Source organism: Agathobaculum hominis (genome assembly GCF_014288055.1).
Lineage (GTDB): Bacteria > Bacillota > Clostridia > Oscillospirales > Butyricicoccaceae > Agathobaculum > Agathobaculum hominis.
Genome location: NZ_JACOPK010000001.1, coordinates 1 through 57,421, shown reverse-complemented (window position 1 = coordinate 57,421; position 57,421 = coordinate 1). Strand labels below are relative to the sequence as shown.

Annotated in this window: 53 protein-coding genes (1 of these 53 cut by a window edge); 16 read left to right on the top strand and 37 right to left on the bottom strand. The window is 60.7% G+C overall.

Going from position 1 to position 57,421, the window contains the following annotated elements; translation table 11 throughout:
- Together H8S02_RS00265 and H8S02_RS00260 are read left to right on the top strand one after the other, a co-directional pair.
- On the top strand, window positions 1–1,019 hold the 3' portion of the coding sequence (locus tag H8S02_RS00265; RefSeq protein WP_186968723.1) for a shikimate kinase. The gene continues 367 nt to the left of window position 1, outside the view; only the last 1,019 of its 1,386 coding nucleotides appear in the window; the start codon falls outside the window, past its left edge; the stop codon is at window positions 1,017–1,019.
- A gap of 810 nt (window positions 1,020–1,829) precedes the next feature.
- A complete protein-coding gene (locus H8S02_RS00260) occupies window positions 1,830–4,823 on the top strand; it encodes a phosphodiester glycosidase family protein (RefSeq protein ID WP_186968722.1) in 2,994 nt (997 codons plus the stop codon).
- A gap of 669 nt (window positions 4,824–5,492) precedes the next feature.
- Here the strand turns inward: H8S02_RS00260 and H8S02_RS00255 are convergent.
- Together H8S02_RS00255 and H8S02_RS00250 are read right to left on the bottom strand one after the other, a co-directional pair.
- Window positions 5,493–6,209 (bottom strand): response regulator, encoded by a 717-nt coding sequence (locus H8S02_RS00255; protein ID WP_118685462.1) that lies wholly within the window; start codon window positions 6,207–6,209, stop codon window positions 5,493–5,495.
- The gene (locus tag H8S02_RS00250) at window positions 6,206–7,291 is read right to left on the bottom strand and encodes a sensor histidine kinase (protein ID WP_186968721.1); all 1,086 of its coding nucleotides are present in this window, start codon (window positions 7,289–7,291) and stop codon (window positions 6,206–6,208) included. Before H8S02_RS00250 ends, H8S02_RS00255 begins: the two co-directional genes overlap by 4 nt.
- 341 nt (window positions 7,292–7,632) lie before the next feature.
- Here H8S02_RS00250 and dapF point away from each other — a divergent pair, with 341 nt between their 5' ends.
- From dapF to H8S02_RS00205, 9 genes are all read left to right on the top strand, one after another.
- Entirely contained in the window at window positions 7,633–8,481 is an 849-nt protein-coding gene (gene dapF / locus H8S02_RS00245) for a diaminopimelate epimerase (protein WP_186968720.1), read from the top strand.
- A complete protein-coding gene (locus H8S02_RS00240) occupies window positions 8,478–10,082 on the top strand; it encodes a CTP synthase (RefSeq protein WP_186968719.1) in 1,605 nt (534 codons plus the stop codon). The genes dapF and H8S02_RS00240 overlap by 4 nt, the downstream gene beginning before the upstream one ends.
- Window positions 10,082–11,260 carry an LL-diaminopimelate aminotransferase gene (locus tag H8S02_RS00235; RefSeq protein ID WP_186968718.1) on the top strand — a complete coding sequence of 393 codons (1,179 nt, stop codon included), beginning with the start codon at window positions 10,082–10,084 and terminating at the stop codon, window positions 11,258–11,260. Before H8S02_RS00240 ends, H8S02_RS00235 begins: the two co-directional genes overlap by 1 nt.
- A 73-nt stretch (window positions 11,261–11,333) precedes the next feature.
- On the top strand, window positions 11,334–11,975 hold the full coding sequence (locus H8S02_RS00230; protein ID WP_186968717.1) for a ComF family protein: 642 nt from the start codon (window positions 11,334–11,336) through the stop codon (window positions 11,973–11,975).
- Between the two features lie 219 nt (window positions 11,976–12,194).
- Entirely contained in the window at window positions 12,195–12,635 is a 441-nt protein-coding gene (locus H8S02_RS00225) for an ACT domain-containing protein (RefSeq protein ID WP_118685467.1), read from the top strand.
- A 40-nt stretch (window positions 12,636–12,675) separates the two neighbouring features.
- The gene (locus tag H8S02_RS00220) at window positions 12,676–13,887 is read left to right on the top strand and encodes a homoserine dehydrogenase (protein ID WP_186968716.1); all 1,212 of its coding nucleotides are present in this window, start codon (window positions 12,676–12,678) and stop codon (window positions 13,885–13,887) included.
- A 15-nt stretch (window positions 13,888–13,902) separates the two neighbouring features.
- Window positions 13,903–14,793, top strand: coding sequence for a homoserine kinase (gene thrB / locus H8S02_RS00215; protein ID WP_118685469.1), 891 nt, complete (start codon window positions 13,903–13,905; stop codon window positions 14,791–14,793).
- A gap of 77 nt (window positions 14,794–14,870) precedes the next feature.
- Window positions 14,871–16,079, top strand: coding sequence for an aspartate kinase (locus H8S02_RS00210; protein WP_186968715.1), 1,209 nt, complete (start codon window positions 14,871–14,873; stop codon window positions 16,077–16,079).
- A 202-nt stretch (window positions 16,080–16,281) separates the two neighbouring features.
- A complete protein-coding gene (locus H8S02_RS00205; protein ID WP_186968714.1) occupies window positions 16,282–17,370 on the top strand; it encodes a helix-turn-helix transcriptional regulator in 1,089 nt (362 codons plus the stop codon).
- A gap of 54 nt (window positions 17,371–17,424) precedes the next feature.
- On the opposite strand, the gene ftsH is transcribed toward H8S02_RS00205, so the two are convergent.
- The 9 genes from ftsH to H8S02_RS00160 all read right to left on the bottom strand — a co-directional run bounded on the left by ftsH (window position 17,425) and on the right by H8S02_RS00160 (window position 27,755).
- Complete coding sequence (gene ftsH, locus H8S02_RS00200; RefSeq protein WP_186968965.1) at window positions 17,425–19,353, bottom strand: ATP-dependent zinc metalloprotease FtsH; 1,929 nt, start codon at window positions 19,351–19,353, stop codon at window positions 17,425–17,427.
- Window positions 19,354–19,398: 45 nt separating this feature from the next.
- A complete protein-coding gene (gene hpt / locus H8S02_RS00195; RefSeq protein ID WP_186968964.1) occupies window positions 19,399–19,947 on the bottom strand; it encodes a hypoxanthine phosphoribosyltransferase in 549 nt (182 codons plus the stop codon).
- A gap of 16 nt (window positions 19,948–19,963) precedes the next feature.
- Complete coding sequence (gene tilS, locus H8S02_RS00190; RefSeq protein ID WP_186968713.1) at window positions 19,964–21,307, bottom strand: tRNA lysidine(34) synthetase TilS; 1,344 nt, start codon at window positions 21,305–21,307, stop codon at window positions 19,964–19,966.
- On the bottom strand, window positions 21,297–22,670 hold the full coding sequence (dnaB, locus tag H8S02_RS00185) for a replicative DNA helicase (RefSeq protein ID WP_330601910.1): 1,374 nt from the start codon (window positions 22,668–22,670) through the stop codon (window positions 21,297–21,299). Before dnaB ends, tilS begins: the two co-directional genes overlap by 11 nt.
- Before the next feature lie 223 nt (window positions 22,671–22,893).
- Window positions 22,894–23,340 (bottom strand): 50S ribosomal protein L9, encoded by a 447-nt coding sequence (gene rplI, locus H8S02_RS00180; RefSeq protein WP_186968712.1) that lies wholly within the window; start codon window positions 23,338–23,340, stop codon window positions 22,894–22,896.
- A gap of 72 nt (window positions 23,341–23,412) precedes the next feature.
- A complete protein-coding gene (locus tag H8S02_RS00175; protein ID WP_186968711.1) occupies window positions 23,413–25,413 on the bottom strand; it encodes a DHH family phosphoesterase in 2,001 nt (666 codons plus the stop codon).
- 844 nt (window positions 25,414–26,257) lie between these two features.
- The gene (locus tag H8S02_RS00170; RefSeq protein ID WP_186968710.1) at window positions 26,258–26,824 is read right to left on the bottom strand and encodes a chromate transporter; all 567 of its coding nucleotides are present in this window, start codon (window positions 26,822–26,824) and stop codon (window positions 26,258–26,260) included.
- Window positions 26,821–27,363, bottom strand: coding sequence for a chromate transporter (locus H8S02_RS00165; protein ID WP_186968709.1), 543 nt, complete (start codon window positions 27,361–27,363; stop codon window positions 26,821–26,823). The genes H8S02_RS00170 and H8S02_RS00165 overlap by 4 nt, the downstream gene beginning before the upstream one ends.
- A 20-nt stretch (window positions 27,364–27,383) precedes the next feature.
- Window positions 27,384–27,755, bottom strand: coding sequence for a VOC family protein (locus H8S02_RS00160; RefSeq protein ID WP_118722547.1), 372 nt, complete (start codon window positions 27,753–27,755; stop codon window positions 27,384–27,386).
- Window positions 27,756–28,000: 245 nt separating this feature from the next.
- Between H8S02_RS00160 and H8S02_RS00155 the strand changes: the two genes are divergently transcribed.
- Both H8S02_RS00155 and H8S02_RS00150 read left to right on the top strand, forming a co-directional pair.
- Complete coding sequence (locus H8S02_RS00155) at window positions 28,001–29,698, top strand: N-acetylmuramoyl-L-alanine amidase (protein WP_186968708.1); 1,698 nt, start codon at window positions 28,001–28,003, stop codon at window positions 29,696–29,698.
- Window positions 29,699–29,725: 27 nt separating this feature from the next.
- Complete coding sequence (locus H8S02_RS00150) at window positions 29,726–30,130, top strand: C-GCAxxG-C-C family protein (RefSeq protein WP_186968707.1); 405 nt, start codon at window positions 29,726–29,728, stop codon at window positions 30,128–30,130.
- Window positions 30,131–30,199: 69 nt separating this feature from the next.
- On the opposite strand, the gene H8S02_RS00145 is transcribed toward H8S02_RS00150, so the two are convergent.
- From H8S02_RS00145 to hprK, 3 genes are all read right to left on the bottom strand, one after another.
- Complete coding sequence (locus H8S02_RS00145) at window positions 30,200–31,117, bottom strand: ROK family protein (RefSeq protein WP_186968706.1); 918 nt, start codon at window positions 31,115–31,117, stop codon at window positions 30,200–30,202.
- A gap of 11 nt (window positions 31,118–31,128) precedes the next feature.
- The gene (locus tag H8S02_RS00140) at window positions 31,129–31,863 is read right to left on the bottom strand and encodes a phosphatase (RefSeq protein ID WP_118685481.1); all 735 of its coding nucleotides are present in this window, start codon (window positions 31,861–31,863) and stop codon (window positions 31,129–31,131) included.
- Between the two features lie 298 nt (window positions 31,864–32,161).
- Entirely contained in the window at window positions 32,162–33,094 is a 933-nt protein-coding gene (gene hprK, locus H8S02_RS00135; protein WP_186968705.1) for an HPr(Ser) kinase/phosphatase, read from the bottom strand.
- Window positions 33,095–33,286: 192 nt separating this feature from the next.
- On the opposite strand from hprK, the gene rpmB reads away from it, so the two are divergent.
- The 3 genes from rpmB (at window position 33,287) to H8S02_RS00120 (ending at window position 34,585) form a co-directional block, all read left to right on the top strand.
- A complete protein-coding gene (gene rpmB / locus H8S02_RS00130; RefSeq protein ID WP_118685483.1) occupies window positions 33,287–33,475 on the top strand; it encodes a 50S ribosomal protein L28 in 189 nt (62 codons plus the stop codon).
- 93 nt (window positions 33,476–33,568) lie between these two features.
- Window positions 33,569–34,255, top strand: coding sequence for an AzlC family ABC transporter permease (locus H8S02_RS00125; RefSeq protein WP_186968704.1), 687 nt, complete (start codon window positions 33,569–33,571; stop codon window positions 34,253–34,255).
- Complete coding sequence (locus tag H8S02_RS00120) at window positions 34,256–34,585, top strand: branched-chain amino acid transporter permease (RefSeq protein ID WP_186968703.1); 330 nt, start codon at window positions 34,256–34,258, stop codon at window positions 34,583–34,585.
- Between the two features lie 751 nt (window positions 34,586–35,336).
- Here the strand turns inward: H8S02_RS00120 and H8S02_RS00115 are convergent.
- The 23 genes from H8S02_RS00115 to H8S02_RS00005 form a co-directional block, all read right to left on the bottom strand.
- The gene (locus H8S02_RS00115; RefSeq protein ID WP_186968962.1) at window positions 35,337–35,960 is read right to left on the bottom strand and encodes a precorrin-8X methylmutase; all 624 of its coding nucleotides are present in this window, start codon (window positions 35,958–35,960) and stop codon (window positions 35,337–35,339) included.
- 8 nt (window positions 35,961–35,968) lie between these two features.
- Entirely contained in the window at window positions 35,969–36,496 is a 528-nt protein-coding gene (locus tag H8S02_RS00110) for a cob(I)yrinic acid a,c-diamide adenosyltransferase (RefSeq protein WP_186968702.1), read from the bottom strand.
- Entirely contained in the window at window positions 36,493–37,992 is a 1,500-nt protein-coding gene (locus tag H8S02_RS00105; RefSeq protein ID WP_186968701.1) for a cobyric acid synthase, read from the bottom strand. The genes H8S02_RS00110 and H8S02_RS00105 overlap by 4 nt, the downstream gene beginning before the upstream one ends.
- 15 nt (window positions 37,993–38,007) lie before the next feature.
- Complete coding sequence (locus tag H8S02_RS00100; protein WP_186968700.1) at window positions 38,008–39,024, bottom strand: pyridoxal phosphate-dependent aminotransferase; 1,017 nt, start codon at window positions 39,022–39,024, stop codon at window positions 38,008–38,010.
- Window positions 39,025–39,070: 46 nt separating this feature from the next.
- Complete coding sequence (cbiB, locus tag H8S02_RS00095; RefSeq protein ID WP_186968699.1) at window positions 39,071–40,027, bottom strand: adenosylcobinamide-phosphate synthase CbiB; 957 nt, start codon at window positions 40,025–40,027, stop codon at window positions 39,071–39,073.
- Complete coding sequence (locus tag H8S02_RS00090) at window positions 40,028–40,357, bottom strand: bifunctional adenosylcobinamide kinase/adenosylcobinamide-phosphate guanylyltransferase (RefSeq protein ID WP_243166342.1); 330 nt, start codon at window positions 40,355–40,357, stop codon at window positions 40,028–40,030.
- On the bottom strand, window positions 40,354–41,142 hold the full coding sequence (gene cobS, locus H8S02_RS00085; RefSeq protein ID WP_186968697.1) for an adenosylcobinamide-GDP ribazoletransferase: 789 nt from the start codon (window positions 41,140–41,142) through the stop codon (window positions 40,354–40,356). The genes H8S02_RS00090 and cobS overlap by 4 nt, the downstream gene beginning before the upstream one ends.
- Entirely contained in the window at window positions 41,139–41,666 is a 528-nt protein-coding gene (locus H8S02_RS00080) for a bifunctional adenosylcobinamide kinase/adenosylcobinamide-phosphate guanylyltransferase (RefSeq protein ID WP_186968696.1), read from the bottom strand. Before H8S02_RS00080 ends, cobS begins: the two co-directional genes overlap by 4 nt.
- A 58-nt stretch (window positions 41,667–41,724) precedes the next feature.
- Window positions 41,725–42,783, bottom strand: a complete 1,059-nt coding sequence (cobT, locus tag H8S02_RS00075; protein WP_186968695.1) for a nicotinate-nucleotide--dimethylbenzimidazole phosphoribosyltransferase — start codon at window positions 42,781–42,783, stop codon at window positions 41,725–41,727.
- Window positions 42,780–44,132 carry a cobyrinate a,c-diamide synthase gene (locus H8S02_RS00070; RefSeq protein ID WP_186968694.1) on the bottom strand — a complete coding sequence of 451 codons (1,353 nt, stop codon included), beginning with the start codon at window positions 44,130–44,132 and terminating at the stop codon, window positions 42,780–42,782. Before H8S02_RS00070 ends, cobT begins: the two co-directional genes overlap by 4 nt.
- On the bottom strand, window positions 44,122–45,315 hold the full coding sequence (cbiE, locus tag H8S02_RS00065) for a precorrin-6y C5,15-methyltransferase (decarboxylating) subunit CbiE (protein WP_186968693.1): 1,194 nt from the start codon (window positions 45,313–45,315) through the stop codon (window positions 44,122–44,124). Before cbiE ends, H8S02_RS00070 begins: the two co-directional genes overlap by 11 nt.
- Before the next feature lie 15 nt (window positions 45,316–45,330).
- On the bottom strand, window positions 45,331–46,614 hold the full coding sequence (gene hemL, locus H8S02_RS00060; RefSeq protein WP_186968692.1) for a glutamate-1-semialdehyde 2,1-aminomutase: 1,284 nt from the start codon (window positions 46,612–46,614) through the stop codon (window positions 45,331–45,333).
- 1 nt (window position 46,615) lies between these two features.
- Window positions 46,616–47,602 carry a porphobilinogen synthase gene (hemB, locus tag H8S02_RS00055; protein WP_186968691.1) on the bottom strand — a complete coding sequence of 329 codons (987 nt, stop codon included), beginning with the start codon at window positions 47,600–47,602 and terminating at the stop codon, window positions 46,616–46,618.
- A gap of 8 nt (window positions 47,603–47,610) precedes the next feature.
- Window positions 47,611–49,104, bottom strand: coding sequence for a uroporphyrinogen-III C-methyltransferase (gene cobA, locus H8S02_RS00050; RefSeq protein WP_186968690.1), 1,494 nt, complete (start codon window positions 49,102–49,104; stop codon window positions 47,611–47,613).
- Window positions 49,101–49,964, bottom strand: coding sequence for a hydroxymethylbilane synthase (gene hemC / locus H8S02_RS00045; protein ID WP_186968689.1), 864 nt, complete (start codon window positions 49,962–49,964; stop codon window positions 49,101–49,103). Before hemC ends, cobA begins: the two co-directional genes overlap by 4 nt.
- Complete coding sequence (gene cobK / locus H8S02_RS00040) at window positions 49,961–51,160, bottom strand: precorrin-6A reductase (protein ID WP_186968688.1); 1,200 nt, start codon at window positions 51,158–51,160, stop codon at window positions 49,961–49,963. The genes hemC and cobK overlap by 4 nt, the downstream gene beginning before the upstream one ends.
- The gene (cobJ, locus tag H8S02_RS00035; RefSeq protein ID WP_186968687.1) at window positions 51,157–51,882 is read right to left on the bottom strand and encodes a precorrin-3B C(17)-methyltransferase; all 726 of its coding nucleotides are present in this window, start codon (window positions 51,880–51,882) and stop codon (window positions 51,157–51,159) included. The genes cobK and cobJ overlap by 4 nt, the downstream gene beginning before the upstream one ends.
- Window positions 51,879–53,072 carry a glutamyl-tRNA reductase gene (gene hemA, locus H8S02_RS00030; protein ID WP_186968686.1) on the bottom strand — a complete coding sequence of 398 codons (1,194 nt, stop codon included), beginning with the start codon at window positions 53,070–53,072 and terminating at the stop codon, window positions 51,879–51,881. Before hemA ends, cobJ begins: the two co-directional genes overlap by 4 nt.
- A 16-nt stretch (window positions 53,073–53,088) precedes the next feature.
- A complete protein-coding gene (locus H8S02_RS00025; protein ID WP_186968685.1) occupies window positions 53,089–54,114 on the bottom strand; it encodes a cobalt-precorrin 5A hydrolase in 1,026 nt (341 codons plus the stop codon).
- Window positions 54,111–54,866, bottom strand: coding sequence for a precorrin-4 C(11)-methyltransferase (gene cobM, locus H8S02_RS00020; RefSeq protein WP_186968684.1), 756 nt, complete (start codon window positions 54,864–54,866; stop codon window positions 54,111–54,113). The genes H8S02_RS00025 and cobM overlap by 4 nt, the downstream gene beginning before the upstream one ends.
- Window positions 54,863–55,555, bottom strand: a complete 693-nt coding sequence (cobI, locus tag H8S02_RS00015) for a precorrin-2 C(20)-methyltransferase (protein WP_186968683.1) — start codon at window positions 55,553–55,555, stop codon at window positions 54,863–54,865. The genes cobM and cobI overlap by 4 nt, the downstream gene beginning before the upstream one ends.
- Entirely contained in the window at window positions 55,552–56,688 is a 1,137-nt protein-coding gene (gene cbiD / locus H8S02_RS00010; protein ID WP_186968682.1) for a cobalt-precorrin-5B (C(1))-methyltransferase CbiD, read from the bottom strand. The genes cobI and cbiD overlap by 4 nt, the downstream gene beginning before the upstream one ends.
- 316 nt (window positions 56,689–57,004) lie before the next feature.
- Window positions 57,005–57,421: electron transfer flavoprotein subunit alpha/FixB family protein (locus tag H8S02_RS00005; protein ID WP_186968681.1), on the bottom strand; the 417-nt coding region annotated here is incomplete at its 5' end.

Below are 57,421 nucleotides of genomic sequence, written 5' to 3'. Positions count from 1 at the left end.
CACGCGACGGTGTGACGCTGCGCGGCAAAAAGGTCCTGCTGCTCGGCTACGGCGGCGCGGCATCCGTCATGGCGTACCACTGTGCGCGCGAGGGCGCATGCCTCACCATCACCGGCCGCAATCTGGAAAAGGCCGCCGCGCTCCAGCAGCAGATTGCCGAGACCGTGCCGCACGCGCGCGTCGCCGTATACAGCCGCCGCCACATCCCGCGCGACATCCAGATCGTACTGAATTCCACGCCGGTCGGCATGTATCCGAAGGAAAATCTCGCGCCGCTGCACTATCTGCCACACAAGACCGAGTATGTGTTCGACGCGATCTACAATCCGCCGGTGACGGCGACCATGCGTCTGGCCAATCCGCGCAAAACCGCGACGCGCGACGGTCTTTACATGCTGGTCATGCAGGCGGCGCACGCACAGACCATCTGGTCGGGCGTAACGTTCGAGCCTGCCTCCTGCGAGACCATTCTGCGCCGCACCTACGGCAAAATGGCGGTCAAGCGTCTGCACGAAAAGTACGGGAAGAAAAACCTCGTGCTCTGCGGCTTCATGGGCAGCGGCAAGACCACCATCGGCCGCAAGCTCGCGCGCGTGACCGGACTGGACTTTGTGGACGCCGACCTGTATCTGGAGGAAAAAGAGGGCATGAAGATCTCGGACATCTTCGCGCAGAAGGGCGAAGCGTACTTCCGCGACCGTGAGACTGCCTATATCCGTGAGCTGTCGCAGCGCGACGGCATCGTGCTCTCGCTCGGCGGCGGCGCGGTGCTGCGCCCGGAGAATGTCGCCGCGGTCAAGGAGACCGGACTGCTCATCCATCTGGATACGCCGTTCTACCGCATTCTCAAGAACCTTTCCTATTCGAACAGCCGTCCGCTGCTCAACAGGCCGGACAAGCAGGCGGAAACGCGCCGCCTGTATAACGCGCGCAAGGCGATTTACCATCGCGTTTCCGACACATCGGTGCGCAGCCCGAAGCTGAGCGAGGTGCTCGACAAGGTCGTCAAGAGCGTTTAATTGCCCCTTCGGGGCAAGGGCCCTTCTTTCTTTACCCTCAGCAGAGGGGAAGCGGTTCCGCCGTTCCGGCGGCTTTACGCTCAAAGTGAGCGTGGACAGTGGCCGCCTTCGGCGGCCGGGAGAGCCGCCGTCTGGCGGCGGAGACAAAAGGGGGCAAGGGCACCGTATGGTTCCCTTGCCCCCTCTTGACTCCCCCAAACCCTCCTTTGCGCCGCGACTCCCTTTGGTCGCGCGGCTAAACGGGGGTTACGGGGGCTCGGTTCCGTACGTCGTTTCGCTTATGGGACGCTGTAAGGCCCTGAATTTTCCTTGCGTCAACCGCCGCGCATAACAGTGCGCGGCCAGACGGTGCAGGGCGGCAGCGTTCCGCTGCGAAAAGCTCCGCTTCGATCAAGATCGTGCCCTTGGAGCACCAGACGTCCCTGTGGGCCCCTCGCATTTAGACGCGCGACCGAAGGGAGTCGCGTCCTAAGGAAAGTTTGGGGAGTTAAGAGGGGAAAGAAAACCTTGGTTGTCTTTCCCCTCTTGCCCCCGCCGCCGGGCGGCGGCATCCCCCGGCCGCCGAAGGCGGCCATTGTGCACGCTCACCTCGAGCGTAAAGTCGCCTCCAGCGGCGCACCGCTGTATCGGCGGAACCGTTTTCTCTCTGCTGAGGGTTAAAAAAACAGGCTTCTGCCTGCCGTTAAAATTATGAAATATTTGTCCTTCTTCTGGACAAATACTTCATGAGCGTTTACAATAGGTGGCGTACCGGTCTCCGGTATGCCGCTTTTATTTTTTCCACGCAGAAACTCGAGGTATGATATGAGAATGAAACGTAAAACCACCTTCCGGCTTGCCGCTGCGGCGCTCGCCATGACGCAGCTGTTCACCGCTGCGGCGTCTGCTGCATTCACCAACGGCTTCAGCTGGTCCTATCCGGTCGGCGAAGGGCTGACCTACACGCGCACCGAGGGCAAAAACACCGCCGGTGTGCAGCGCGCAAACGTTCTGACATACGAACCGAACACCGGCGTCTCCCCCGTCATGGTCTACGCCGGCGACACGGTCTACGGCAGCAAGGCCACCATCACGAACGCCGTCAAATACCTGCAAAACCAGGGCAAGACCGTTATCGGCGGCACGAACGCCGACTTTTTCGTCATGTCGAGCGGCGTCCCCATCGGTCTGGTCATCGACAAGGGCACGCTCATCTCCTCCGATGCATGGCAGTACGCTGTCGGCTTCAAGAAGGACGGCACCGCCGTCATCGGCCGCCCGACGATGGGCATCCGCATCACGGGCGCAAGCGGCTCCTGCTCGGTCTCCTACTTCAACAAAACGCGCACGACCGCCGGCGCGTACCTGCTCGATCGCAGCTACGACGAGGCGACCCATTTCGCCGCCAAGGGCAGCTATATCGTGCTCGAGCGCGAGGACTCCACCCCGGTCAAGGCCGGCGGCTCGGTCAAGCTCAAGGTCGTGAGCAAGGGAACCGGCTCGTCCTCCTTCGCCATCGGTGAAAACCAGATGGTACTCACCAAATCCGACGGCGCGAACGTCCCCTCGTGGGTCGATTTCCCGGTCGGCGAAGAGGTCACGCTCTCCATCACCGCCGCAGACCCGGCATGGAGCGAGGTCGAATATGCCGTCGGCGGCAAGCTGCTCATCGACGACGGCACGGTCACGACCTCCGGCATCGATGCCGCGTCCTCGCGCCGCGCGCGCAGCGCCATCGGCGTCAAGAGCGACGGCACGGTTGTCCTGTACGAGATCGACGGCAACCAGTCCTCGGTCAGCACCGGCCTGACTGCGGCGGAGCTCGGCGAAGAACTCAAGGAGCTTGGCTGTGTTCGCGCACTCTGTCTCGACGGCGGCGGCTCCTCCGCTATGGCGCTGCGCCAGCCCGGCGCGAGCGAGACCTCACTCATCTCGAGTCCCTCGGACGGCTCGCAGCGCGCCTGCGCCAACTACATCTTCTTTACCGCGAACACCCCCTCGGACGGCGCGACTGCCCATGCCGTGCTCACCCCGAGCTACCGCTACATTCTCCCCGGCGCGTCCACGTGGTTTTCGATCAAGGGCGCGGACGCTTCCTACGGCCCGGCAGAAGCCCCGGCCGACCTCGTCTTTGAGGTCTCGAACGACATGGGCACGGTAGAGGGACAGACCTTCACTGCCGGTCAGAAGAGCGGCAGCGCGACCATCACCGCCTCGAACGGCTCGTTTTCCGGCTCGATGAACGTCTGCGTCACGGGCGACGTTCAGTCCATCGCGCTCCAGTCCGGCGGCAGGTCAATCTCCTCTGTCAACGTCAAGCCGGGCCAGTCGGTCGATCTCGATGCGCTCGGCTACCACCTCGGTCAGAAAATGGCCTCGGCCGATACTGCCTTTACCTGGACGGTATCGGGCGGCATCGGCTCGGTCGATGAAAAGGGCGTGTTCACCGCGGGCAGCTCGATGGCGAGCGGCACGCTCACCTGCTCCTACGGAAACACGCGCGCGTCCATTCCGGTGAACGTCGGCATGGGTGATCCGCAGGATGCCTCGTTCGTCTCGACGTTCGAGGACGGTCTCGGCGGCTTCACCGCCTCGGAAGGCGTTTCGCTCTCGCGCGTCACCGACTACACCTCGGTCGCACGCGGAACCGGCTCGCTCAAGGCGCTGTGGAACGGCGAAAGCGCGGACGGCTTCACTCTGTCCGCTTCCCCGGCGGATGTCGCAGACATGAACTATCTGACCCTGTGGGCGCGTTCGGAAAACACCCACGGCACGCTGACGGCGGTCTTTACCGACGCCGAAGGCAATGAGCTGACCGCTCCCCTGTCCGCCGCGACGGTGAACGGCTGGAAGCAGCTGACCGCCCCGGTTCCTGAGGGCGCAGTCCAGTTTACCGGTCTGCATTTCGAGAAAAGCAGCTCCGGTCTGTCTCATTCCGCGCTCCTGCTCGACCAGATCGTGCTCACCGCGCATCATGCAGTCACGAACAGCGACTGTCCCGCTGTGCATCTGAACAGCACAGCCGTGACCGTGGACGCAGGCGCGAAGGCCACGATTTCGGGCACCGCGACCATGGAAAACGGTAAATATCCCGTCCGCGCGGCGAATATCACTGTCAAGGTCGACGGAAAGACGCAGAGCGGCGCCGCAGCCATGAACGGCTCCGACCTGACCGTTACGACCGGCGCACTCGCCGCCGGTACCCATACCGTGACCATCGACGTATCAGACGATGCCGGCAGCCGCACGCGCGTCTGCGCGACCGTCACGGCCGGAAGCGCGGCGAACGCCTTCGCGGACACTGCCTCCCATTGGGCGCGCGGCTACGCCTCGCTGCTGAACACGCGCGGCATCATGAAGGGCGAAGGCAAGGGCGGCAGCATGTACTTTTACCCCGACCGCAATCTGACGCGCAAGGAATTCGCGGTCACGATGGCGCGCACGCTGGGACTGGACACTTCGTCTGCCGACGTTTCCGCCTTTGCGGACAGCGACAGCATCCCGTCCTGGGCGGCCGGTGCGGTAAACGCGGTCGCAAAGGCCGGCTTCATGACCGGCGAATCGCGCGGCGGCGTGATGTATTTCAATCCTGACGCAGATATTACCCGCGCAGAGGTCATGACGGTGATCGGCCGCCTGCTGCCGCGCGGCTATGCGGCCGCAAGCCTCAACTACAGGGATGCTTCCGCAATTCCGTCCTGGGCGGCGGAGCATGTTAAGACCTGCGTTTCCGCCGGTATCATCGGCGGCTACACGGATGGAACGCTCCTGCCGCTCGGCAGGATCACGCGCGGCGAGATCGCCAAGGTGCTGGCGCTCCTGTAAGGCTGCGCCTTAAAACGCTTTACCGTCTGCTGACGGTGGAGTTTCCGCCGATACAGCGGTGCGCCGCCGGAGGCGACAGAGGCCGTATCTCACGGCCGAAGAGATGCCGCCGCCCGGCGGCGGGGGCAAAAGGGGGATAAGACACCGAATGGTTTCTTATCCCCCTCTTGACTCCCCCTCATCTTCCTTTACGCGACTCCCTTCGGTCGCGCGTCTAAAAGCGAGGGGCCCACAGTGACGTTTGGTGCTCCAAGGGCACACGCTTGATCGAAGCGGAGCTGTTCGTAGCGACGGTGCAAACGCTCTGCACAGTCTGGCCGCGCACTGGTATGCGCGGCAAATCACGAAAGCAATCGTCTATGGCATAAGAAAAAGGAGAGCACAGACTCAAATCTGTGCTCTCCTTCGTTTTTTAGACGCGAAGCTCCGCTGAGCGTCCCAAAGGAAGGTTTGGGGTGTCAAGAGGGGCAAGGAAACCATTTGGTGTCCTTGCCCCTTTTGTCCCCTGCCGGGGACCCGGCATCTCCGCCGCCGAAGGCGGCCACTGTGCACGCTCACCCCGAGCGTAAATCTCGCCTCCAGCGGCACAGCCGCTGTATCGGCGGAACCGCTTACCCGCTGCTAAGGGTATAGAAAGAATGGCCTCTGCTCCCGGAAGGGAGCATTTTTTCATTCCCCGGAGGGATTTTCCGCCATGCGGTAGCCCACACCGACCTCGGTGAACAGATATTCCGGCTCCGCCGGGTTCTTCTCGATCTTGCGGCGGATATTCGCCATGTTCACGCGCAGGATCTGGTTGTCTCCGCCCGCTCGCGGTCCCCACAGCTCCTTGATGATATAATCATAGGTCAGCACCTTGCCGGCGAACTTGCCCAGCAGGGCAACAATGCGGAACTCGCTGAGCGTCAGACGGACATTCTCCCCGCGCACGAGCACCTGATGCTTGTTATAATCGATGACCATTTCGCCCACGCTGTATGTACCGCGCTGCGCGATCTCGCCGGTCGGCGACGTTGTGCGCGTATGACGGATAGCGGTGCGCACGCGCGCGAGCAGCTCCGCTGTGCCGAACGGCTTGGTCAAATAATCGTCCGCGCCGAGGTCGAGCGCCTCGACCTTGTCGTTTTCATGCGTGCGCGCGGACACCACGACGACCGGCAGGCTCGACCAGCCGCGCAGGCTGCGCAGCACCTCGATGCCGTCCATGTCGGGCAGACCGAGGTCGAGAATAACGAGGTCGGGACAGTGCGAGGACAGCATGGTCATCGCCTCGGTTCCCGTCTTTGCGAGAATGGTCTCGTAGCCGTTTGTGGTGAGTATGGTCGAGATGAAGTGCGCGATGCTCTTCTCGTCCTCGACGATCAGGATCTTTTCGCGGATGGTCATGCTTTTTCCTCCTCTTGTTCGAGCGGCAGACGGAACACAAATTCCGCGCCTTCCATCAGATTATGCGCCTCGATGCTGCCGCTGTGGGCGTGGATGATCGCCTGGCAGACCGAAAGGCCGAGTCCCATGTTTCTCTTGCCGCCGTTCTCCATGTCTCCTGCCGCTGCGGCGAGCGTGCCGTCGAACAGATGCGGCAGGACCTTATGCTCGATGCCGTCTCCGTTGTCCTCGACGGCGAACACGGCCTCCGGCCCCTCTCGCCGCACGGACAGACGTATCTCGGTCGTATGGCCGCCGCCGTGCACCACGGCGTTCTCGAGCAGATTGGACAGCACCTGCGAGATGAGCACTGCGTCCATCGGCACGAACAGCAGATCCTCCGGCACGGAAACGCGGATGCGGACATCGGGATAGCGCTTGCGGAACTTCGCCGTCACCGCGCCGAGGATCTCCTCCGCCGGCTCGGGATTTTTGACCAGGCGCGTGGTCGTGTCGCCCATGCGCGTGATGCTCAGCAGGTTTTCCACGACGCGGATGAGCCACTGCGCGTCATCCCGGACGTCGGTCAGCAGCAGCAGACGATCCTCCTCGGGCAGATCCGGATTTTCGATCATGGCGCTCGTCGAGCCGATGATCGAGGTCAGCGGCGTGCGGATGTCATGCGAGACCGAACGCAGCAGGTTCGCGCGCATTTTTTCGCGCGCCGCCTCGATGCGCAGATCCTCCTGCCGCTTGATCTTGGTCGTCATCGTACAGGTCACGAGCGAGACCACGAGCATGGTCAGAAAGGTCAGCGGATAGCCCGACAGCGTGAAGTTCACCGCCCAGTACGGGTAGGTGAATATGTAGTTCGTGCCTACGACGCTCAGCACGGCTGCGAGCGTGCCGAACAGATAGCCGGTCGTAAAGCGCGAGATGAGCAGCACGGTCAGGATGAAGATCGAGTAGGCGAAGCCCTCCGAGCTGCTGGCCATATGCAGCAGGATGCACAGCAGCACCGCGCTGCCGAACAGAGCGCAGAATATCGCAAGATCGCGCCACGAGAAGGAAAAGATGCGGATTTTTTTCGTTGACGGCGGCAAGTCACTCTCTCCTTTGCATTGTACGTTTTGAACACCGTGAGTGCACGCGTGGATGCGGCATATTTCACCGGTATCTTACAGTATACCACAATCTCCGCTAAACATGTGTTAATTTTCCGTCATGAAGCGCGATTAAATCCCCGATTTTGTGAGATACCGCAAAAAACCGCCCTGCCGGACAGGGAAAAATTTCGTGCTTTTTTTCAAAAGCATAGAGAATTTTTCGTAAAATTATGTTATACTGAATGTCGTCTGGGCAAACGCTGCGTGCCTTTGTCCGGCGCGTGCGCGCGGAGCTTTGCGCGCACGGAACACACTGCTGTTAACTGGAGGGAGACCGTATGAAGCTGTCGTTCACTAAAATGCACGGCTGCGGCAACAATTACATCTATATCAACTGCTTCGACCAGAAGGTCACGGACCCCGAAAAGCTGTCCATCGCGCTTTCCGAACCGCATTTCGGCATCGGCGGCGACGGCATTATCCTCATTTCCCCGTCCGACCGGGCGGATGCGCAGATGCGCATCTTCAACGCCGACGGCTCGGAGGGTAAGATGTGCGGCAACGGCATCCGCTGCGTCGGCAAGTATCTGTATGACAACGGCATGGTCGGCGGACGCACCACCATTACCATCGACACGCTTTCCGGCGTAAAAACGCTCGAGCTGAACGTCAGGGACGGCAAAATGCAGACGGCGCGCGTCGATATGGGCGCGGCGATCCTCGAGCCTGCAAAGATCCCGGTCAACATGGCGGGCAGTTCCGTCATCGACGCCCCGCTCGTCGTAGACGAAAAGGTCTATCACGTGACCTGCGTCTCGATGGGCAACCCCCACTGCGTCATCTTCTTTAACGAGGACGATGTGGACGACCTCGATCTTTCGCGCCTCGGCCCCAAGTTCGAGCATCATCCGCTGTTCCCCGAACGCATCAACACCGAATTCGTGAACGTCCTGCCGGACGGCAGCCTCAAGATGCGCGTCTGGGAGCGCGGCTCGGGCGAGACCTGGGCCTGCGGCACGGGCGCGTGCGCGACCGGCGTTGCGGCCTGCCTGAACGGCTTCTGCAAGCCGGACACGGACATCACCGTGCACCTGCGCGGCGGCGACCTCACCATTCGATACACCACTGAGACCGTGTTCATGACGGGCGCGGCCGCGACCGTTTTCAAAGGGGAAATCGAGCTATGACAAAATACATTTTCGTGACCGGCGGCGTTGTCTCCGGTCTGGGCAAGGGCATTACCGCAGCCTCTCTCGGCCGACTGCTCAAGAGCCGCGGCCTCAAGGTCGCAGCGCAGAAACTCGACCCGTATATCAACGTTGACCCGGGCACGATGAGCCCGTTCCAGCACGGCGAGGTCTATGTCACCGACGACGGCGCGGAGACCGACCTCGACCTCGGCCACTACGAGCGCTTCATCGACGAGGACCTCAACAAGTTCTCCAACCTCACCACCGGCAAGGTCTACTGGAACGTTCTGAACAAGGAGCGCGCCGGCGAATACCTCGGCGAGACCGTTCAGGTCATCCCCCACATCACCAACGAGATCAAGTCGTTCATCTACTCGGTCGGCAAAAAGACCTCGGCTGACGTCGTCATCACCGAGATCGGCGGCACCACCGGCGACATCGAGTCGCAGCCGTTCCTCGAGGCCATCCGTCAGGTAGCGTCCGAGGTCGGCCGCCGCAACTGCCTGTTCATCCATGTAACGCTCGTTCCGTTCATCTCCGGCTCGAACGAGCCGAAGAGCAAGCCGACCCAGCACTCGGTCAAGGAGCTGCGCGGTCTGGGCATCTCGCCCGACATCATCGTCGCGCGCGTCGATCAGCCGCTCGACGACGACATCCGCCACAAGATCTCGATGTTCTGCACCGTCCCCGAGGACTGCGTCATCGAAAACCGCACCCTTCCCGTGCTGTATCAGGCGCCGATGATGCTCGAGGACAGCCATTTCTCCGACATCGTCTGCCGCGAACTGTCCATCGGCGCAGGCAAGGGCGACATGAGCGAGTGGCAGGAAATGCTCGAGCGCATCGCGTCTCGCAAGGAGCATGTCAGGATCGCCCTCGTCGGCAAGTACGTCAAGCTGCACGACGCTTACCTCTCGGTCGCCGAGGCGCTTCAGCACGCCGGCTACGAGAACGGCTGCTTTGTCGACATCGACTGGGTGGACTCCGAGGAGATCAACGACTCGACCGCCGACAAGCTGCTCGGCGAGGTCGACGGCATCATCCTGCCGGGCGGCTTCGGCTCGCGCGGCGTTGAGGGCATGATCTGCGCGGCAAACTATGCGCGCGTGCGCGGCATCCCCTACTTCGGCATCTGCCTCGGCATGCAGATCGCGGTCATGAGCTACGCCCGCAACGTGCTCGGCTACGCCGACGCAAACTCCGGCGAGTTCGACCCGAACACCTCGCATCCGGTCATCGACCTGATGGAGAGCCAGCACGGCATCTCCAAGAAGGGCGGCACCATGCGTCTGGGCGCTTACCCCTGCAAGGTCCGTCCGGGCAGCATCATGGCCTCCGCCTACGGCTCTGAGCTCATCTCCGAGCGTCACCGCCACCGCTATGAGTTCAACAACGCCTTCCGCGAGGAGATCGAGAGCAAGGGCATGCTCATCACGGGCACTTCCCCGACCGGCGAGCTCGTCGAGACCGTCGAGATCCCGGAGCATCCGTTCTATATCGGCGTTCAGTTCCATCCTGAATTCAAATCCCGTCCGAACCGCGCACATCCCCTGTTCAAGGCATTCGTCGCGGCATCTCTGAAAAGGAGCAAGAAATAATGCAGATCAACACCAATTATGACAATCTCGAGCAGAGCTATCTGTTCTCCACCATCGCGCGCAAGGTCCGCGAGTATTCCGCATCCCACCCGGAGGCTGACATCATCCGCCTCGGCATCGGCGACGTTACCCGTCCGCTCGTTCCGGCTGTCATCGACGCGCTGCACGCGGCGGTTGAGGATCAGGCGAAGCAGGAGACCTTCCACGGCTACGGCGACGAGCAGGGCTATGACTTCCTGCACGAGGCGCTCGTCGGCTACTACAAGACCCACGGCGTAGAGCTCGCCACCAATGAGATCTTCATCTCCGACGGCGCGAAGAGCGACCTCGGCAACATCCTCGACATCTTCGGCAAGGACAATGTTGTCCTGGTTCCCGACCCGGTCTACCCGGTCTACGTCGACACCAACGTCATGGCCGGCCGCAAGATCATCTTCGCGGACGCGAACGAGGCAAACGGCTTCCTGCCCCTGCCGGACGCATCCGTAAAGTGCGACATCATCTATATCTGCTCCCCGAACAACCCGACCGGCGCCGCTTACGACCGCGCGGGTCTCAAGGCATGGGTGGATTACGCGAACGCACAGAACGCTGTCATCCTCTACGACGCAGCGTATGAGTGCTTCATCGAGGATGAGAACCTGCCGCGCTCCATTTACGAGATCGAGGGCGCAAAGACCTGCGCGATCGAGTTCTGCTCCTTCTCCAAGATGGCGGGCTTCACCGGCACGCGCTGCGGCTGGACCGTCGTTCCGACCGCGCTCGCGGACGGCAGACTGAACAAGATGTGGCTGCGCCGCCAGACCACCAAGTTCAACGGCGTTCCGTATATCGTCCAGAAGGGCGCCGCCGCCTGCTTCACCGAGGAAGGCATGAAGCAGATCAAGGATACCCTCGGCTACTACAAGCAGAATGCCAAGGTCCTGTCCGCGACGCTCGATGAGCTCGGCATCTGGTACACTGGCGGCAAGAGCAGCCCGTATCTGTGGCTCAAGTGCCCGAACGGCATGGACTCCTGGACGTTCTTCGACTACCTGCTCGAGAACGCGAACGTTGTCGGTACCCCGGGCGCAGGCTTCGGCAAAAACGGCGACGGTTTCTTCCGTCTGACTGCCTTCGGCGACCAGAAGCGCACTCTCGAGGCTGCCGAGCGCCTCAAGAAGCTGCTCGCAAAGTAAGCTGACAAATTTTATCGACAAACTGAGAGCTGTCCCTCGCGGACAGCTCTTTTTTCATCCGGAGGTGAACCTCATGCCCGTTTTATTCGACCGGACGTGCATCCTGTGCGGCCGGGTCCTTCCCGCCGAAAAGCACAGCGCGGTGCTGTGTCCGGACTGTGCGCGCGAGGTACGCACGGAATACCGGTATCACGGCGAACTTTCCGTCCCCGGTGCAGACGGCGCGGCGGCGGCGCTCTGCTATCGCGGCGCAGTCAAAGAAGCGCTGCACCGCTTCAAATTCGGCGGCAGACCGCAGTATGCCGCATGGTTCGCCGCCGAGATGGCGGCGGTTCTCGCCGCGCAGCTCGACCGGTGGCAGCCCACCTGCATCACATACCTGCCGCTCGGCTTTCTCCGCGCACGGGAGCGCGGCTACAATCAGGCTGAGCTGCTCGCGCGTCCGATCGCGCAATCACTCTCACTGCCCTGTGTTTCCGCGCTGCGCAAGCGTCCGTTTACCGCCCGTCAGTCCGTGCAGCAGGACGCCGCCGCCCGCCGGAAGAATGCCGCCGGCTCGCTCCTGCCCGGGCGCGTTCCGCTCGCAGGCGAGCGCGTCGTGGTCATCGACGATATCGTCACGACCGGCTCGACCGCCGCAGACGCCGCGCACGTCCTGCGCAGCATGGGCGCCGCCTGTGTTTTCGTACTCGCGGCCGCAAAAACCGTGGACTGAACCGTTTTTCTCCCTCCCCCTCTTTACTTTCTTTCGTCTATTCTTTATAATTTTAATATACTGCCGCACTTTTTTCTGTCGACTTTGGCAATATCGACAAATGAGAGCGCGAATTTCTGGGAATTTTATAGATTTCTCTCTTGCGTCAGACGCGGCTATATGGTATGATAGGAGAGCGTGAAAAAGACATATGTCTTTTCAGGAAGGACAGATTAACGCATGGTTAAACCAAAATACTATCTGGTCGAACGAACGCTGCTGCCCGAGGTCTTTCAGCGCGTGATCGAGGCCAATGAGGCGATCGCCTCGGGTAAGGCTGCAACAGCAAGCGAGGCCGCAAAGCTCGCGGGCCTGTCGCGCAGCGCTTACTATAAATACAAGGACGGCGTCCGACCCTTTTTCGAGGCGACGACCGACCGCATCGTGACGTTCCACTTCATGCTGCACGACCAGCCGGGCATGCTCTCGAGCATCCTCGGGCTGATGGCGAAGTCGGGCGCGAACCTCATGACGGTCAACCAGTCCATCCCCATGCGCGGTCAGGCATCGGTCACGATCGCCGCGCGAACGGGCGAAATGAAATATTCGGTCGAGGAGCTGCTGCACCGCGCAGAGCAGCTCGAGGGCGTGAACAAGGTCGAGATCCTTGCTTCCGAATGATAAACTGCAATAAATTCTCCCACGGAAAGGAATTATCACAATGGTAAAAGTAGCAATCATGGGACACGGAACGGTCGGTTCCGGCGTGTACGAGGTATTCGAGATGAACGCCGAGAAGATCGCGCGCACGGTCGGCGAGCCGGTCGAGGTCAAATATGTGCTCGATCTGCGCGATTTTTCCTCTCTGCCCTACGGACATAAGTTCGTTACCGACTTCTCCGTCATCGAGAACGACCCCGAGGTAACGGTCGTTGCCGAGGTTATGGGCGGCGTGGGCGCAGCTTATCAGTTCACCAAGCGCTGCCTCGAGGCCGGCAAGAGCGTCTGCACCTCCAACAAGGAGCTCGTCGCGACGAAGGGCGACGAGCTGCTCAAGATCGCCGAGGAGCATGGCGTCAACTACATGTTCGAGGCGTCCGTCGGCGGCGGCATCCCGATCATCCGCCCGATGCTCCAGTGCCTCGCTGCCAACGAGTTCAACCAGATCTGCGGCATCCTCAACGGCACCACCAACTACATTCTGACCCAGATGATCCACAACGGCGTTACCTTCGAGGACGCGCTGCGTCAGGCGCAGGTCAACGGCTACGCCGAGAAGGACCCGACCGCCGACATCGAGGGCCACGATGCCTGCCGCAAGATCTGCATCCTGTCCGATCTTGCCTACGGCGACAAGTTCGATCCGGACGCGGTCTCCTGCGAAGGCATCACCAAGATCACCCTCGAGGACGTTGCAAACGCCGACAAGCTCGGCTGCGTCATCAAGCTGCTCGGCCGCTCGGTGCGCTGCGAGGACGGCACAGCCTATGCCTACGTCGCTCCGCACCTCATCCACAAGGAGAGCCCGCTCGCAGCCGTCGAGGACGTATTCAACGCCATCATGGTCGACGGCAACGCGACCGGCGAGGTCATGTTCTACGGCAAGGGCGCGGGCAAGCTCGCGACCGCTTCCGCCGTCGTCGCTGATATGCTCGACTCCATCGAGCACAGGGACAGCCGCCGCCGCATCATGTGGGGCGATGGCTCGAAAAAGCTGCTCCGTCCGCTCGACACTCTGCGCTCCGCATGGTACGTCCGCTTCAAGGGCACGCGCGAGGACATCGAGAGCATTCTCCCGGTCGAGAGCCTGTCCGAGCCGGTCGAGGGCGTATTCGTCGTCCAGACCAGCAAGATCCCGACTGCCGAGATGGATGCGGCAGCCGAAAAACTGAACGCCGTCGGCAAGGTCTGCGCGGCAATGCGTATTCTCTAAGGAGGCATACATAAAATGGTTCGTGTTACCGTTCCTGCTACGAGCGCCAATATGGGCTCGGGCTACGACAGCATCGGCATCGCGCTCGAAATGTACAACGTGATCGACCTTGCTGAGAACGATCATATCGATATTTCGGATAAAAACGGTCAGTTCGTCCCGAAGGACGAGTCCAACCTCATCTACCAGTGCGCCAAGCGCGTGTACGATGAGTGCGGCAAGCCGCTCTCCGGCCTGACCATCGTCGAGGACTGCGCCATCCCGCAGACGCGCGGTCTGGGTTCGTCCTCGGCCTGCACGGTCGCCGGCATCATGGGAGCGAACGCCCTGCTCGGCGAGCCGCTTGACCGCAACGCGGTCATTGATCTGGCGGCGACCATCGAGGGCCATCCGGACAACTCGACTCCGGCCATCCTCGGCGGCTTCTGCGTGGCGCTGCTCGAAAACGGCCATGTCAGCCACGTCCGCGTGCCGGTCCACGGCGCGATCGACTTCGTGGTCTTTATCCCGGACTTCCAGCTTTCCACCGAAAAGGCGCGTGCGGCGCTCCCGAAGCGCATCGACCACCACGACGCGGTCTACAACCTCGCGCGTGCGGCTCTGCTCGCGGGCAGCCTGACCACCGGCAAGCTGGAAAATCTGGACGTCGCGACCGGCGACTGCCTGCATCAGCCCTACCGCTTCAGCCTCATCGAAAACGGCGAGGACATCGTCCGCGAGGCCAAGGAGCTCGGCGCGCTCGGCGCGTTCATCTCGGGCGCAGGCCCGTCCATTGTCGCCATCGTCTACAAGGGCGACCGCGACTATATCGAAAAGGCGCAGGCTCTGTGCGAGGCGAAATACCCGCACTGGAAGGCAGTGCAGCTGCGTTGCGACGAGGTCGGCACCACGGTAAAACGTCTGTAATGCACACTTTTACAGTTTGCATATGGGGACGCTCCTGCTCCGGCAGGCGCGTGATATAAGGAGGAAATTAAACAACTATGAGTCTTATTGTGCAAAAGTTCGGCGGCACCTCGGTCGCCAACACCGAACGACTGAAGAATGTCGCTGACATCGTCACCAGCACCGCTAAGGCCGGCAACCAGGTCGTTGTCGTCGTTTCCGCTCAGGGCGACACCACCGACGACCTCATCGAAAAGGCCGCCGAGCTGAACGAGCGTCCGTCCAGACGCGAGATGGATGTGCTGCTCAACACCGGTGAGATGATCTCGATGTCCCTGCTCGCCATGGCTATCCAGAAGCTCGGCTTCCCGGTCGTTTCCCTGACCGGCTGGCAGATCGGCATGGAGACCAACAGCAACTACTCGGACGCGCGCATCAAGCGCATCTCCGGCGACCGCCTCAAGGCAGAGCTGGACAACGGCCGCATCGTCATCGTTGCCGGCTTCCAGGGCATCAACAAGATGGGCGACGTGACCACCCTCGGCCGCGGCGGCTCGGACACGACCGCTGTCGCCATCGCCGCAACGCTCGGCGCTGACCTGTGCCAGATCTACACCGATGTTGACGGCGTTTACACCGCCGACCCGCGCATCGTCAAGAATGCGCGCAAGCTCGACGCCATCACCTATGATGAAATGCTCGAGCTGGCGTCGCTCGGCGCTCAGGTACTGCACAACCGCTCGGTTGAAATGGCAAAGAAGTACAATGTCGATCTCGAGGTCGTTTCGAGCTTTACCCGCAATCCGGGTACGAAAGTCAAGGAGGGTTCTAACATGGAAAAACTGAACGTTTCGGGTGTAGCCCGTGATAATAACTGCGCGCGCGTCGCGATCATCAATCTGAACGATACCCCGGGCACCGCCTTCAAGGTATTCTCGCTCATGGCCAAGCACAATGTCAACATCGACATCATTCTCCAGTCCGTCGGCCGCGACAACAAGAAGTCCATCTCCTTCACCATCCGTCAGGACGATGCAGAGCGCGTTGCAGGCATCCTGCGCGACGCAAAGGAAATGCTCGACTACGAGGATGTCTCCATCAACACCAAGGTCGCAAAGGTCTCCATCGTCGGCGCAGGCATGGCGTCCGCCGCAGGCGTTGCTTCCAAGATGTTCGAGGCTCTGGCAGGCGCCGGCATCAACATCCGCATGATCTCCACCTCTGAGATCAAGATCTCCGTCCTCATCAACGAGGAGGACAGCGAGAAGGCAGTCAAGGCCATCCACGACCAGTTCTTCGGCGACTGATTTTCTCCGTACCCCAATCCCAAGGCAACACCGCACAATGAAAGCTGCGGCGGTATTGCCTGAAACAGCCTCGAAACGCCGTGTTCGGGGCTCTTTTCTTACCGTTTTTCTCGCCGCAACCTGCGGTTGACACGAGGAAACGCAAGGTTGGTGGCAAAATAACGGGTTTTCGGATAGAGTGAGCTTACAGGAGGTGAGCACGATGACAACAGGTGAAAAGATCGCAGCTCTGCGGCGCGAACATAAACTCAGTCAGGAAGCGCTCGGCGAAAAGCTCGGCCTCTCCCGGCAGGCGGTGAGCAAATGGGAGGCCGACCAGGCCGTCCCGACGATGGACAATCTGATGGAGCTGAGCCGGCTGTTCGGCGTACCGGTCGACACGCTGCTGCGGCCTGATGCGCCCTTCCCTGCCGCTCCGGCGGAGGACGGCGCAGGGAAGGAAAGCGAGGACGCTCCTGCGGCTCCTGAGACGCCCTCTGCGCCGCGGCAGCCACGCAGGAATAAAGCTGTCCTCATCGGCGGCGCGGCGCTGCTGTGCGTGTCTCTCGCGCTGAATGCGGTATGTCTGTATCAAATCGCGCAGCTGAAAGGCGAAGTGCAGGCGCTGCGCTTGCAGGCCGGAAATGTCAATACGGTCTACTACCCGGGCACCGGCGCGGATACCGGCGACTTCGCGGACTCGAGCGAGCACATGATGCTCGACCCGGAGAACACCGAGCAGCTCATCGTGACATTCTCCGCCGTGCCGCGCGTGGCAAGCGACGGCGAAACCGCGAAATTTCTGCTCCGAGGCGGCGAGCAGTCGTGGGAATGCGAGGCCGAAGCCGACGCCGGAGGCGGCTATCGCGGCAGTCTGACAATCCCGATGGTGGACGAATACTCGGTTTATCTCGTTCTCACCGACCAGAACGGCGGCACACGCAATCTGCTGCTCGCGAGCGAATACGACATCGAAAACCGCTTCTCGATTGACGTCCATGCTTACTGGTCGAGCGGCGGCCCGACGTTCAGCTTTGGCAGGAACACGTTCACGGGGACGCTTTCCACCTATGTGTACTTCCACGACGCGCTAGAGGACAATTCGTTCACCGGGCGCATCATTCTCTATCAGAACGGCAAGGAAATCGCGGAGCAGCCGCTCGAATACCGCATCTCCGACGGCGAATATAGCTCCGACATTTACGATACCGAAGTACGCCTTGGCACGTTCGATGGACGCATGAGCGACTTCAGCATCAAGGTCGAGATTACGGACGCCTACGGCCGCGTTTTCACGGTGTCCCCCGATTAAACAGGCAAAAAAATCCCACAGGGAGCAACAACGCTTTCCCTGTGGGATAATTTTTTACTTGTTTTCGGAGTGCTCGGGTTCAGCAGACTCAGCCTTTGCCGGCTCGCCGATCTTCTCGTTCAGATCCTTCTGGAGCTCGCTCATGAGATCCGCGCCGACCACCTTGTCGGGGACCGCCTCGCCGTTAAAGACCTTCTTGAACGTCTCGCCGTCCATGGTCTCGTTACGGATGAGGTACTCCGCGACGCGCGTCATCGCGTCCATGTGCTCGCTCAGCAGCTTCTCGCACTGATGGTAAGCGGTCTCGATGATGCGGTGGATCTCATCGTCGATCTCCGCCGCCTTGACCTCAGAGTAGCCCTTGCCTGCGGCGAAGTCGCGGCCGAGGAAGATCTCGCCGCCCTCAGAACCGTAGTCGATCGGGCCGATCTTGTCGCTCATGCCGTAGCTCGTGACCATCGCGCGCGCCATCTGGGTGGCCTGCTTGATGTCGCCGTAAGCGCCGGTCGAAATATCCTCCATCGTCAGCTTCTCAGCCACACGGCCGCCGAGGCAGACGACGATGTATTCCTCCATATACTTCTTGGTGCGGTACGCCTGATCCTCCTCGGGCAGCGGCATGGTGAAGCCGCCTGCGCCCGACGAGCGCGGGATGATGGTAACGTGGTGTACCGGGTCCTGCGTCGGCAGCACCTCGAAGCAGATCGCGTGACCGGCCTCATGGTAAGCGGTCAGACGCTTGTCGTGCTCGGTGATGATGTGGCTCTTCTTCTCCACACCCATGACGACCTTGAGCAGCGACTCCTCGATCTCCTCCTGCGAGATCAGCTTCTTGTTGCGGCGCGCCGCAAGCAGAGCCGCCTCGTTGAGCAGGTTTTCGAGGTCTGCGCCGGTGAAGCCGGCGGTCGTTTTCGCGATGTCGGAGAACTTGACATCCGGGTCAAACTGCTTGTTGCGCGCATGGACCTTGAGGATCGCCTCGCGGCCCTTGACATCCGGCGCGCCGACATAGACCTGACGGTCGAAGCGGCCCGGACGCAGCAGCGCGTTGTCCAGGATATCCTTGCGGTTGGTCGCGGCGATGACGATAACGCCCTCGTTCGCGCCGAAGCCGTCCATCTCGACGAGCAGCTGGTTGAGCGTCTGCTCGCGCTCGTCATGACCGCCGCCGAGGCCTGCGCCGCGCTGACGGCCGACCGCGTCGATCTCGTCGATGAACACGATGGCCGGCGCGTTCTTCTTGGCCTGCTCGAACAGGTCGCGCACGCGCGATGCGCCGACGCCGACATACAGCTCGACGAAGTCCGAGCCGGAGATAGACAGGAACGGAACGCCTGCCTCGCCTGCGACCGCCTTCGCGATCAGCGTTTTACCGGTGCCCGGAGGGCCGACGAGCAGCACGCCCTTGGGGATGCGCGCGCCGATCTGCACGAACTTCTGCGGATTTTTCAGAAACTCAACGATCTCCTGCAGCTCGGCCTTTTCCTCGTCCGCGCCCGCGACATCGTTGAACGTCACCTTGTTCTTGCCGTCCTGCGCGAGCTTTGCACGCGCCTTGCCGAACTGCATCGGACCCGCGCCGCCGCCGGACTGCTTGTTCATCATGAAATACCAGAACGCGCCGATCAGCACCACGAGGATGAGATACGGCAGGAACTGCGCCCACCACGGGATCGTCGTGGTGATGTAGTCTACCTTGGTCAGCGTGCCGTCCTTCATCTGCTGGTCGATGACCGAGCCGAGCTGCGCCCACCATACCGAGGTATAGTCGCCGATCTCGTAGCTGACCGCGCGGTTTTCGTTCTTCAGATGCATGGTCAGCGTGCCGCCCTCGAGGGTGTAGCGGTCTACGTCGCCCTGTTCAAAGTAGCTGTACACATCCGAGTAGGAGATCGACTCGGTTTTCTGCGTCTGACTGACGACGTAGCTTACGCCGGCGAGCAGGCAGACCAGTATGAGCAGGTAAAGGCCGAAGCCCTTCATTTTGCCTTTCAAATTGGTTTAACGCCCCTTTCCGTATGGGAGAGATTATTCGCCCTCGCCGCCGTAAACGTGCGGCTTGAGAATGCCGATGTACGGCAGATTGCGGTACTTTTCCGCGTAGTCCAGACCGTAGCCGACAACGAACTCATCCGGGATCTCAAAGCCCAGATAATCGACGTTGACGTCGATCTTGCGGCGCTCCGGCTTGGACAGGAGCGTGCACAGACGGATGGAGTTCGCGCCGCGTGCGGCGAGGATCTGCATGAGATAGTGCAGCGTTACGCCCGAGTCGAGGATGTCCTCGACGATCAGCAGGTCGCGGCCGTCGATCGGCTGCGCGATGTCCTTGATGATCTGAACCTCGCCGCTGGTCTTGGTGCCGTTGCCGTAGCTGGACACGACCATGAAATCCACGTTGCACGGCGTATCGATCGCACGGGTCAGGTCGGCCATGAAGATGTACGAGCCCTTGAGGACACTGACGATCAGCGGATTCTTGCCGCGGTAATCCTCAGTGATGCGCGCGCCAAGCTCGCGGACCTTGTCTCGCAGCTGCTCTTCGGTGAAATATACTTCCTTAATATCGTCTCGCATGTTATAAGCCATTTCGTCAGTTCCTCTCAATCTTTATTTCCAGCCGCGCGCCGTTTCCCGGCCTTCGGCTGAGATCCATGCCGATATCCTGCACCGCGATGACGCCGGACCGGTCTGCAATGACGGCGAGGGCGTCTCGCTCCGCCGCCGGGATCTTCCGGTCGATCATCAGCTTTTTCAGCGTCCGGCTGCCCCCCTTTTCGGTCAGGCGCAGACGGTCTCCCGTCTGCCGCGCACGAACACACAGCGATGCAAAATCTATTGTACCACAATCTGCGCAAAAAGTATTGACTGTTTTGTAAAAAACTTCGGATTTTTCTAATTTTCTGAGTTTGACTCTCGTTCCGTCCGTCCACAGGCCGTCAAACGGAACGGTGAGCGGCAGCGCCGCCGGCTGCACCCCGCACGCACGCGGCGCGATGCGGAAGGCCTCATACTCGCGTCGTGCCGTAAAGCCGTGCGGCAGGTCGAGCTGCGCGGACGGGTCTGCACTCGAAAGCAGGCGCTCCAGCGCCTCGATGTGCGTCTGCGCAAGGTCGCGCATGGGCATTCCAGCGCGTCTCGCCGCCTCGCGGAGCGCCCTTCCCTGCACGGCAGGATGGCACGCGAGAAACGGTGCGGTCAGATAGGCGCCGTCCGCACGAAGCGCAGTTTGCAGACAGCGTTCCGCCTGCCCGCCGAGGCAGGCCTCATCCTGCCGCAGCTGCTCACCGAGCCGGAGCGCCGCCTGTGCGGCCTGCTCGTTAATGCCGCGCAGCACGGGCAGCACGCTGTGCCGCAGACGGTTTCGCGTGTAATCATCGCTGAGGTTGGAGCTGTCCGTGACGTAATCCTGCCCGTTTTCGCGCAGGAACGCCTCGATCTCGCGCCGCTCTGCGAACAGGAGCGGCCGGATGACCGCGCCGCGCACAGGCGGAATGCCGGAAACACCCTTTGCGCCGCTGCCGCGCACCAGATGGAACAGCACGGTCTCCAGATTGTCGTCCGCGGTGTGCGCGGTCGCGATCTTGTCCCCCTCCGCCGCCTGCTCGAGCAGGCGGTAGCGCTCGCGCCGTGCGGTCTCCTCGACCGCCTTTCCCTGCGAGAGGGCGGCAATGTCGCAGCGCCCGACGTTCAGCGGCACGCCGCGCGCAGCGCACAGCGCACGGCAGAACGCCTCGTCCCTGTCGGACTCCGCGCCGCGCAGGCAGTGGTTCAGATGAAACGCGCGCACCTCGTACCCGAGCTCCTGGAGTACGAGCAGGAGCGACACCGAGTCCGCGCCGCCCGACAGGGCGACGAGCACGCGCTCCCCCGGCCTCAGCATGGCAAAGCGGCGAATCGTGTCGGCCGCCGACCGAAGAAGCCCGTTATTCCTCATGGATGCGGTCCGGGTTGGAGAAGGTCGTGTACTGACCGACCCACTGAAGCTCGACGGTTCCCGTCGCGCCGTGGCGGTTTTTCGCGATGATGATCTCCGCGATATTTTTGTTTTCGCTCTCTTCGTCATAATAATCGTCTCGGTAGATGAACATGACGATGTCCGCGTCCTGCTCGATCGCGCCCGACTCTCGAAGGTCGCTCAGCATCGGACGCTTGTCCGAGCGCTGCTCGGACGCACGGGAAAGCTGCGACAGGCACACGACCGGCACATTGAGCTCCTTCGCCATGATCTTGAGCGAACGCGAGATCTCCGCGACCTCCTGCACACGGTTGTCCATGTGCCGTCCGCCGACGTGCATCAGCTGAAGATAGTCTATGACGATCAGACCGAGCTCGTCGCCCAGCCGGCGGCATTTCGCCTTGATCTCGGGCACAGTGATGGCCGGGTTGTCGTCGACATAAATATCCAGACTCGACAGCACGCCCGCGCCGCGCGCGATCTTGTCCCAGTCGTCCATCGTCAGATCGCCGGTCTTGAGCTTCTGCGACTCGAGCAGCGCCTGACTGGACAGAAAGCGGCTCGCGAGCTGTTCCTTGCCCATCTCGAGCTGGAACACGCACACGCCCGTGCCCTTCTTGTAGCCCTTCGGCTTGTTCTGGATGCTCGCCTTGGCCGCATTCAGCGCGATATTGAGCGCGAAAGCGGTCTTGCCCATGCCGGGTCGGGCCGCGATCAGGATCAGGTCGGACTTGTTCAGACCGGTCAGCGCCTTATCGAGCGCATGAAAGCCGGTGGACATGCCCGGGATGTCGCTGTCCGACTGCATGCGCTCGTTCAGCTCGGTATAGAGATCCGCGATAACGTTTTCGAGCTTGGAAAGGCCCTTGATCTCGCGTCCCTGCCGGATGTTGTAGATGCGCTGCTCGGCAAGCTCGGCAATGCCCGAGGCATCGCCCTGCCCAGAAATGGCGTTCTGCTGAATTTCGCTGCCGGCGTCGGCAAGCTGCCGCAGCAGGCTCTTGTCGCGCACGATGCGGACGTATTCCGTGACGTTGCGCGAGCCGGGCGTGATGTCCATGAGCTGAAACAGATAGGCGCGGCCGCCGGCCTCGTCGTAGTAGCCCGCGCTCGTCAGCTCGTCGAGCACGGTTACCGGGTCGATGCGCTTCGCGCCGTTGAACATCGAATAAATGACCTCAAAGATCCGCTTGTTCTCATCGGCGTAGAAGTCGTCCGAGCGCACCTGCTCGATGACCTCGGGGATACAGTTCGGATCGACCAGCATCGCGCCGAGAAGCGACTGCTCCGCAGTCAGGTCCTGCGGCACCTGCCGCATTAAAAGCTCATCCAACAAATACACCTCGATACAAATAATATAAGGAATAGCGCCGCCAGCGCCCCTCCGTGCGTCCCACGCACGGGATGAAACAGGACACGGCAGAGCCGTGTCCGTAAAAAGTCAGGACATGCGCCTGACTTTTTACACCCCGACCCAGCCGCCGTGGGCGGCGTCCGGGGGTATCGCCGGGCGGTTTCTACGGAACCGCCCGGCGTATACAGGGGGTATTGGATACCCCCTGTACTCAGGCCTCTACCACCTGCACCAGAATCTCGCCTGCGATGTCCTGATACAGCTTCGCCTTGACGCGGTGTACGCCGAAGGTCTTGATCGGCTCCTCGAGCACGATCTTCTGCTTCGGAACGCTCAGACCGTACTGGCGGTTGAGCTCCTCCGCGATCTCCTTGGAGGTGACTGCGCCGAACAGACGGCCGCCTGCACCGCCCTTGGCCGGAACCTTGACCGGGCTCTCCTTGAGCTTTTCCGCCGCCTCGCGCGCTGCCTGCTGCTCGAGCGCAACCTTGCGTGCGTGCGCCTCGTCCTGCGCCTTCTTTACGTTGAGGTTGTCGGCGGTAGCCAGCTCTGCCAGACCGCGCGGCATGAGGAAGTTGCGGCCGTAGCCCTCGCTGACCTCGATGAGGTCGCCCTTCTTGCCCTTGCCCTTTACGTCTGCTGTCAGAATTACTTTCATGATAAGTCTCTCCTTAATTTTATATTGCTTGGTTTATGCCTGTTCTGCCCGGTTTCCGGCAGAGAAATGTGCTCAGTGTTCGTTCTGCTTCTCCGCGCACTGATCCTCGAGATAACCGCAGATCGCTTCGGTGATCAGTCGGTCCGCCTCCTCGGGCGTTGTGTTCCTGAGCTGCGCGCCCGCCGCGGAGTGATTGCCGCCGCCGCCCAGACGCTCCATGAGCAGCTGAACGTTGACCTGGCCTGCCGCGCGTGCGGAGACCGCCATATCGTGCTCGCCGCTGCGGAAGGCAACGACGGATGCCGTGGTGCCGATGATGGAAAGCAGCTCGTCAGCAGCCTGCGCCGCCGCGATGCGGTCCACCTGCTCACCGGTGATGGCGAAGATCACGCCCTGGCCGCAGTTGCGCGCAGAAGAAATGATCTTCTGGCGCTCCATATACTGATCGAAGCTCGACTGGAACAGACGCTTGACGTCGCTCGCCTCCGCGCCCGCGCGGCGAAGATACGCCGCCGCCTCAAACGTGCGCACGCCGGTGCGCGTGGAAAAGCCCTTGGTATCGAGGTAGATGCCCGAAAGCATGGCCTCAGCCTCCGCCGTCAGGATGCTGCTCGTCGGCACGAGGTACTGAAGCAGCTCGCTGACAAGCTCGGATGCGGACGAGGCATACGGCTCGTGCAGACTGACGACCGCGTTTTCGATATAATCCGCCGCGCGGCGGTGATGGTCGATGACCGCGACCTTGTTGATGGACTGGAGCAGCGACTCGCTCTCGACATAGGCGGGACGGTTGACGTCCACGACGATGAGCAGCGTGTTGAAGTCGCACATGATCATCGCGTCCTCCGCGCTGACGAACACGCCCTTGTACTCGCTCTGCGTCTCCAGACGCTCGATCAGATCGCTCGCCATGGTGTGCTCACGGTCTACGACGATGTGTACCGGCTTGTTCTTGACGCGCGCGGCGCAGACCATGCCTGCCGCAGCGCCGATGGCGTCCATGTCGCTGTTCTTGTGACCCATGACGAGCACCTGCGACGAATCGCGGATCAGCTGGCTGAGCGCATTGGCGACTACGCGGCTCTTGACCTTGGTGCGTTTTTCGACCTCCTCGCTCAGACCGCCGAAGAACTCGAAGCTGTAACGGTTCTTGATGACGGCCTGATCGCCGCCGCGCGAGAGCGCCATGTCGATGGCAAGACCGGCGTACTTGTAGCTTTCCGCGAGCGTCTCGCCGTCGCGGCCGATACCGATGGACAGCGTCGCGACAACGCCCTCATGGTTCTGAATATCGCGCACTTCCTGAAGCACCGAGAACTTTTTCGCCGCCAGCTTGTCCAGCTCGGCGTTCTCGATGATAAAGATGTACTTGTCGCGGTCATATTTTCGCATGACGGCGCTCGAATCCTTGACCCACGAGGACAGACGCCTGTCGATGCCGGCGAGAATGTTGGACTTCTCCGAGTCGGTCGTATTCTTGACGAGCTCCTCATAGTTGTCGATGGCGATCACCGCAATGGCCGGGCGGCGCGTCTCGGAATCATCGCGCAGATGGACAAATTCCGTGCAGTCGATGAAATGGAGCATCATCATCTGACCTGCGCCCGACTGGATCATGCTGCCGAATACATGGTAGATGCCGCGGCCCATGCGCAGCTCGCCCGGGAAGGCGGTCTTGCCCTCGATGAGCCAGCGAGTCTCGAACGTCGGCGCGAGCTCGGTCAGACGCATGTGCGGCGCGTGTGCGAAATGGCCGGTCATGTCCGCGAAGGCCTCGTTCGCCCAGATGATCTGTCCGGTCGTCGCGAGCGCGACAACGGTCGGCAGCGGCGATTTCGTGACCGCCGGACGGACTTCTCCGCCCTCGATCTCGATATTTTCCATCAGATCATACACCCGCTGCCGCCGCTCCGCGTCGCTGCGGATCGCGACCATGCGCAGGATGATGACGATGGCCATGCCGATGAAGCCATACGGCTTTGAAAAATACAGACCGCAGGCCGCAAACAGTAAAAACAGCACATAAAATGCCGCTCGGCCGGGTCGAAGAGCCGTCTGAATTTTCTTTTTCAAATTCCCGCCCCCCCTTTTGGACGCAAATATACAGCATGATTATAGCATTTTCCAGTCGCAATGTAAAGATAAACCGTCCTCCTCTTTCTTTTTTTACCGTCTGCTGACGGTAAATCTGCCGCCGATACAGCGGTGCGCCGCTGGAGGCGAGTTTACGCTCAAGGTGAGCGTGGACATTGGCCGCCTTCGGCGGCCGGGGGATGCCGCCACCCGGCGGCGGGGGCAAGAGGGGGATAAGACACCGATGGTTTCTTATCCCCCTCTTAACTCCCCCTCATCTTCCTTGGGACGCGACTCCCTTCGGTCGCGCGTCTAAATGCGAGAGGCCCACAGGGGCGTTTCCTGCTCCAAGGCACACCCCTTGATCGAAGCGGAGCTTTTCGCAGCGGAACACTGCCGCCCTGCACCGTCTGGCCGCGCACTGTTATGCTCGGCGGATAACGCAAGGTAAATTCAGGGCAATGAGGCTTCCCAAAACCTGCCCGACGCACGGAATCGAGCCCCCGTACCCCCCGTTTAGCCGCGAATGCTTCGCTGAGCGGCCAGCGGAAGGTCAAAGGGGTGTCAAGAGGGGGCAAGGGAACCATACGGTGCCCTTGCCCCCTTTTGTCTCCGCCGCCAGACGGCGGCAATGCACTCGCCATGCCATGGCGAACATCCCCCGGCCCGGGAGGGCCTATCTCGCCTCCAGCGGCGCACCGCTGTATCGGCGGAAAATTTTGCGTCTGCTTTCGGTAAAGCAGAAAGGGCACTCATCGCCTGCGGCGGCAAGCCGCCGGAACGGCGGAACCGCTTCCCCTCTGCTGACGGTATCACAAGCAAAAAGAGAGCCTTTCGGCTCTCTTTAGAACTGGAATATGATGCCCGCGAGGGCGCCCACGCCGATGAACACGATAGGATGCACCTTCGGCAGCTTCCGGATCGCGACCGAAAGCACTAGGAACAGCAAAATCGCGCGGTAATTCAGTACGGAAAGCAGGCTCTCCGGACCGCTCCACAGGTCGAGATGCAGCAGCGAGCCGGCGAACACCGTGAACATCGCGCCGAAGATCAGACCGGCGGACGCCGGACGCAGACCGTAAAAACCGTTCTGCACGAGCGAGGATGAGCGAAAGCGGTCAAGCGCACGCGAGACCAGAATGATGATGATGACCGACGGCAGCACGAGCGAAAACGTCGCCGTGAGCGCGCCGGGCAGTCCGGCGGCATGGAAGCCTGCGTAGGTCGCGGAATTGACGCCCATCGGGCCGGGCGTAGACTCGGAGACCGCGACCATATCCATCAGATCGTTCGCCGTGAACCACGGGTACTTGTGCGTGATTGCCTTGAGGAAGGGAAGCGTTGCCAGACCGCCGCCGACTGCGAACAAACCGGTCTTCAAGAACTCCCAGAACAGCTGTAAAAAGATCATGCTCTCCTCCCCCTCACAACATTGATAAGAATGCCTGCGGCGGCCGCGATAACGACCATGAGGACGGGAGAAACGCCGAGAAAGGCGACAGCGGCGAAGGTCACGACCAGAATAACGCCGGTCGGGATGTCAACGACACCCTTTTTCGCCATTTTCCACACGCTTTGCAGCACGAGCGCGCAGACCGCGATGCGGATGCCGGCAAAGGCGTGCTGCACCACGGCGAGATGGGCGAACTGCTGAATGAACGCAGCGATGATCGTGATGATGACGAGCGAGGGGAAAACCATGCCTGCGGTCGCGGTGATCGCGCCGGGAACGCCGCGCAGGCGGTAGCCGATGAACGTCGAGGTATTGACCGCGATGACGCCCGGCGTGCACTGGCCGATGGCGTAATAGTCCATCAGCTCGTCCTCAGTCGCCCAGCCGCGCTTTTCTACGACCTCGCGCTGCAGGATCGGCAGCATGGCGTAGCCGCCGCCGAAGGTGCACACGCCTATCTGCGCAAAGGTCAGGAACAGATCAAGATAAGGATTCAATGATAGGATCTCCTTTTCCGTCACATTTTAGACGGAATGATCTCGACCCAGTAGCCGTCCGGATCGGAGATAAAATAGATGCCCATTGCCGGATTTTCAAAGCAGATGCAGCCCATCTGCTGATGCCTGTGATGCGCCGCGCCGAAATCGTCGACCGAAAGGGCGAGATGGAACTCATTGTCGCCGAGATTGTACGGCTTGTCCCAGTCGCGCAGCCAGGTCAGCTCGAGCTGGTGCGGCGTCGAGCCGTCCGACAGGTAGACGATGGTGAAGCTGCCGTCCTTGGCGTTGATGCGTCGGACCTCCTTGAGGCCGAGTGCCTCATCATAAAATTTGAGCGAACGCTCAAGGTCGCGGACGTTGAAGTTATTGTGCGCAAAACGGAACTGCATAATAGTTACCTCCGATGTATTTTTCACATTTATATTATCATTTTTCGCTCGAGAACACAATACTCATCTTCATGCATCCGGTGTTTCTCTCTCCCCTTCGCTTATATTACAGTTATGCGTCATTCCGCTGCAAAGCATTGAAATCCGCCCTTCATCGTGCTATTATGACTGTATGTTTGTTTGACATTTCGTGCAGAACGGACGTTCCGTTCGCTTTTCCCCTGTATGCGGAAACGGAGGTTTTTATGCATTTTCGCAAAATCACCGCGGCTCTGTGCGCCGTGCTGAGCGTCACGCTCGCCAGCGCAGCAGCCGCTTCCCCCAAGGTCGCGATTTCCGACCATAAGTTCATGGTAAACGGCAAGGCTGTCACGCCGCAGGCCTATAATGTTGACGGCTATAACTACTTCAAGCTGCGCGACGTCGCGTATCTTCTCAGCGACACCACCGCGCCCTTCAACGTCACCTGGACGCCCAGCCAGAGCTCGGTCATCAATCTGATCTCCGGTCAGAAATACCAAAAGGTCGGCGGCGAACTTTCCGCCTCGACCCTCTCCTCGCTCAAGGTCTCCGCGTCCACCTTCAAGGTCCTGCTCAACGGCAGTGCGGTCTCCTTCCGCGGCTACCTGATCAACGACAACAACTATTACAGCATCGCGGACATCGCGGACGCGATCGGCTTCGAGGCCGGATGGGACAATGCCACGCGCACCGTCAGACTCACGACACCCGCCCCGGACCCCGAACAGCCGGATAACAATAACAGCAGCAACAATAATAACAGCAATAACAACGGCAGCACGACTCCGAACACGCCGACGCCCGCCCCGACGCCGGAACCTGTTTTTACGACCGGTCTGTATGAGGTGAATGTTTCATCCTCGCTCACCGTGCGCTCCGGCCCGGCTACCACCTATCCGTCCGTCGGCCAGCTGTCGAAGGGCGACAAGGTCGTCGTAGACAGCCTTGCGAACGGCTGGGCGCATCTCATGGACACCTCGGCGGGCACGAGCCGCTATGTCAGCGCGGGTTATCTCAAGCGTCTGAGCGATTATGACGGCAAGACCGAGCCCGACGAGCCGTTCACGACCGGCTGGTACCGCGTAAAGGTCGAGAGCAAGCTCGCGGTACGCGCTTCCGCGTCCTCGACCGCGAAAAAGGTCGGTCAGCTCTCCGCGAACGCAGAGGTCGTCGTGGACAGCCTTGCCAACGGCTGGGCGCACCTCATGGACACCTCCAAGGGAACCGGCCGCTACGTCAGCGCGAACTATCTCGTCCGCGTGCGTGACTACTCCGCGTCCGAGGGCGAGCCGAACGATCCGGTCGAGCCGCCCCGCACCTCGCAGATCGACGGCAGGATGACGGTCATCATCGACCCCGGTCACGGCGGCAGCGACGTCGGCGCGACGAGCGTCGACAAGGTATACGACGAGAAGCACATCAACCTTTCGGTTGCGAAATATCTGCAAAGCTATCTGGAGAGCGCCGGTGTGAACGTAATCATGGTGCGCGACACGCTCGAGGAGGGCAGCGATCTGACGCTGCGCGGCAAGGTCATGGAGCGCTATCAGGACACCGCCGACCTGTTCTTCAGCGTCCATCACAACGCCGCGAACACGGCGGCGCGCGGTGCAGAAGCGCTCGCGCAGGTGGCCGACAAAAACGGCGGCCCGACGAAGATCCTTGCGGAAAAGCTGCTCGAGGAATACAGAGCGCTCGGCGTGCCGATCCGTTCGGTCGTGTTCCGCGAGGGCAGCCACGGCGACTACTACTACACCAACCGCGCGGCGGCTTCGCTTTACATCCCGGCGCTCACGAGCGAATTCTGCTTCATCGACAATGCAGAGGATCAGCAGTTCATCGACAGCGAGGAGGATCTTCAGGCCGAGGCGCGCGCACAGTACAACGCGATCATGTACTACTTCACACAGGTGGAGTATTGATCGACACAGCATAAGGAGGAATTTGTTATGACAGAAAGACAGCAGCGTGCACAGGAGCTGCACGGGAAGGGCTACAACTGCGCGCAGTCGGTCGCCTGCGCTTACTGCGACCTCGTCGGTCTCGACGAGCAGACCGCCTATAAGATGGCCGAGGGCTTCGGCCTCGGCATGGGCGTGATGGATATGTGCGGTGCGCTGAGCGGCGCGTTCATGCTCGCCGGCGTCAAGGGTTCAGCTGGCATCGAAGCGCCCGGCACGACCAAGGCGCAGACCTATCAGCAGACCCGCGAGATGGCGAACGCCTTCAAGGAGAAGAACGGCACCTACCTCTGCTGCGAGCTCAAGGGCGTCGCCGACGGCAATGTCCGCCGCTCCTGCCCCGGCTGCATCGAGGATGCGTGCGCGCTGGTCGAGAAGATGCTCGGTCTGTAAAAAGCAGAACAGGCAAAACAAAACCGCTGTATTTGTTCCGATACAGCGGTTTTTCTTATGTTTGTATGTTCAGAGCATCGCGGCGCCGACCAGACCGGCATCATTGCCGAGCGAGGCCAGGACCAGCTCGGTATTCGTGTCGCCGCGGAAGGTCTCCTTCTCGATGCGCCTGCGCAGCGGCGCGAGCAGCTTTTCGCCATAGCCTGCAAGACCGCCGCCGAGCACGATGCACTCCGGCTGAAAGATATTGATAAAGCTCGAAAGACCGCACGCGAGATCGTCGCAGTAGGTTTCGAACAGCTCGCACGCGAGCGCGTCGCCGGCATCTACTGCGTCGCAGATGTGCTTCGCGTTGAGGTCAGGGCCGTTTTTGCGCAGGCTGCTCTCCCGTCCGGCGTCAAGTGCCCGATGCGCGAACTTCACGAGGGCCGCCGCCGAGCTGTAGGCCTCCAGACAGCCGCGCCGGCCGCAGCCGCACGGCTCGCCGCCCTGCCGGATGACGATATGTCCCAGCTCGCCCGCAAGGCTGTTGCAGCCGGTATACAGCTTTCCGTCGATGATAATGCCGCCGCCGACGCCCGTTCCGAGCGTGACCATCAGCATATTCTTCACGTTTTTGCCTGCTCCTGCGGTCGCCTCGCCGAGCGCCGCGCAGTTCGCGTCGTTGTCGAGCTGCACCGTGCAGCCGAACTCCGGCTGAAACGTCTCCGCAAAGCAGACGTCGTTCATGCCGAGGTTTGTGCCGAATCTGAGCGTGCAGGAGGGCTTGTCATACGAGCCGGGCACACCGATGCCGATGCTCTCGACCTCGTCCGGCTGTACGCCGCCCGAGGTGCACAGCGCGAGCGCAAGCTGCTTCATGTCCGCGCGCAGGCCGTCCGGGTCTCCCGTTTTCGTCGGCACGCTCTGCTTGATGAGAATCGCGCCATCATCCGCGCAGAGCGCCGCCTTGACGCTCGTTCCGCCTAAATCAATACCGATCCGCATAAGTATCCCTCTTATTCTTCGCCGCTGAACAGATCCATGCCGCGGCCCTTGAAGTAAGCGTCCAGACGCGCCATGCTGCTGTTGATGATGAGCTCCTCGGGGAAGCCGATCTCCTCGAGCATTTCGAGCGCGCCCTCGACATGGCCGACGCGGAAGCAGATGTGGCTGTCGCTGTCCACAACGATCGGCACCTCGTATTTCATGCACATGCGCGCGATGTCCGCGCAGTTCTTTTTGCTTCCGGCGCGCACGTTCAGCGAGGCGTTGTTGATCTCGACGACCTTGCCGCGCTCGTTGCAGCGGCTGATGATGTATTCATGGTCGAAATCAAAGTTCGGGTTGCCGAGGTGGCCGAAGGCGTTGACATACGGGTTGTAAAGGATGGACTCGAGCGCCGCCGTGTGGATGCTCCTGTCCGCCGGCGGGAACAGGCATTCATGGAAGGAGGCGAGCGCCCAGTCGATGTGCTTCAGACTCTTGTTCGCCATGACGTTGATGCCGCCCGAAGGGGCGGTGATGTCGAACTCGATGCCGCGGATGACAGTCACGCCGTTCATCTTTCGCGGAACGAGATTCAGATTGGAAAAATGCCATTCATGCGGGCCGTCCGGGTTGGTGGGGCCGTGGTTGGTGATCGCGATGGCCTTGAGGCCCATGTCATGTGCCGCCTGCACCATTTCGGTCAGCGTGCTGAACGCATGGTCGGTGACGTTGGTATGTGTATGAAGATCCGCAATGATTTGCATTTTACCTCTGTTCCTCCTGTGCAGTCTGTGATGCTGCCATATAATTTATCTGTTATCTGTCGTGTGCACTGCTTATCTGTCCGAAAATTCGTAAGCAAGATTTCCCGCACCCCCGCGCGGCGGCGTGCATATAATAGAACCTGCGGAGCAGGTTCATAAAAAATCGGGGCGTGTACCTGACTTTTTATCCCCTGAGAGAGAAAAAAGTTTCTGAACAGGAACTTTTTTCCGTCCGTGTTCTGCGGCGCCCCGCGCTGTCAGAACACCGCTTGTCGGCCAAACGAAGTTTGGCGACAGCTTAGTTGCCGTACTGCTTGAGCATGCGCTCCTGCAGCTCCTTGGCCGCGTTGAAGCCCATCTTCTTCTGGCGGTCGTTCATCGCTGCGACCTCGATGATAACGGCGAGGTTGCGTCCGGGCTTTACCGGGATGGTCAGGCTCGGGACTGCGATGTCGAGGATGGAGGTCGTCTGACCGTCCATGCCCAGACGGTCGTACTGCTTGCCGTCCTCCCACGGCTCAAGGTTGATGACCAGCTCGACCTTCTCGGTCATCTTGATCGCGCCGATGCCGAAGATGCGGCGGACGTCGACGATGCCGATGCCGCGCAGCTCGATAAAGTGGCGGATGACCTCAGGCGCAGTACCGACGAGGGTCTTGTCGGATACGCGCTTGATCTCGACCGCGTCGTCCGCGATCAGGCGATGACCGCGCTTGACCAGCTCGATCGCGGTCTCAGACTTGCCGACGCCCGAGTCGCCGAGCAGCAGAACGCCCTCGCCGTAGATCTCAATGAGAACGCCGTGGAGCGTGACGCGCGGCGCAAGCTGCACGCGCAGGGATGCAACGAGGGCATTGATGGTCGTGGAGGTGAAATCGTTTGTGCGCAGGATGGGCACGCCGTACTGCTGCGCCGCCGCAACGCACTCCGGGAACAGCTCGATGTTGCGCGTGATGAGCAGCACCGGGATGCGCGTTTCAAACAGCCGGTCGAAGCAGGCGCGCCGCTCCTCCGACTCCATCTGTTCAACATAGCTCGATTCGACCTTGCCCATCACCTGAATGCGGTTGGGGTCAAAATAATCAAAAAAGCCGGCAAGCTGAAGACCGGGACGGTTTACGTCGTCCTTTGTGATCTCGATCTTTTCAAAGCCCTCCGGGCCGTATACTACCTCAAAATTAAATTCGTGGATCAAGTCTCCCAGGCTTACGCCAAATTCCTTAAGCTGCATATGGGTTCTCCCTTCCGCAATATTTCTTACTTATTATACCCCTTTTTATGCAGAGTTTCAACTTATTCCCGACTCGCCTCCTACAAAACTTAAATTATCGAAAAAATTTCAAAAAAAAATCTTGCATTTTCCCCTATGCTGTGGTAATATAATATCTGCTATGCAAGAAACAAAGAAGGAGGTGCAGGAAAAATGGCAAAGTGCGATATTTGCGGCAAGGGCGTGACCTTTGGTATTCAGGTCTCTCACTCTCATCGTCGTTCCAATCGAACCTGGAAGCCGAATGTACGTCGTGTAAAGGCTCTGGTCGAAGGTACTCCCCGCCATATCAACGTATGTACTCGGTGCCTCCGTTCCGGCAAGGTAACCCGCGCTATCTGATTTTCGGCGTGACGTTGAATATGCTGAAAGCACTCTGCACGTCAGGGTGCTTTTTTTCTGCCCGTTATTCTGTAGTATGTAAGGTGATTTTCCATGCGCAAAGCATTACGTCCCGCGTTCACGGCGACCATTCCCGTGCTCTGCGGCTATCTGTTCATCGGTTTCGCGTTCGGCGTCATGCTTCGCGACATCGGCTTCACCACCCCGTGGGCGTTTCTGTGCAGTCTGACCATCTACGCCGGCTCGGGACAGTACCTGCTCGTCTCGCTGCTCGCGGCGAAGGCGTCGCTCGTGACGGTCGCGGTGATGACGCTGCTGCTCAACTGCCGTCACATTTTCTACGGTCTGTCCTTTCTCGAGACATTTCACAGCATGGGCGCGCGCAAGTGGTACATGATCTTCTCGCTGACCGATGAGACCTATTCGCTGCTCTGCTCGCTGAAAACGCCCTCGGACGTCGACCCGGACGCGATGCGCTTTCTGGTCGCCATTCTCGACCACGCCTACTGGATCATCGGCTCGATCATCGGCGCGTTCATCGGCGGTGTACTGCCGTTCGACACGACGGGTATCGACTTTGCGATGACCAGCCTGTTCACGGTCATTTTCGTCGAGCAGTGGCAGGCGTCGAAAAGCCATGTTCCGGCGTTTCTCGGTCTCGGCGCGGCGGCGCTCTCGCTCGCGCTTCTCGGCCCTCAGAATTTCATCCTGCCCGCCATGCTCGCCATCTGCGTGATGCTCGTGGCGCTGCGCCGGCAGCTTGCGAAGGAGGCGGCATAAATGTCGATTGGATATGCTCTCGCGATGATCGCAGTCGCGGCGGTGTGCACGTTTGCCACCCGTGTTGCGCCTTTTCTGCTTTTTAACGGCAAAAAGCCGATTCCGCCGATCATCCGTTATCTGGGTGCGACGCTGCCTCCGGCTGTCATCGCGCTGCTCGTAGTTTACTGTCTCAAGAATGTCGGCTGGGTGACCGGCACACACGGCGTTCCCGAGCTGCTGTGCATCGCGCTGACCGCAGTGCTGCACGTCTGGAAGCACAACAACCTGCTCTCCATCGGCGTCGGCACGGCGGCCTATATGATCCTGATTCAAACGGTGTTTGCGTAACACCGCTCCGCACCGGCGAAAGCCGGTGCGTTTTTCTTTTTACCGTCTGCGGACGGCAAGCCATACGCCGCTCTTTTTTCTTTACCCTCAGCAGAGGGTTGATCTCCGCCGATACAGCGGTGCGCCGCTGGAGGCGAGACTGACTGCCGATGGGCAGGCCGGGCATTGCCGCCGCCCGGCGGCGGAGACGCCGGTGCCCACCGGCAGGAGCAAAAGGGGGCAAGGGCACCGTATGGTTCCCTTGCCCCCTCTTGACTCCCCCAAACCCTCCTTCGAGCCGCTCAGCGAAGCATTCGCGGCTAAACGGGGGTTACGGGGGCTCGGTTCCGTGCGTCGAACAGATTTTGGGACGCTGTAAGACCCTGAATTTCCCTTGCGTTATCCGCCGCGCACAACAGTGCGCGGCCAGACAGTGCAGGGCGTTGGATTAGCGCTGCGAAAAGCTCTGCTTCAATCAAGGATGATACCTTGGAGCACCAGACGCCCCTGTGGGCCCCTCGTTTTTAGACGCGCGACCGGAGGGAGTCGCGTCCAAAGGAAAGGTTGGGGAGTCAAGAGGGGCAGGGAAACCTTGGTGTCCCTGCCCCTTTTGTCTCTGCCGGGAGACCCCGGCATCCCCTGCCGCCGAAGGCGGCCAATGACCACGCCCTCCGAGGGCGTAAAGTCGCCTCCAGCGGCTCGCCGCTGTATCGGCGGAAAGGCTCACCCTCTGCTGAGGGATATAAAGTAAAAAGGCTGCCAAACGGCAGCCTTAAAAGCCCTCCCGGCGGATCAGCTGGTACAGCAGCGCATTGACGATCGCCGCCGCGACATTCGAGCCGCCCTTGCGCCCCCGCGCAATGATATACGGCGTTTTTCCGCCGATAAACAGCTCCTTCGCCTCGACAACGTTGACAAAACCTACCGGCACGCCGATGACGAGCGCCGGCTTCACCTCGTCCTTCCCGATCAGCTCGTGCAGTCGGATGAGCGCTGTCGGCGCGTTGCCGACCGCGAAGATCAGCGGCCCGTCCAGTCTAGCGGCGTGCTCCATCGAAACAACCGCCCGCGTCACGCCGCGCTCCTTTGCCTCGCGCGCGATGTCCGGGTCCGCCATGAGGCAGAGCGCCTTCGCGCCGAGCTTCGTGAGCGACGGCTTGCTGATGCCCGAGAGCGCCATGTTCGTATCCGTGACAATGGTCGCGCCGTTGCACAGGGCGGCCTTGGCCTGCTCGATCACGTCCGGCGAAAACGCGAGATTCTCCGCATAATCAAAATCCGCCGTCGTGTGGATGACGCGCTTGACGACCTCGGCGATGCCGACCGGAAACGTGCGCGCGCCCAGCTCCTTCGTGATGATCTCGAACGAGCGCTTTTCAATATCCTGCGGCTTCATGTATCCGTTCAAAATTCAATCCCCTCCCGTGCGGCGACGCCCTTTTCATATGGGTGCCGCCGTTTCTGCATTTCCGTGATATAATCCGCGTGCGCCGTCAGTCCCGCCGACGGGCTGCGGCCTGTGAGCACGACCTCGAGCATGTCCGGACGGTTTTCGAGAAAGTCCGTCACCGTCTTTTCGGGCAGAAAGCCGCCGTTTACTGCCGCGCATACCTCGTCGAGCACGAGCAGCGTCGCGCCCTCGCGCACCGCATAGCCGGCCGCGGCATCGAACGTGCGGACGAGCGCGGCGGCGGTCTCTGCCTTCTCCTCATCCGTCATGCGGAAGGTGAACTTGCCGGCCGGGTTCGCCGCGAGCACGGTCACGCCGAGCTTCGCGAGCACGCGGCACTCCCCCGATGAGCCGTCCTTGAGAAACTGCGCAAAAACAACCTTTCCGCCGTGTCCGGCGTGGCGCACCGCAAGGCCGACGGCCGCCGTCGTTTTGCCCTTGCCGTCGCCGCAGTACAGATGGACCAGTCCGCTGGTTTTCATGCTTTTCCCTCCATAATGTCGTAGATCCGCTGCATATCCAGACTGCGCCGCACGGTAGCCGCGAGCAGGTCATACTGCCGCTCCCGGTAGACTGCCGGGTCCTCCGCCGCGCCCTCGAGCGTCACGCCCTTCCGGTCTGCGAGCGCCTGCGCAAGCCGCTGCGCGGCCTCCGGTGCGTCAAACACGCCGTGCAGGTAGGTACCGCAGGCGTTTTCCGTCACGCAGCCGTCCGGTACTTCGTGTTCGCCGTGGTTCAGCGTGACAAACGGCTGCGCGTCCGCGTCGCGCACGGTCTCGCCCATGTGGATCTCATAGCCCTCGACCGCAAGTCCGGACAGGCCGTGCAGCACGCCCGCAGTGTCTGCGACCGTACCGTGCGTCTGAACCGTGGTCTTTGCTGTGCGGAACACAGTCTCGACCGGAAGCAGGCCGATGCCGCGCAGACTGCCGCCGCCCTCGGTGTTTTCGGGGTCGGACACCGTCCGCCCCATCATCTGATAGCCGCCGCAGATGCCGAAAACCGGCGTTCCTGCCGCGTGCGCCTTGAGCAGCGCCGCCTCCATGCCGCTCTCGCGCAGCCAGCGGAGATCCGCGATCGTGGACTTGGTGCCGGGCAGGATGATGAGGTCCGCGTCCTCCAGCTGCGCCGGACGGTCCGCATAGCGGACTCCAACGCCCGGAACACGCGAAAGTGCGGAAAAATCGGTAAAATTGGACAGCCGCGGCAGCTTGACCACCGCAATATTCACGAGCGCAGGTGCGCTTTTCGTTTCCAGACGCTCGGAAAGGCTGTCCTCATCGTCGATGTCGAACCGTCCGTACGGCACAACGCCTACGACCGGCCTGCCGGTCAGCTCCTCGAGCTGTGTCAGACCCGGCCGGAGGATTTCCACATCGCCGCGGAATTTGTTGATGACAAGGCCGCGGATGCGCGCCTGCTCGTCCTCGTCCAGCAGCTTGACCGTGCCGTAGAGCGAGGCGAATACGCCGCCGCGGTCGATGTCCCCGACGAGCAGCACCGGTGCGTCCACGAGCTTCGCAAGTCCCATGTTCACGATGTCGTCCTGCTTGAGATTGATCTCGGCCGGGCTGCCGGCGCCCTCGATGACAATAATGTCGTTCTCGGCGGCGAGGCTGTCGAACGCCTCCTTAATAACCGGCAGGAGCGCCTTTTTGTGTCCCCAGTATTCGCGCGCCGTGCGGTTTCCGTGCGCCTCGCCCATGATGATCACCTGTGAGCCGACGTCGCTCGTCGGCTTGAGCAGGATCGGGTTCATGCGCACATCGGGCGCGATGCCTGCCGCCTCGGCCTGAACGACCTGTGCACGGCCCATTTCCCTGCCGTCTGCTGTGATGAACGAGTTGAGCGCCATGTTCTGCGATTTGAATGGCGCGACCCGATAGCCGTCCTGTCTGAAAATGCGGCACAGCGCCGCGCAAAGCAGGCTTTTCCCGGCGTTCGAGCACGTGCCCTGAACCATAATGAGTTTTGCCATGACAGCCGTCCTTCCCTATATTTCCTGTATCTGCCGCAGAGCGTGCAGCAGTTTTTCGCTCGCGTCTCTCGTTTTGACCGCCGCCCGGTAAAAGCCGGGACCGAGTCCGCGGTAATTTGAGCAGTTTCGTATCATGATACCCTGTTTTCGCAGTTTTTCATCGAGTTTTTCGTCCGAAGAGTGAAAAAGCAGAAAGTTCGCCTCACCCGGATAGACCCTGACGCCGCACGAGCGCAGACCGTCTATGAGATACGCGCGTTCCTCCGCGATACGGCGTGCCGTCTGGTCACGCCAGCCGTTCTGCTTCGCAGCGGCCTCCGCGCACGCCTGCGCGATGACCGACACGTTCCACGGCTGCCCGGCGCGGTAAAGTCCGTCGATGACCGTCCTGTCTGCGGTCATGCACCAGCCGAACCGCACGCCCGGGACGGCGAACATTTTCGTGTAGGCGCGGAGCAGGATGAGACAGGGAAATGCTTCGAGCAGTCCGGAGAGGGAATGCTGCTCTGCATCGAGCAGAAAGTCATTAAAGCATTCGTCTACGATCAGATAAACACTGTTTTCTGCACATTTTTGAACTATTCTGCGCATCAATTCCGGCTGCGCCGTGCGTCCGGTCGGATTGTTGGGATTGCACAGATAGACCGCGTCATATTTAGACGAAATATCAGAGAGCAGCCGCTCCGTGACCGCAAAATCCTCGCTCTCGCGGAGCATATGAAAGTCGATTTCCGCGCCTGTGAGCGTTCTTTCGTATTCCGCGAAGGTCGGCGCTGTGAGCAGCACACGCTTCGGCCTGAGCACTGCCGCGAGCCGGTCGAGCACATCCGCCGCGCCGTTTCCGCAGTAAACCATGTCCGCCGGAATCCCCTCCGCTTCCGCAACAGCCTGCCGCGCCGCGCGGCAGAACGGGTCAGGGTAATGCGCGCATTCATCCACAGCCCTGTGCATTGCCGCACGGACCGCCTCAGGTACGCCGAACGGATTGATATTTGCAGAAAGGTCGATCGGCTGCGCACCGAATTCGCTCACAAAAGTTTCTATATCTCCGCCGTGACAGTAGGAATAAGCCATTATATCACCTCTGAAGTGTCAGTCTGACCGCGCAGCACAGCGCGAGAGCGAGCACGCTCGCGGCGTTCATCAGGTCGATCGTCGCGAGGATATCCGTGCGGTCCACACGGCGCAGCGGGTCTCCGAACGCCGCTTTTCTGACGGTTTTCCCGAAGTAGCTTGCGTCACCGCCGAGCTGGATGTGCAGCGCCCCGGCACACGCAGACTCGGTCTGGCCGGCGTTCGGGCTCTTGTGCAGATTGCGGTCGCGGCGGTAAATACGCAGCGCGCTGCGGTTGTCGAGCCGCAGCATGCCTGCGCCGGCGATGATGCAGAGCGCTGACAGCCGTGCCGGGATGAAGTTAAAAATATCGTCCATTTTCGCAGAAAACTTGCCTAAATTCTCGTATTTTTCGTTGTGATATCCGACCATCGAGTCAAGCGTGTTGACCGCCTTATAGAGCATCCCGAGCGGCGCACCGCCGATGAGCATGTAGATGAGCGGCGAAACCACACCATCAGTCAGGTTCTCTGCAATAGTCTCTACGGCGGCCTTGATGACGCCTTCTTCGGAAAGCGCAGCAGTGTCGCGGCCGACATACCACGCGACAGCCTTTCGGCCTTCCTCAACCGACTCCTTCACGGCGCGGTAAACATGCTGCCCGGCTTCAGACAGGCTTTTTCGTGCAAAAATCAGCCAGCAAAGGATGGAATTCGCGGCAAATCCAAGCCACAAATTGATTCCGGATAGAAATCGCAGGACGAGGAACGGAACCGCGAAGCTGACGCCGCAGACAACGATCCAAAGCACGGCACCTGCGAATATCATTGCACCTTTTCGAGGCGGAAAAAGCCGTCTAAGCAGTTTTTCCATGCAGGAAATCAACTTTCCTACGGCACAGACCGGGTGCGGGAACCACCTTGGATCACCAAGCAGCGCGTCGAGCGCAAAGCCGAGCATGACGGCACAGGTTACAGCCATTTATTTCAACTCTCCTTTAATAAACTGCGGCACGCCCGCCCAGACACGGATGACCGCATCCGCCTCCGATGCGAGCGCACAGCACAGCCGACCAACGGCTTCGCGCCAGTTTTCGTCATTTGGTTCGATCGGAACCACGCCGCAGCCAATTTCATCGCATGTTATCACATGGCCGCGCAGCGCTGCAGAAAGTTCCAGCGGGTCCTGCTCTCTTTGCAGCATTTCACGCACTTTTTCATGAAGATTATAGATTTTCGGTTCATCAGGATACAGTTTTTCTGCAATTTCGCGTTTTCCCTGAAACGAACCGCCGATGATAAGTACAGTCATAACACAAGTCCTCCGAACGCTGCAACAGCCAGGCATAAAAGTTCTGAAATCGAAATACAAAAGCCTGCCAGGTCGCCCGTTATCCCTCCAAAAGTTTGTTTTGAAACTTTTTCATGAAAGGCATACCACAGCATGAGGAGCACGGTCAGAATCAGCGCTGCCGTCGTACCGTGCGTTACGCCGAAAAGAAGCACTCCGGAAATCAGCAAATATACCATTGTTTCCAGCAATAAAACGACCGAAACCACACGTTTATCACTGTTTTCCGCAAATATATGTGCGAGTCCGCTGTCCTTCGCGCAGGGAGAAGCTACCACCTTGCGGCCGCCCATTGCGCGTGCGACCGGGAATGCGACCAGAACAAGAGGAAACAGTCGGAAATACTCAAAAATCTGTGAAAAGCAGGCACATTCAGCAAGTAAAAATGCACAAATCCACATCGGACCAAATGCACCGACATGCGGGTCTTTTAGAATAGCGAGCCGCTTTTCACGATCTCCGAAAGAACAAAGCGCATCGCAGGTATCGCACAGGCCGTCAAGATGAATGCCGCCCGAAATGCACAACGGTATCAGTGTCGCTCCAACCGCATAAAACAGCGAATTTGCACGAAAAAAGCTGCAAAAAGCAAACCAGATCCAGGATACCGTGCTAATGATGACGCCGACAAACGGGAGAAAAATGAGCGCCCAGCGCATCGTCTTTTTTTCCCAGTTCACCTGCGGAACAGGGATAGCAGAATACATCGAAAACGCTACAAAAATACCGCTGATTACGCTTTTCATCTTGTTTTCACTTCCTTTATCGGCAATAAAATTCCGCAAACGCTTTCGTAAACTGCATCTGCATCCCGTGCAAGTTTTTCATGAAGCTCCGCAAGTTTTTGCAGATAATTTTCTGTTTCCGGCGGATAACTTCCTCCATCCGAAAAGATTTCATTGGAAACGATCACCAACGTATCACAACATGATTTCAATTTTTCTATGCCATCAAGTATGGATTTCACACAGTTTTGTGCCGTGCCATCCGGAGAGAAAATTTCATTAGCGAGCAGATTGCCTAAATCCTCAAGTAAAATCCCGTCATAATGACGATCAATTTGCAGGCCTTTCAAATCGAGTGAACGTTCTACAGTATGAAAACCTTTTCCTTCTCGCAATTTACGGTGCCGCGCGATTCGTGCTCTGGCGCTTTTACCAAATGGCTGCATCGTCGCAAGGTACAATTTGCTGTGTGCTCGCGCACACACGATTTTTTCGGCATGTTCCGATTTTCCGGAGGCAGCTCCTCCTGTCACCAAAACAAGCATATTCTCGCATCCCTCGCCGTTCTAATTATTGAAATCATATTGTTTATTTACTCAAGCATCACTTCAATGGTTTATATGCCTCAACGCCGATTTCATCAAATGTAGGCATTTCTCTATATGGCGCGAGCGCAAGATCAAGCAGTGCGATACCTGCCGCAGCACCGGTGCCCTCTCCCAGGTGCATCCCCGCTGTTATAAATGCCTTTTTGCCAAGTTCTTGAAGCAGCAAAGCGCTTGCAGGCTCTTCCGAGCAATGCGCTGCGATCAAATAGTCCGCGACAAGAGGACACAAGCGCACCGCGGCCAGCGCAGCAGTGCAGGTAATCACGCCGTCAAGCACAATCGGCAGACCACATGCCGCTGCGCCGAGATAAAAGCCTGTCAGCCCGGCAATATCCAGTCCGCCCACCTTGCTGATCACATCAATCGGATCGTCAGGATTCGGACGATTTACTGCAAGAGACTTTTCAACAGCCTGCATTTTTTTGCGGAGGCCTTCAGAAGAAAGTCCTGCTCCCCGTCCGGTAACGCGCGATGCCGATGCACCTGTGAGCGCGGCTGTGACTGCCGCGCTGGTCGTAGTATTGCCAATTCCCATTTCTCCACCACAGACCAGACGGAAGCCCTGCTGCGCGCAGTTCTCTGCAAGCTCAATCCCGGTTTTCACCGCCGCAATAGCTTCATCCCTTGTCATAGCGGCATTTTCCGCAATATTTTCTGTCCCTTTGCGTATTTTTTTATCAACAACTCCCTTAAATGAGAATTTATCTGCTACTCCGATATCCACCGGGAATACGTCCATATCAATCGATTTCGCCATCATGCACATGGTGGACCTTCCCTGTCCCATGTTTCGGGTGACTGTTGCCGTGACATCCTGCCCGCATTGCGTCACCCCCTCTGCTACGACTCCGTTATCCGCACAGAAAATAACCGCAGCCCGCGGTCGAATAATCGGTACAGGTTTGCGCTGGATTCCTGCAAGCTGAATGATCGCGTCCTGCAACAACCCAAGTCCTCCAAGCGGCATCGCAATATCAGAAAAACGTTTTTCTGCTGCCCTCATTGCTGCTGCGTCCAGCGGTCTGACGCGCGATACAGCCTCCTCGATCGTCATTTTCTTCTCTCACTCCATTCCATGCATGCACGAACAAATTTTTCTGGAAAATCAATGTTTGCACGTAAAAATAAATGCGGAAAGCCAGCATAAAGCGACTTCGTAGTGTGCACGCAAGGCCATTTTCTCCCGTTCGGTTTTTCTGCCACGAAATCATGTCCATTATTCTCGGATTTGGCATAATGAAACTCGTGCGCGCGGATTTGTCCTCCACATGCGGACAGCATATTGTCATCCTGTGCAGTCAGTGTGACATACCCGAACGGCTGCAATTTTTTAGTCAAAACTGCGTTTCCGCGAACAACGCCGACCATCTCCGCACCTTCCAGATGCTCATGAAGATAGAGAAATCCACCGCACTCCGCAATCGTCGGAAGTCCCTTTTCGATTGCATTTTTGATCGAATTTCGCATTTTCACATTGTTTGACAGCTCAGTAATATGCAATTCCGGATAGCCGCCGCCAAGGTACAGGCCGTCAGTATTTTCAGGAATGCAGCTGTCAGAAATCGGAGAAAACTCAACCAGTTCAGCGCCTAAATTGCGCAATACCTCAAAATTATCCTCATAATAGAAACAAAACGCCTTATCCCGCGCAACGGCAATACGTACCGGCTTTTTCGTCACCGGGCTGATCTTTTCCGAATCATCTGGCAGCTGCGATGCAGTGCGCGATATTTTTAATATTTGTTCAATATCAATTCTGTTCTCAGCAGCATCTGCAAGCAGATCCAGTCTGTAATTCAAATCCTTTAATTCATCTGCGGTTACGAGTCCCAAATGTCTGTCTGGAATTTCTGCCTCTGGTACCGACGGAAGATAACCCAGAACCTTCAATCCGGATTTCTGCACAATATCACGATAAAAAGGATACATTGTATCCGAAATTCCATTTAAAATCACACCGCACAGCGTGTTTTCCGCATAATTACGAAATCCCGAAAGCATAGCTGCCAGAGAAAGCGACTGTCCCTTCGGACGCACAACAAGTATCGCAGGCGTACCTGTTTCACGCGCCAGATGCGCGGCGGAGGCCGTGTCGGTCGTGCCGGAAACGCCATCATAGAATCCCATTACGCCTTCGATTACGCCGATACCGTTTTGCGGAATGCTGCGCACAATCTGACCGCGTACTTCACGCTCACTGATGAAAAAAAGGTCAAGATTTCGGCTTGGAATGCCGAGGACTGCCTTGTGAAACATGGGATCGATATAATCCGGTCCGCACTTGAATGCTGCAAGCGGAATATTTCTTCGCTGCATCGCGCGCAGAACGGTAAGCGTGACCATTGTTTTTCCACAGCCGCTGCCCGTTCCGGCAATCATGATCCGCGGTGCATTATTCGCCATATTTATCCCCTTTTCCCGACAGGATAAACACCGGATTGTTCGCTGTCATCATCGTGTAACACCCGATGCTTTTCCCTCTCGCCGCAGAAAGCTGCGTGATTTCGACCTGCTGCAAACCGAATTCTGCAAACAGCCTCTGCGTTTCCTGCAAAGTCTCCAACGCGATCGCATTCACGGCAATTCGTGCCTTTGGATTTTTCATCAATGCAGCCTCAATGATTTCACGCATATTTCCGCCGCTTCCGCCGACAAAAACACAGTTCGGTTTGGGAAGATCTGCAAGCACTTCGGGCGCATGTCCTTGGACGATATGCACATTAAAGCCTCCGAGCTTTTGTCTATTCTGCGCAATAAGCTCGATTGCTTCCGTGTTGCGTTCGACCGCAAAGACAGCTCCGTCCATCGCTTTCCGCGCGAGCTCAAATGTCACCGCGCCTGTGCCCGCGCCGACGTCCCATACGGTATCCCCCGGCTGCACGCCGAGACGCGCGACCGACACCCATCGCACTTCCTCTTTGGTCATCGGAACCTTCGCGCGCGTCAGCATTTCGTCCCGAACAGGCTCAAACGGATTTACAGAATTCGGATTGAGGACAAGCATCACGGCAAGATCTGCGCAGGGGTTTTCTGCAAGCTCCGATGCCGTTCCCTTCAACACTCTTTCTCCGGGTGAGGCGAGATTTTCTCCAATGCATACCTGCACGACGCCGAGTCCGGCGTCTGCCAGCGAACGGCAGACAAACTGCGCATTGTTGTCACCGCCTGTCAGCGCGAACGTTTTCTCATGGTAGCTGACCGCGCCGAGCAGGTCTCCTTTTCTGCCGTGAAGGCTGCGAATGCACGCATTTTCATAGCTGATTCCGATTTTTGCACACAGATACTGCATACTTGACAGGCCGCAGAACAGCCGCACTTCGCCATGCGCGAGCAGCTTTTCCCGCAGTTTTCCGGCGGCGCTGAAAAATCCAACATCGCCCGAAACCAGCAGTGCAGCTCTGTCCGCTCCGCACGCAATCGCCCGTTCCGCAAGCTCGGAAAACAGACAGATCTGCGCATTCTCGCAGATTTCTGCAAGGCGCTCCGTCGCAAACACCATTTCTGCCGATGCAAGCGCCTGTGCGGCCTCGCCGGTCAGTGTTTCCCGTGTGCCCATCCCGGCGCCTATGATATCGAACTGGCGCATCCGCGTCCCTCCTTTTTATGCCATCTCGCTGAGTGTTTCTTCTGCCGCCTGCACCGTGCAGGCGAGGTCGTTCTGCGTATGCACGGACGAAACGAACATCGCCTCAAACTGACTCGGCGCGAGATAAATTCCCCGCTTCAGCATGCCGTTAAAGTATGCCGCATACCGTTTTGTGTCACTTTTCTTCGCCGCAGCATAGCAGTTTACCGGCGTTTCCGTGAAATACGGACACAGCAGCGAGCCGATCTGGTTGACCTGCATCGCGATGCCGTGCTTTTCCGCACTTGCGCGCAGATGGTTCGCGATATAGCTCGCAGAGGTCTCCATGACCGTGTAGATCTCCGGGTGATCGGTGATAATATTCAGCTGGGCGAGACCTGCCGCCATGGCGACCGGATTGCCCGACAGCGTGCCGGCCTGATAAACCGGTCCGGTCGGTGCGACCTGCTCCATGAGGGCGCGGCTGCCGGCATAAGCACCGACCGGCATACCGCCGCCGATGATCTTGCCGTAGGTCACAAGGTCGGCCTGCACGCCGAAATACTCCTGTGCGCCGCCTGCCGCGAGACGGAAGCCCGTGATGACCTCATCGTAGATGAGCAGCGCGCCATGCCTGTCGCAGAGCGTGCGCAGACCCTGTAAAAAGCCGTCCTCAGGCGGCACGACACCCATGTTCGCTGCAACCGGCTCGACGATGACCGCCGCGACCGCGCCGTCATTCGCCTCGAGCAGGCGCTCGACCGATGCGAGGTCGTTGTACTGCGCCATCAGCGTGTCCTGCGCTGCACCCTTCGTCACGCCCTTGGAATCCGGTTCGCCCTGCGTGAGCGCGCCGCTTCCTGCGCCGACGAGCATCGCGTCCGAATGACCGTGATAGCAGCCCTCGAACTTGATGATCTTGTCTCGTCCGGTCGCGCCGCGTGCCAGACGGACCGCACTCATGACCGCCTCCGTTCCCGAATTGACCATGCGGACCATCTCGACGCCGGGCAGCATGGAGACCATCTTCTCCGCCATTTCGACCTCAAGGCCGGTCGGCGCGCCAAAGGAAAGGCCGCAGACCATGCGGTCATACACCGCCTTGAGGATATCGGGGTGGCTGTGCCCGAGGATCATCGGCCCCCACGAGCCGACATAGTCGATATATTCCAGTCCGTCAGCATCCAGAATGTGACTGCCGAGGCCCTTTACAATAAAGCGGGGCGTACCGCCGACCGCACGGAATGCGCGGACAGGCGAGTTGACGCCGCCGGGCAGCACCCTGCACCCCCGCTCAAACAGCTTTTCTGAGTTCGTCATATCAGCCGATGTCTCCCTTCCGAATGGCGTCCGCCAGCTCGCACGCAAAATAAGTGATCAGAATATCCGCTCCGGCACGGAAGATCGAGACCGCGCTCTCGCACATTACGCCGTATTCGTCGATCAGACCGGCCTTCGCCGCCGCCTTGATCATCGCGTACTCGCCGGACACCTGATAAGCCGCGACGGGCAGGTCAAATCTGTCCCTGCACTCGCGCACGAGGTCGAGATACGGCATCGCAGGCTTGATCATCAGAATGTCCGCGCCCTCCTGCACATCGAGCTCGCATTCGCGCATAGCCTCACGGCCGTTATGGGGGTCCATCTGATACGAACGGCGGTCGCCGAACGCCGGAGCAGAGCCTGCGGCGTCACGGAACGGGCCGTAGAAGGTAGACGCGAATTTCGCGGAATACGCCATGACCGGCGTGTTGACAAAGCCGTTTTCGTCGAGCGCGGCGCGGATCGCCGCCACGCGGCCGTCCATCATGTCGCTCGGCGCGACCATGTCCGCACCGGCGCGCGCATGGCTGACCGCAGTCCTGGCCAGCACCTCGAGCGTCCTGTCGTTGTCGACATAGTGACCGCACAGGATGCCGCAGTGGCCGTGCGAGGTGTACTCGCACATGCAGACGTCCGTGATGATATACAGCTCGGGCGCGATGGCGCGGAGCGCACGGATGCCCTGCTGCACAACGCCGTTCGAGTCCCATGCGGACGAGCCGTTCTCGTCCTTGTGCTTCGGCAGACCGAACAGCAGTACACGCGACACGCCGTGTGCGCGCATGCGCTCGACCGCGCGGCCCAGCATATCGGGCGAATAGTGATACTGTCCGGGCAGCGACGGAATTTCGTCGCAGATGCCCTCGCCCTCGATGATGAAGATCGGCCAGATCAGGCTGTCCGCAGAAATGCGCGTCTCGCGCACCATGCGGCGCAGCGTATCCGACGTCCGCAGCCGCCGCGGACGGAAATCCTTGTTGAACATTGATATTGTCACCCTTCCAGAACAGTTTTGCAAAGCGCGAGAAGGGCGGTCTCGGTCGCCTCCTGCGCGGTAAATGGTTTCATTTCATAGCTTTTCGCAGCTTCGGCCGTGACCGGGCCAATGCAGAGCGCGGCAAGTCCGCGCAGGTTTTCCCTCCCCACAGCTTCCGCGAAGCTGTGCACGGTGGACGCGCTCGTAAAGGTCACGCCGTCGAGCGCCCGGTTCCGGATGCGCTCACGCAGCTCATCCGCCTTCGCGCAGCAGCGCACGGTATCGTAAAGCGGTACATCCGTGACACGGATGCCGCTGTTCTTCAGTTTTTCGGGGAGAATGCGGCTGCCCTCGGCCGCACGCAGCAGGAGCGCCGCGCCGCCGCCCTGCATTTCCCGGCAGAGCGCGTCCGCGAGGTGTTCGCTGTCGTAAGCCTCGGGCACGAGGTCGGCGCTGATGCCGCAGGAAGCGAGCGACTCCGCCGTTGCGCTGCCGATGCAGGCGAATTTCATCCCGTACAGCGCGCGCAGATCGCGTCCTGCGCGAAACAGTGCGCGTACCGCAGCCTGTACGCCTGCCGGCGAGGTAAACACCGCCCAGTCATGCTTTTCCTCGAGCGCCCCTGTGAGCGAAGCCGTGTCCCCGCGCTCATGCAGCTCGATACAGGGCGCGGCGATGACCTCCGCGCCGAGCGCACGCAGACCGTCCACCAGTCCCGCGTTCCGTTCCTCCGGGCGCGTAACAGCAAGTGTTTTCCCGTGGAGCGGCAGCGCCGTCCACCAGTCGAGCGTACCGCTCAGCGCACAGACGCGCCCGACCACGATGAGCGCCGGGCTGTGCACCCGGGCCTTTTCTGCCGCATCCGCCAGCTTCCCCACGGTTGAAACGACCTTGCGCTGTGTGCCGCGCGCGCCGTTTTCAATGACCGCCGCCGGCATATCCGGCGGCATTCCTGCCGCCGTGAGGCCGTCCGTTACCTGCCGGAGCGCGGTCAGCCCCATGAGGAACACGAGCGTTCCGCCCGTGCGCACGAGCGCTTCAAAGTCGATGCAAAGCGGCTTCCCCGCCCGTACGTGCGCGGTCACAATGTGCACCGATGAACAGAAATCGCGGTGCGTCACCGGGATACCGGCGAACGCCGGTGCGGCGAGCGCACTCGTCACGCCCGGCAGCACGCGGAACGGCACGCCGTGCGCCTTCAGATATTCGCACTCCTCGCCGCCGCGCCCGAACAGATAGCAGTCGCCGCCCTTGAGGCGGACGGTGCGCTTTCCCTGCCGCGCAAGGCGCACCAGCAGGGCGTTGATCTCGTCCTGCGGCACAGGGTGATGCCCCATTTTCTTGCCGACGCAGATGCGCTCCGCGCCCTTCGGGATGAGGTCGAGGATGCTCTCGTCCACCAGACGGTCATATACGACCGCGTCCGCCTGTCTGAGCGCCGCATCGCCGCCGCGCGTTAAAAGCTCCGCGCCGCCCGGCCCCGCACCGACCAGAGTTACCGTTTCCGTCATGTTTCCTCCTCCGCCTGTCTGCGCAGGCGTCCCGCGAGCATGCAGCCGAGCCGCTCGCCCGTCTCCGGTGCGCCTGTCAGCTCTCCCCTGATCAGACTCCGCTCATCCGCGCTGACGTACAGTCCGCGCAGGCGCAGCATCCCGTTTTCGAGCACGGCATACGCCGCCGCCGGGGAAAAGCAGCCGCCGCCGAGCGCCCGGATGAACGCCCGTTCCGCCAGAGCGCAGACACGCGTCTCCGCGTCATCGAGCAGCTGCGCCGCCGCGCGGCACTCGCCCTCCCGCGCCTGCACGGCAAGGATGCCCTGCCCGGCCGCCGGGAGCATTTCCTCCGGCGAAAAATACCGGCTGATGCGGTTTTCCAGTCCCAGACGGTGCAGTCCGGCCGCCGCGAGCACCAGTGCGCCGTATTCGCCGCTGTCGAGCCTGCGAAGCCGGGTCTGCACGTTTCCGCGCACCGGTTTTACCTCGATACCGGGAAACAGCTGTGCAAGCTGCACGCGCCGCCGCGCGGACGAGCAGCCGATCGGCTTTTCCCTGTCCCAGCTGCCGTCCTCCGGCAGCACGAGCGCGTCTCTCGCGTCCGCCCGCTTCGGGAACGCGATGAGCGGCAGACCGTCCGGCTGCTCCATCGGCACATCCTTCAGGCTGTGCACCGTGAGGTCGACTTCGCCTGCGGCGAGCGCGCGGTCGAGCTCCTTGACGAACAGTCCCTTGCCGCCGACCTTGTCCAGCGTGCGGTCAAGGATCTTATCGCCCGTCGTTTTCATCGTCACGAGCTCGCACTCGCCCAGACGGCGCATGACCTCCTCCGCCTGCACGACCGCAAGGCGGCTGTCTCTGCTGCCAACTTTTATCATGTCATTTCCTCCAGTACCCGTCGGATACGCCGCGCCGCCTCGGCAGTCTTCGCGTGCGAGGTGCCGCGCGAGACCACGCCGACCGTCAGCTCCGCGCCCTCACAGACCGCCGGGAAAAAGAACGTCGACTCCGATGCGCTGTCCGCAACGCTCACCGGAATGCCGAGAGACGCGCAGTCCTCCGCAATGCGGTGGTTGACCGTGCGGTCATCGGTCGCCGCGACTGCCAGAAAAACCCCCGAAAGATCGCTTTTCTCGTAGCCGCGGCACAGATTTATCTCGATTTCCGCGCGTTTTTCCGGCGCTGTGACCGTGACGCACGCGCCGAAGCGCCGCAGCACAGCAGCACGCCGCGCCGCGATTTTCCCTGCGCCGAACACCGCGCACCGCCTGCCCTCGAGCGGCACGAACAGCGGAAAGCGCGGCGGCGCCGTCTGCTTTTTCTCCTCCGCAAGACCGAGCTCTTCGCGCAAAAACGCCTGCATTTCTGCAAGGCTGCGGCCGCTCTCCTCGCGCGGACGGGCAATGATGAGCGTTTTGATGCCGGTCTCACGCGCGGCCGCGAGCTTTTCCGCAAAGCCGCCTGTCGCGCCCGTGTCCTTGGTGACAAGGATCTCCGCGCCGGTCTGACGGATGAGCGCAGCGTTCATCCCGGCAGAAAACGGCCCCTGCATCGCGATGATGTGCGAGCCGGGAAAGCCGAGGGACGCGCATTTCTGTATCACGCCGACGCTCGGCAGCACGCGCGGATACAGCCGTTCCGCAAAGTTTTCGACCGCCGTATACGCCTCGAGTTCCTTGCTCCCGGTCGTCAGCAGCACCTTTCCGGGGTGTCTGCTGAGCCACGCGACAGCGGCCTCCGTGTCGGGCACGGTCTCCCCCTCGCCGTACCGCAGCGCCGGGCGGAGCAGCCGCTCGTATCGCGCCCCCGTTTTCGCGCACGCCGTGCGCAGATTGTCGGTCACGAGCGCGGCATAGGGGTGCGTCGCGTCGATGAGCAGCGTGTCCGCATCGAGCCGCGCCGCGATCTCATTTTCGTCCAGACGCCCCTCATGCACCGTGATGCCGGGCATCGGCTCCATGACCGCCGCGCCGTACTCGGTCGCGACAAAAACCTCCGCCGGAACGCCGTTCGCGGCGAGAAATCGGCTGAGCTCGTGCCCCTCGGTCGTGCCCGAAAAAACGCAGATCCTCATACGCCGCGGTACCCCCGGGGCGTTACCATACGGCCGTCGATGACGACCGTGCGGCTGTTGCCGACAAAGACCGTCGTGAGCATATCGACCGGCGTGTCGCGCAGCGCACCGAGCGTCGTGAGCGAAAAGCTCTCGCCCTCACGGCCGATACTGCGCACCGTACCGCACACGGTCTCGGGCGGCACGCTCTCGAGCAGAATGTCGCACGCACGCGCGAGATGATCCGCACGCCTGCGGCTGGAGGGGTTGTAGAGCGCGATGCAGAAATCCCCTGCGGCCGCGCCGCGCAGACGCTGCTCGATCTTGTCCCACGGTGTCAGCAGGTCGGACAGGCTGATGCACGCGAAATCGCAGGTCAGCGGCGAACCGAGCACCGCGCCGCCCGAGCAGGCCGCCGTAATGCCGGGGATGACCTCGACCTCGACGCCCGTTCCGGCTGCCAGCTCGATGAGCAGTCCGGCCATGCCGTACACACCGGCGTCACCCGACGAGACCACCGCAACCGTTTTGCCCTGCTTCGCGCGCTCGAGCGCCGCCGCACAGCGGTCCACCTCGCGTGTCATGCCGGTCTGGATGCGCTCCTTTCCCTCGATGAGGCTATCGATGAGGTCGAGATACAGGCCATAGCCGGCCACGCAGTCGCATGCTTCGAGCGCACGCACCGCGCGCAGCGTCATCTGCTCCTCGCCGCCCGGACCGATGCCGATACAGTAAATTTTCATCTCCCGCTCCCCTTTCCGATGTGTTCGAGACACGCTTTCATGGTTTCTACGTCGATCTTCTGCTTCATGCCGCCGAGGACAAGCTCCACCGCGCGGTTTGCGGCCAGCTCTGCGAGCGTTTCCGCGTCCCCGTCCGCGACGAGCGCATCATAGTCCCGGATGTGGCGCACGCGAGAGGCGACCGCACTCTTGAGCTGCGCAATGAGCGGCAGGGCGGCGCGGTAGTTGAGCCACGCGAAAAACTCGCGCGTCTCCTCGTCGAGAATGCGCAGCGCAGTCTCCCGCGCGGCGTTATCCGCGTCACCAAGCTCACCGAGGTCATCCAGATTGAACAGCGCCGTGTGTCCGCTCGCCGCTGCGCTCTCGATGTCGCGCGGCATGGCCAGATCGAGCAGCAACCGCGGCGGATGGCTGAGCGCAGCGGTCTGCTCCGCCGTCAGGGTGAAATGCGGACTGGTCGTGGCGCTGACGACGAGATCCGCGCCCTCGATGCGCTCCATGCGCCGCTCATACGGCACGGTGGCGCAGCCCTGCGGCACGACGGTCTCGCCGTGGCGGTAGGTGCGGAGCGTGACCGTGACCGCGCAGCCGGCCTCCACGAGCGCACGCGCCGCGAGCCGCCCCATCTCGCCGTTGCCGATCACGACCGCGCGTTTTCCTGCGAGCGTGCCGAAAAAGCGTTCCGCCCTGCGCACGCCGGCCTGCGCCGCCGAGGCCGGCACCCCGGTCAGCCGTGTTTCGGTGCGCACGCGCTTGCCTGCGGTGACGGCACGGCGGAACAGCGTATCGAGCACTGCGTCCGCTGTTTTCAGCTCCCGCGCAAGTGCGGCGGCATCCTTGACCTGCGAAACGATCTGGTCATCCCCGAAGATCTGCGACTGCATCCCTGCCGAGACCTGCATCAGATGACGCACCGCCTCGCCGCCTGTGCGCTGCACGAGGAACGGACGGCACGCCGGCGCTCCGGCGGCTTCGCACAGCACCTCCGCCGCGTCAGGCAGCACGCGCTCCCCCTCTGCGTGCAGGTACAGCTCGGTGCGGCTGCATGTCGCGAGCAGCACCGCCGCGCAGCCGGTCTGCTCTGCGATGCGCGGCAGAACCGCCTGCACCTGTCCTCGCACCAGAGACAGCTTTTCGCGCTGCTCAAGTGCTGCGCTCACATGGTCAATGCCTGCCATACAGAGTTTCACGTTTGTTCCTCCTCGGTCATTCTTCAAGGCAGACGCGGTATCCGCCTGCCGCAAACGCGGCTGTTACGCCGTTTTGCGCGTATTTCCGCGCGATGATCGTGCCGTTCCCGGCATTTACGACGGCAGCGCGCTCGCATACGCTGTCGACGCCCACCGTGTCTTTCACGAACTCCGACGCCGTAAATTCGCCGGGCGCGGCGTTCAGTTCTTCTGCCGAATACACGGCAAACGGCAGCCCTTGTGCGGCGCAGAAGGACACAAGGCCAGGCTCGTCCTTCTTGATGTCAATGCTCGCGACAGCCTTCACCGCCGCAAGCGGCAGACCTGCCCGGCCGAGCGCCTCGCGCACGGTCTGCTCGACCGCGCCTGCCGATGCGCCCTTCCGGCAGCCGATGCCGAGGCTGATCACGCGCGGCACCAGATGCAGCGTGTGCGGGAACGGCTGCACTTCGGTGTCAAAACCGATGACAAAACCGCTTTCTGCCGCTGTTTTCGTGTCGATATGCGCCGGGAGCAGGCCGTCGACCGGAAACGCCGACCGCAGGCCGACCGTGTCGCCGCGCAGCAGCGCACCCGAAATGTATTTGATGTTTTCCGGGTCGAAGACCACGCATTCATGCGATTTCGCCCAGCTGTCGACTGCAAAAACCGCGCGGCCGTCGGTCGCAGTCGTGATAACTGCCGTCGCGCCCAGCCCCTCCGCGAGCCGTCCGGCAAGCTCGTTCGCGCCGCCGAGATGGCCGGAGAGCAGCGGGATGACAAACCGTCCCTGCTCGTCGATCACAACGACCGCCGGGTCATACGCCTTTCCGGCGAGATAGGGCGCGGCCGCGCGGACCGCGATGCCTGCCGCGCCCACGAAAACGATCAGATCGCAGTCCACCATCGCCTGCTGTGCAAACCGCGGGAGCGAGGTGTTCGAGAGCGACAGATCGACCGTGCGCGCGTAGCGCTCACACAGAAAATCCGGCAGCAGCCGAGCAGCTTTCGCGGCAGTCTGTGCACCGATTTCGGTAAAGGAGACGAATTTCGCGTGTTTCATCGGCTCGCCTCACGGAAACCGGTGGTGAACGCCGGGTCATACAGCTTAGAGCGGTCGTAGCTGTCGCCAAGGAAGCCGCCGACCGTGATGAGCGCGGTTTTGGTGATGCCCTCGCGCGCGCCTGCCGCCGCAAGCTCGCCCACGGTCGTGCGCACGACCTTTTCGTCCGGCCACGTTGCCTTGTAGACGATGGCCGCAGGCGTTTCGGGCGCATAGCCGCCCTCGATGAGCCGTGCGGACAGCTTTTCGAGCTGCCCGGCCGACAGAAAAATGACCATGGTCGCGCCGTGCGCGGCAAGGCTCTCGATCTGCTCGCGCTCGGGGACGGGCGTGCGGCCCTCCATGCGCGTCAGGATGACCGTCTGGCTGACGTTCGGCAGGGTATATTCTGCCTTGAGCGCCGCCGCTGCGCCGCAGAACGACGAAACGCCCGGGCAGACCTCGTATGCAAGCCCCAGTCTGTCGAGCGCGTCCATCTGCTCGCGATGCGCGCCGTAAACGCAGGGGTCTCCGGTGTGCAGGCGCACGACCGTCTTTCCCGCACGCGCCGCAGGCGCCATGACCGCGATGACCTCCTCGAGCGTCATTTTCGCGCTGTCGTAGATCGCACAGTCCTCTTTTGCGTAGTCCAGCAGCGCCGGATTGACGAGCGAACCGGCGTAAACGATGACATCCGCCTCGCCGAGCAGCTTCGCGCCGCGCACAGTGATGAGGTCGGGCGCGCCCGAGCCGGCGCCGACAAAGTAGATCATTTGCGTTCCTCCTTTACCAGAATGATGGAAAAATAACCGGAAGGCTCGTCGAGCTCGTCCAGATCGTATACTACACGCTCGCCCTCCATGCCGCAGCGCTCAACGAGCGCCGCCTGTTCGAGCTGGCCGCTCTCACGCAGCTCATCGCGCACGCGCAGCACACCGCGTCCTGCCTTCATGAGCACCTTGCTGCCCGGCAGGGCGAGGCCCTCGCGCTCTCTGCCGTGCGAAGCCGGAATGATGTGCAGCATTTCGCCATCCTCACACAGGGCGCGGCCGAGCCTGGCTGCTGCCGCGCAGAACGCTGGTACGCCGGGGACAAGCTCCGCCTCACAGCCGCGTGCGGCCACGCGCTTATGCACATACCACGCGGTCGAATAGACCGTCGGGTCACCGAGCGTGAGGAACGCGACAGTCTTTCCCTCCCCGATGAGCGCACAGATGGCGTCCGCCGCCGCATCATGGCTCGCGTCCCGCGCCGCCCTGTCGTGCGTCATGGGCATGGCGAATGAGCGGACGGTCTTACCTTTTATATATTGCGCGGCAATATCGAGCGCGGTCTGGCCGCCGCCGTCCGACTGCGGCACCGCGACGATATCGCACTCGGACAGGACGCGGATGGCCTTTGCGGTCAGCAGCTCCGGGTCGCCCGGACCAACGCCGACGCTGTATAACTTTCCCTTTTTCATAAATTCTTCCTCAGTTTTTCGCAGAGCCGCGCCGCGCCTGCCGACTGCGCAAGCACGCCGTATTTTGTCGTAAACATAATAAATTCCGCTGCTGCACGCCCCTTGAGGCGTCTCGCGATGCGTTTTTCCATTTCGTCCTGAATGCGCGCCATCACGCTCTCGCGCACGCCCTCCCGGTCGAGCAGCTCGATGCACGCATCGACCGACACCGCCTGCATGAGCAGCTCGAGCGTCTCGCGGCCAGCCCCGCACAGTGCCGCATGCGCGGTGAATATCTCCTGCCGCGCGTCCGCGACCGAGGAATGCGTGTTCATAACACCTGCGGCGAGCTTGACGAGCTTTCCGGCGTGGCCGACGAGCAGGATCTCCGGATAGCCGCATACGACCGCATGATCGAAGGCTTCTCCGATATAATTTGAGCACTTGACCGCGCGTTCCAGATCAAGTTCGAGCGTTTCGCGCGCGAAATCCGCGCCGTAGTTGCCCGGACAGAGGAACGCGACGCGCTGTCCAGCGGCGTATAGACTGTCCATTTCCAGACAGATCGTGTCCACGAGCGCTTTCTCGCTCATCGGCTCTACGATGCCGCTAGTACCGAGAATAGAGATGCCGCCGATGATGCCGAGGTGGCTGTTATAGGTCTGGAGCGCGAGTTCTTCGCCGTTTTCGACCGAGAGCACAACCGAAAATCCGCCTTCATAGCCATTTTCCTGTGCCGCACGCTCGAGCGCCGCCTTGATCTGCGCACGCGGGCCGGGATTGATGGCGGCCTCGCCGACCGGCTCCGCGAGTCCCGGACGGGTCACACGGCCGACGCCGCTGCCGCCGTCGATGACGATGCCGCTGTCCGCGCGCCGGACGGCCGACGAAATGAGCACGCCGTTCGTGATGTCCGGGTCGTCGCCCGCATCCTTGCGCACCGCGCAGACCGCCTCGCCGTCATGCAGGCTCGCCTGCTCGACCGGCAGGTTGAACGTCACGCCGCCCGGCGTGAGCAGCCGGATTTCCGCCGGTGCGCTCCCCGTCAGCAGCAGGATCGCCGCCGCCTGCGATGCCGCCGCAGCGCACGAACCTGTTGTCCAGCCGCGCCGCAGCGTTTCCGTGCCGCGGTAAACCGTGAGCGGACCCGTCATCGCGCTCCCTCCTTTTTTCGATAGAAATGCAGTTTATATTATAGCACAGAGACGGATTTTTTTGAATACCGTTCGGCAGTTTTCGGACGATTTTGATAATTTGACAGATGACAAAGACAGGACACGAAAAAATCCCCCATCCATACGGACAGGGGATTTACATTCATATCATGTACTTTCGAGAGGGTTAGACCCAGTCGAAGTCACCTTTTTGACAAGAAAGACCAAGCAGATCGAGGAAGGCGGCGAGGCCGCGCACATGTGTACGCAACGAACCGCTTGACGACGAGCTGCGCCGGTATTTCGCAGTCAAAAATTACTTAGCTTCCTTAGCAGCCTTGATCGCGTCGATCATCATCGGAACAACCTTGAACAGGTCGCCGCAGATGCCGTAGTCAGCTACGTCGAAGATCGGAGCGGAGTCAGACTTGTTGACAGCTACGATGCACTCGGAATCCTGCATGCCAGCCTTGTGCTGGATCGCGCCGGAGATACCCAGAGCAACGTACAGCTTCGGATGTACGGTCTTGCCGGTCTGACCAACCTGGTGGTCAGCAGACAGCCAGCCGGAGTCGATAGCAGCACGGGAACCGCCAACAACGCCGCCGAACAGGCCAGCCAGCTCTTCAGCCAGCTTGATGCCGGTGTCAACGTCCTTGGAGATGCCGCGGCCTACGGATACGACTACCTCAGCGCCGGTCAGGTCGACCAGCTCCTTAGCTTCCTTAACGAC

Excerpts from the sequence above, each read along its gene's own strand:
- H8S02_RS00260 (WP_186968722.1), top strand. The coding sequence starts at position 1,830 with ATGAAACGTAAAACCACCTTCCGGCTTGCCGCTGCGGCGCTCGCCATG.
- H8S02_RS00255 (WP_118685462.1), bottom strand. The coding sequence starts at position 6,209 with ATGACCATCCGCGAAAAGATCCTGATCGTCGAGGACGAGAAGAGCATC.
- dapF (WP_186968720.1), top strand. The coding sequence starts at position 7,633 with ATGAAGCTGTCGTTCACTAAAATGCACGGCTGCGGCAACAATTACATC.
- H8S02_RS00240 (WP_186968719.1), top strand. The coding sequence starts at position 8,478 with ATGACAAAATACATTTTCGTGACCGGCGGCGTTGTCTCCGGTCTGGGC.
- H8S02_RS00235 (WP_186968718.1), top strand. The coding sequence starts at position 10,082 with ATGCAGATCAACACCAATTATGACAATCTCGAGCAGAGCTATCTGTTC.
- H8S02_RS00230 (WP_186968717.1), top strand. The coding sequence starts at position 11,334 with ATGCCCGTTTTATTCGACCGGACGTGCATCCTGTGCGGCCGGGTCCTT.
- H8S02_RS00225 (WP_118685467.1), top strand. The coding sequence starts at position 12,195 with ATGGTTAAACCAAAATACTATCTGGTCGAACGAACGCTGCTGCCCGAG.
- H8S02_RS00220 (WP_186968716.1), top strand. The coding sequence starts at position 12,676 with ATGGTAAAAGTAGCAATCATGGGACACGGAACGGTCGGTTCCGGCGTG.
- thrB (WP_118685469.1), top strand. The coding sequence starts at position 13,903 with ATGGTTCGTGTTACCGTTCCTGCTACGAGCGCCAATATGGGCTCGGGC.
- H8S02_RS00210 (WP_186968715.1), top strand. The coding sequence starts at position 14,871 with ATGAGTCTTATTGTGCAAAAGTTCGGCGGCACCTCGGTCGCCAACACC.
- H8S02_RS00205 (WP_186968714.1), top strand. The coding sequence starts at position 16,282 with ATGACAACAGGTGAAAAGATCGCAGCTCTGCGGCGCGAACATAAACTC.
- ftsH (WP_186968965.1), bottom strand. The coding sequence starts at position 19,353 with ATGAAGGGCTTCGGCCTTTACCTGCTCATACTGGTCTGCCTGCTCGCC.
- hpt (WP_186968964.1), bottom strand. The coding sequence starts at position 19,947 with ATGCGAGACGATATTAAGGAAGTATATTTCACCGAAGAGCAGCTGCGA.
- tilS (WP_186968713.1), bottom strand. The coding sequence starts at position 21,307 with ATGAGGAATAACGGGCTTCTTCGGTCGGCGGCCGACACGATTCGCCGC.
- rplI (WP_186968712.1), bottom strand. The coding sequence starts at position 23,340 with ATGAAAGTAATTCTGACAGCAGACGTAAAGGGCAAGGGCAAGAAGGGC.
- H8S02_RS00170 (WP_186968710.1), bottom strand. The coding sequence starts at position 26,824 with ATGATCTTTTTACAGCTGTTCTGGGAGTTCTTGAAGACCGGTTTGTTC.
- H8S02_RS00160 (WP_118722547.1), bottom strand. The coding sequence starts at position 27,755 with ATGCAGTTCCGTTTTGCGCACAATAACTTCAACGTCCGCGACCTTGAG.
- H8S02_RS00155 (WP_186968708.1), top strand. The coding sequence starts at position 28,001 with ATGCATTTTCGCAAAATCACCGCGGCTCTGTGCGCCGTGCTGAGCGTC.
- H8S02_RS00150 (WP_186968707.1), top strand. The coding sequence starts at position 29,726 with ATGACAGAAAGACAGCAGCGTGCACAGGAGCTGCACGGGAAGGGCTAC.
- H8S02_RS00145 (WP_186968706.1), bottom strand. The coding sequence starts at position 31,117 with ATGCGGATCGGTATTGATTTAGGCGGAACGAGCGTCAAGGCGGCGCTC.
- H8S02_RS00140 (WP_118685481.1), bottom strand. The coding sequence starts at position 31,863 with ATGCAAATCATTGCGGATCTTCATACACATACCAACGTCACCGACCAT.
- hprK (WP_186968705.1), bottom strand. The coding sequence starts at position 33,094 with ATGCAGCTTAAGGAATTTGGCGTAAGCCTGGGAGACTTGATCCACGAA.
- rpmB (WP_118685483.1), top strand. The coding sequence starts at position 33,287 with ATGGCAAAGTGCGATATTTGCGGCAAGGGCGTGACCTTTGGTATTCAG.
- H8S02_RS00125 (WP_186968704.1), top strand. The coding sequence starts at position 33,569 with ATGCGCAAAGCATTACGTCCCGCGTTCACGGCGACCATTCCCGTGCTC.
- H8S02_RS00120 (WP_186968703.1), top strand. The coding sequence starts at position 34,256 with ATGTCGATTGGATATGCTCTCGCGATGATCGCAGTCGCGGCGGTGTGC.
- H8S02_RS00115 (WP_186968962.1), bottom strand. The coding sequence starts at position 35,960 with ATGAAGCCGCAGGATATTGAAAAGCGCTCGTTCGAGATCATCACGAAG.
- H8S02_RS00110 (WP_186968702.1), bottom strand. The coding sequence starts at position 36,496 with ATGAAAACCAGCGGACTGGTCCATCTGTACTGCGGCGACGGCAAGGGC.
- H8S02_RS00105 (WP_186968701.1), bottom strand. The coding sequence starts at position 37,992 with ATGGCAAAACTCATTATGGTTCAGGGCACGTGCTCGAACGCCGGGAAA.
- cbiB (WP_186968699.1), bottom strand. The coding sequence starts at position 40,027 with ATGGCTGTAACCTGTGCCGTCATGCTCGGCTTTGCGCTCGACGCGCTG.
- H8S02_RS00090 (WP_243166342.1), bottom strand. The coding sequence starts at position 40,357 with ATGACTGTACTTATCATCGGCGGTTCGTTTCAGGGAAAACGCGAAATT.
- cobS (WP_186968697.1), bottom strand. The coding sequence starts at position 41,142 with ATGAAAAGCGTAATCAGCGGTATTTTTGTAGCGTTTTCGATGTATTCT.
- H8S02_RS00080 (WP_186968696.1), bottom strand. The coding sequence starts at position 41,666 with ATGCTTGTTTTGGTGACAGGAGGAGCTGCCTCCGGAAAATCGGAACAT.
- cobT (WP_186968695.1), bottom strand. The coding sequence starts at position 42,783 with ATGACGATCGAGGAGGCTGTATCGCGCGTCAGACCGCTGGACGCAGCA.
- H8S02_RS00070 (WP_186968694.1), bottom strand. The coding sequence starts at position 44,132 with ATGGCGAATAATGCACCGCGGATCATGATTGCCGGAACGGGCAGCGGC.
- cbiE (WP_186968693.1), bottom strand. The coding sequence starts at position 45,315 with ATGCGCCAGTTCGATATCATAGGCGCCGGGATGGGCACACGGGAAACA.
- hemL (WP_186968692.1), bottom strand. The coding sequence starts at position 46,614 with ATGACGAACTCAGAAAAGCTGTTTGAGCGGGGGTGCAGGGTGCTGCCC.
- hemB (WP_186968691.1), bottom strand. The coding sequence starts at position 47,602 with ATGTTCAACAAGGATTTCCGTCCGCGGCGGCTGCGGACGTCGGATACG.
- cobA (WP_186968690.1), bottom strand. The coding sequence starts at position 49,104 with ATGACGGAAACGGTAACTCTGGTCGGTGCGGGGCCGGGCGGCGCGGAG.
- hemC (WP_186968689.1), bottom strand. The coding sequence starts at position 49,964 with ATGATAAAAGTTGGCAGCAGAGACAGCCGCCTTGCGGTCGTGCAGGCG.
- cobK (WP_186968688.1), bottom strand. The coding sequence starts at position 51,160 with ATGAGGATCTGCGTTTTTTCGGGCACGACCGAGGGGCACGAGCTCAGC.
- cobJ (WP_186968687.1), bottom strand. The coding sequence starts at position 51,882 with ATGAAAATTTACTGTATCGGCATCGGTCCGGGCGGCGAGGAGCAGATG.
- H8S02_RS00025 (WP_186968685.1), bottom strand. The coding sequence starts at position 54,114 with ATGAAACACGCGAAATTCGTCTCCTTTACCGAAATCGGTGCACAGACT.
- cobM (WP_186968684.1), bottom strand. The coding sequence starts at position 54,866 with ATGATCTACTTTGTCGGCGCCGGCTCGGGCGCGCCCGACCTCATCACT.
- cobI (WP_186968683.1), bottom strand. The coding sequence starts at position 55,555 with ATGAAAAAGGGAAAGTTATACAGCGTCGGCGTTGGTCCGGGCGACCCG.
- cbiD (WP_186968682.1), bottom strand. The coding sequence starts at position 56,688 with ATGACGGGTCCGCTCACGGTTTACCGCGGCACGGAAACGCTGCGGCGC.